Here is a 56988-nt window from a genome sequence, read left to right on the forward strand (position 1 = left end):
CTTCCTGGGCGATGCGGGCGGCTTCGGCGGGCTCGCCGCCGAGCTGGCCCTTGATGCGCCGCGTGATGGCCCAGGCCAGCAGGCCGCCGATCAGGGCGGCAGCGACGGCCAGCAGGGCCATCTGCGTGGCCGCACTCTTGGCCTGCGACTGCGCCTCGCGGCTGGTTTCGACCATCTCGCGCTTGTGATAGTCGAGGAACTTGTCCATCGCGTCGAAATAGACGTTCTGCAGGTTCCGGACTTCCTTGAAGACCATCGCCTGCGCGGCGCTGGAGTCGCCGCCCTGGGCCAAGGCCGTGGTGCGAAGCACCGCAGCGTTGTAGGTGCCGCGCGACTGGACCACGTCATGCAGCAATCGGCGCCCCTCTTCCGATTCCGTGCTCGTCTCCAGCGACTTGAAGAGCTCGCTGTTCTTCTCGGTCGCCTGCTGGATGCGCTTTTGCTCGGCAGCCATCGCCTCCGTGTCCTGCAGGATCACGATGTTGCGCACGACGCGAGCGACCAGATTCACGTTGTCCTTGATCTCCTGGGCCCGCATGACGTCGGTCATGCGCACCGTGGCCAGGGAATCGATGCTGTTGCTGAGCATGTTCAGCCGCAGGTTGCCCACCAGTGCAATCAAGATGCCCAGGAGGATCACAGTGGTGAAGCCCGCGCCCAGCATGGCGCCGACTTTCATGTGACGGAATACGTTCATACGGCAACGCCCCTTCTTCATTGAAAAAATCAATCAGCATTCATTCTTACATCAAATAACCCTTTCGCTTGATAAACACAAGCGCACCTGAGGGGATAGCCATCTCGTTATTTTTGGGCTCTGGAAATCGCTGACGCTCCCCCGAAGTTCGCGGTGGAAAGTCATAGCGATGAGTGGATGCTTCGGGCGCGCGCGGGCCGAAGCAGCGGCGCTTCTGCCGGGGTGGGGACGCGCAACGCATCGCTCCCCATGACGGCCGCGCCGAGGGGACTACCGGATGCGGCGGCAGCGGAAAAGGCTCAGTCCGCCTTGATGCCTGAACTCTGGGCAACGGCGCGCATGCGCGGCAGTTCGTCGGCGATGCGCGCAGCCACGGCCTGCGCGGGCGCAGGGGCCGGCTCCAGCCCGCTGGAGAGCAGCTGGGCGCGGATGTCGGCGTCCGCCATGGCGTCGGCCAGCGCCTTTTCCAGCTTCGCCTTCACTTCCGCCGGCACGCCGCGCGGCGCCACCACGGCCAGCCAGGAATCCGCCGCGAAGCCGGGAAAGCCGCTTTCCGCCACGGTGGGCACGCCGGGCAGCTGAGGCGCGCGCGTGGCGCCGGTCACCGCGATGGCCTTGATCTTGCCGCTCTTGAGCTGGGGCAGCGCCGCGGCCACGGTATCCACCGTGAAGGGGATCTGGCCGCCGATCAGGTCGCTCATCGCGGGCGCGCTGCCACGGTAGGGCACATGCGGCAGCTGGATGCCCATGGCCGACCACATCAGCTCGCCCGCGAAATGCCCGGTGGTGCCGCTGCCGAAGGAGCCATAGACGTACTTGCCGGGCGCGGCCTTCACGGCCGCGATCAGCTGGGCCACGGTGTTCACGGGCACGTCGCGATGGGCCAGCAGCACCAGCGGCACCCGCGCAACCATGCCGATGGGCTCGAAGCTCCGGACGGGGTCGTAGGGCAGCTTGGCATGGAGCGCCGGGTTGATGGTGAACGTGGAACCCGAGCTGATGAGCAGCGTGTAGCCGTCGGCCGGCGCATTCGCGACGTACGACGCGCCGACGATGGTGCCGGCGCCGCCCTTGTTGTCGATCACCACCGCCTGCCCCAGCCGCTCGCCCAGCGGCTTGGCGATCAGCCGGGCGGTGATGTCCACGGCGCCGCCCGGCGGGAAGGGCACGACGAGCTGCACCGGCTTGGCCGGATAGCCCTGCGCGTGCGCCGCCGTGCCCGCCAGGCCTGCGGCGATGGCCATGGCGGCCATCGACAGGAAGGCGCAGGCTCGCCGGCGCGATGGGAGAAGCAGACAGGTCGTTGTCGTCATCGCGAAGCTCCTTGGAGGAACAGAGAAAACCGGCGGGCCCGTCGGACCCCAGCGCGCAAGCGGGCCACGCGCGGAGACGAGGCCCCGCGCGCCTGGCCCGGGTCAGCCGTTGCGGAAGAGGAAGCTGTAGGCGTTCAGGGCGGGCACGCCACCCAGGTGGGCGTAGAGCACCTTGGAGCCGGCCGGGAATTCACCCAGGCGCACTTTCTCGATCATGCCGTGCATGGACTTGCCTTCATAGACCGGGTCGGTCAGCATGCCTTCCATGCGGGCGCACAGGCGGATGGCCTCCAGCGTGCCCTCGTTGGGCAGGCCGTATTCGGGGCCGCCGAAGCGTTCGTCCAGCACGACGTCGGCGTCGGTGATGTCGCGGCCCAGTTCCACCAGCTTGGCCGTGTTCTGCGCGATGCGCAGGATCTGGGCGCGGGTCTGGGCAGGCTTGGCCGAGGCGTCGATGCCGATCACGCGGTCAGCGCGGCCATCGGCCGCGAAGCCCACGGTCATGCCGGCGTGGGTGCTGCCGGTGACCGAGCAGACCACGATGTAGTCGAACTTGAAGCCGAGTTCCTCTTCCTGCTGGCGCACTTCCTCGGCGAAGCCGACGAAGCCCAGGCCGCCGTAGGGATGCTCGGAGCAGCCCGCCGGGATGGGGAAGGGCTTGCCGCCGGCCTTCTTCACGTCTTCCATGGCCTGCTCCCAGCTGGGGCGGATGCCGATGTCGAAGCCCGCGGAGTCCAGCCGCACGTCGGCGCCCATGATGCGGCTCATCTCGATGTTGCCCACGCGGTCGTACACCGCGTCGGAATAGTTCACCCAGTTCTCCTGCACCAGCACGCACTTCATGCCCAGGTGCGCGGCCACGGCCGCCACCTGGCGCGTCTGGTTGGACTGGATGCCGCCGATGGACACCAGCGTGTCGTAGCCGCCCGCGATCGCCTCGGGGATCAGGTATTCCATCTTGCGGGTCTTGTTGCCGCCGAAGGCCAGGCCCGAGTTGCAGTCCTCGCGCTTGGCATACAGCTCCACCTTCCCGCCCAGATGGGCCGACAGACGCTTGAGCGGCTGGATGGGCGTGGGCCCGAAGGTCAGGGGATAGCGTTCGAATTTCTGCAGGTTCATGGGAGGCCTTCCGGCGTTGCGAAGCGGTGGATGAGGAGGTGGACGGATTGCGCCTGGCGCGCCCATCCGTGGGGCAAATAGTATGAAAATGCCTGCGCAACAGGGCTGCGAATCAACGGCCATCCACCTCATCGAAATCCACCGATTTCCAATACCACGCACTGCAATTTCTTCAAGGACACCATGTGCGCAACAAAAGTAAACCGCCCGAATGACGCCGGCACCGCCGATCGCACGACCGATCTGGACCGCACGGACAAGGCCATCCTGCGTGCGCTGCAGCGCGATGCCTCGATCTCCAACGTGGCGCTCGCGGCCAAGGTACATCTGAGCGCGCCGGCCTGCCTGCGGCGGGTGGAGCGGCTCAAGCGCCTGGGCTTGATCGACGGCATCGTGGCACTGCTCAACCCGCGCGCGGTGGGCGCGGGCATGCTGGTGCTGATCGGCGTGGTGCTGGACCGCTCCACGCCCGACTCCTTCGCCGCCTTCGAGAAAGCCGCCGCGAAGATCTCGGGCTGCATGGAATGCCACGTCGTCACGGGCGAGTTCGACTACTTCATGCTGGTGCGCACGCAGGACAGCGAGAGCTTCAACCGCCTGCATGCCGAGCAGCTGCTCTATCTGCCGGGCGTGCGGCAGATCCGGTCGTTCATGACGATCCGCAACGTGCTGTCCACCACGGAGCTGCCGCTGGCCCTGTGACCTTCGAATGAACGGGCGGCGGCGCAGGCGCGCGAGGCGCCCGCGCGTCAGCCCCGCTGCAGCAGCAGTTCCACGCGGCTGCGCAGGGTCTCCGGCGTGAGCGTGGCGGCGTCCACCGGCGCGCCCACGTTCAGCCCCACGCGGTTGAACATGCCGCGGCGGAAGGGCCGCACCATGGCATTGCCCTGCTCCACCCGGCTGAAGAACGAGCCCCACAGATGGGTGAGCGCCATGGGGATCACGGGCGGCTCCAGCCCGTCGGCGCGGGCCCGCTCGGCGATCTTCATGATGCCGCCCTTGAAGGGCTGCAGCGTGCCGTCGCGCGTGATGCCGCCTTCGGGGAAGATGCCCAGCAGGTCGCCCGCGCGCAGCACCTGGGCCGCGCGCTCGAAGGCGGCTTCATAGACGGCGGGGTCGTCCTTCTGCGGTGCGACCGGGATGGCGCGTGCCAGCCGGAAGACGGCGCCCAGCACGGGCACGCGGAAGATGCGGTGGTCCATCATGAACACGATGGGCCGGGGGCTGGCGGCCATCAGCAGCACCGCGTCGATGAAGCTCACGTGGTTGCAGGCCAGCACGGCCGCGCCCTGCACGGGGATGTGCTCGTCGCCCGCCACGCGGAAGCGGTAGATGCAGCGCGAGAGCACCCAGGCCAGGCAGCGCAGCAGGTATTCCGGCACGATCAGGAAGATGTAGAGCGCCACCACGGCGTTGGCGATGCCGGTGAAGAGAAAGACCTGCGGCACCGTGAAGCCCGCGCCCAGCAGCGCGCCCGCGATGAGCGCACTGGCGATCATGAAGAGCGCGTTGAGGATGTTGTTGGCCGCGATGATGCGCGCGCGGTGCGTGGGCTGGCTGCGCAGCTGGATCAGCGCGTACATGGGCACGCTGTAGAGCCCCGCGAACAGCGACAGCAGCGCCAGATCGGCCATCACGCGCCAGTGCGCGGGCTGCGCGAGGAAGGCCGCCAGCCCCATCACCGGCGAGGGCGGCAGGCCGCGCGAGGCGAAATACAGGTCGATGGCGAACACGCTCATGCCGATGGCGCCCAGCGGCACCAGGCCGATCTCCACCTGCCGGCGCGAGAGCACCTCGCACAGCAGCGCACCCGCGCCGATGCCGATCGAGAACACCACCAGCAGCAGCGAGGCCACGCGCTCGTCGCCGTGCAGCACCTCCTTGGCGAAGCTGGGGAACTGCGAGAGGAACACCGCGCCGAAGAACCACATCCAGCTGATGCCCAGCAGCGAGCGGAACACCACCGGGTTGCCGTGCGCCAGCCGCAGGTTGCGCCAGGTTTCGCTGAACGGGTTCCAGTTGACGGACAGCCCCGGATCGGTGGCCGGCGCGGGCGGAATGCGCTGCGCCGCCAGCCGGCCGGCCAGGGCCAGCGCCAGGCAGGCCAGCGCCACGGCGCCGTGGCCGATCTCCGGGATCGCCACCAGCAGCCCGCCGGCCACGTTGCCCAGCAGGATGGCGACGAAGGTGCCCATCTCCACCATGCCGTTGCCGCCCGTGAGCTCCCGCTCGTGCAGCACCTGCGGCAGATAGGCGAACTTGACCGGCCCGAACAAAGTCGAATGCACGCCCATGAGGAACACGCAGCCCAGCAGCAGCGCGGGCAGCGCCAGCACGAAGCCGGCCGCGGCCGCCAGCATGATGGCGATCTCCAGGTTCTTCACGAAGCGGATCAGGCGCGTCTTCTCCAGCTTGTCGGTCAGCTGCCCGGCCGTGGCCGAGAACAGCAGGAACGGCAGGATGAACAGCGCACCGATGACCAGCCCCGCGAGGCTGGGCGGCATCCACGCCACGCCGAGCTGGTAGGTCACCATCACCGTGAAGGCGAACTTGAACAGGTTGTCGTTCGCCGCGCCCGCGAACTGCGTCCAGAAGAAGGGCGCGAAACGGCGCTGGCGCAGCAGGGCGAACTGGTTGGGGTGGGCACCGCCACCCTCCCCGGCGGGGACGGCGGCGGAAACGGTATCGGCGGTGGCCGCCCTGGGGGCCTGCTCCTGGCTCATGCCATGCTCCTGTGGAATGGGTGGGGGCTGGATGTGCGGCGCAGCGGAACCGTGCGCCCCCGGGCCATGCCGCCCGTGCCGGCGGCGATTGTGCCCGCGGGGCCGATGGTATCGGGCCAAGACGCCGCCGGCCGCCGGTCGCCGGTCGCCCCGACGGGGAACGAATGCCGGCCGGCTCCCCCCTCCGCCTTTTCGGAAGCACATGCAGCGCCCGGCAGATCGGCGCGCGGCCGAGCGGGAAAGCGAGGGCTGCACCGCGCTGCCGGCCAGGCGCAGCGGGGAGTTCGCACGGCACCCAAGCTACTGAATTCATAGCTACCCGCGCTTCATCCACCTGGGCCAACGGCGCAATCGACCCGCATTTCGCACGGAAACACCCGGTGACAAGGCTTTGCCTGCGCGCCAAGCAGGCCGAAGGTGCGTTGACACAGGCGGGGCAGGATGCAGCCATCGACCCTGCGTCCTACCGGAGACCTCCCATGCCCCACCGCGTCTTTGCCCGCGCCGCTGCCACGGCCGCCGCCCTGCTGTCGCTCGCCGCCATCGGCAGCGCCCACGCCGGTCCGCAGCCCACCGTCGTGATCCAGGCCGGCGCCCCGCCGTACGGTGTGCCCGTGGTGGTGGCACCGCCGCACTACCGCGCACCGCCACCGCCGCGCCACGAGGCGGTGCCGCGTCCGCGCCGGGGCCTGGTGTGGGAAGGCGGCCACTGGGAGTGGCGCGGCCACCGCTATGCCTGGGTGCCGGGCCGGTGGCTGCAGGCCCGCCACGGCTACGCCTACCGCCAGCCGCACTGGCAGCAACGAGGCGACCGCTGGGTCATGCAGCGCGGCGGCTGGGACCGCGATGGCGATGGCGTACCGGACCGGCACGACCGCCGCCCGAACGACCCGCGCCGCTATTGAGAGAGGCCGCATCGAGAGGGGCCGCACCGCCGGGCGCAGCCAGGCCACGGCCCGGCACGGCACGGCGGGCCGGCGGCAGCGGCCGTCAGTCGATCCGCAGTTCGGCGCGGCCGATGCCGGGAAAGTCCGCCACCACCCTGTCGCCCCGCATCGCCATCGGCGTGCCGGTCCATGAGCCGGTGGTGATCCACTGCCCGGCGCGCAAGCCGCCCAGGCTGTGCGCGCCGAAGTTGGCCAGCCACACCAGCAGCCGCAGCGGCTCGCCGGCCGGGTTGCCGCCGGCGTCGTGCGCCACCACGGTGCCGCCGTTGACCTCCAGCCGCACGGGCTGGCGCAGCACATCCACCGCCGCGCCATCAGGACGCCCCGTGCCCACGACCAGCGCGCCGTGGCAGGCCTGGTCGGCCAGCCGGCTCAAAGGGTCCTGCCCGCCCCAGGTGGCAAAGCGGGTGTCGCAGACCTCGATGGCCGCATGCACGGAGCCCAAGGCGTCCAGCACCTCGCCGGGCGAATAGGGCTCGCCGCGCGGTGGCAGGTCGGCGATGCACTGGAAGACCAGCTCCGCCTCCACGCCGATCACCAGGAAATCCTGCGCCCGCAGGCGCGCCACGCCGTCGGCGCCGGCCACGTGCACGCTGTCGCAGGCCAGCGCAGCGCGCGAGGGTTCGGCCTCGGGCGAGGCGGCGCCGACCTTCCAGCCCGCGATGGCGCCGCGCGCCAGAGCCACCCGATCCTGCACGGCATAGGCCTGAGCCGCATCGGCAGGCCGCAGCGCGGCGGGCAGATCGCTGGGGCGCGGTACCACGCCCGTGCGGGCGCGGATGAGGCAGTCGGCGGCGGGGCGGGGATCGAAGTCGGCGGGCATGGGCTGCGAGGGTGAGGCGTATGCGGCCGCGCGCAGGTGTCCACGGGCCGGGGGTGGGATCGGACACGCGGCAGGCCCGAAAGCCTGGATTATGGGAGCCCTGCGATGCTGCGCGGTGGACCGGCACTCGCCCCGGGCACACCATATGCATATAGCGCGCGGCGATGTGCCCTTGCCCACAATCGCGCCCTCGCCTTCCCGGCACCACCGCCCCCGCCACAGGAACCCGCCATGCCACATCCCGCATCCGCCGCCACCTTCCGCCGCCGCTCGATTCCTTCCATCGCCGCGGCCCTGGCCTGCGCCGCGGCGGTCCTCTCGGCCCCTGCGGGTGCCGCTGCCGCCGAAACCGCATCGGACTGGCCGCGCCAGCCCGTCACGCTGATCATGGGCTTTCCCGCAGGCTCCGGCGTGGATGTGGTGGCCCGTGCCGTGCAGGAGCCGCTGTCGCACAAGCTCGGCCAGCCGGTGATCATCGACTACAAGTCCGGCGCGGCCGGCAACATCGCCAGCGAGTACGTGGCCCGCGCCAAGCCGGACGGCTACACGCTGGCCTTCGGCACGGCCGCCACGCACGGCAGCAACGCGGCGCTCTACAAGAAGCTGCCTTTCGACGTGGAGGCCGACTTCGTGCCCGTGGGCACGCTGATCGACGTGTCGAACGTGCTCACCATCAACCCCGCCGTGATCGACGTGAAGACGCTCAAGGAGTTCGTCGAGGAGGTGAAGGCCCACCCGGGCAAGTACAACTACGCCTCCACCGGCAACGGCGCCGGCACGCACATGGCGTTCGCCGAATTCAACGCGCGCCTGGGCCTGGACATGGTGCACGTGCCCTACAAGGGCGGGCCCGAGGCCATCACATCGGTGGTGCGCGGCGAGACCTGCTGCATCATGAACCAGGTGCAGACCGTGCTGCCGCACTACAAGGCCGGCAAGGTGCGCCTGCTGGGCGTGACCACCGCCAGGCCCGTGGCGGCGGTGAAGGAGGTGCCCACCATCGCCTCCAGCGGCCTGCCCGGCACCAAGGGCTTCGACAGCGCGATCTGGTTCGGCATCTTCGCGCCCAAGGGCACGGATGCGGCCATCGTGAAGAAGCTCAACACGGCGCTCAAGGAGGTGCTGGAGCAGCCCGCTGTGCGCGAGCGCTTCGAATCGCAGGGCAACGCCGTGCGCATCGAAACGCCCGAGCAGTTCCGCCAGACCGTGCATGCCGACCGCGCCAAGTGGGCGCAGGTCGTGAAGGACGCAAGAATATCCATCGACTGAGATCGCAGCGCCGACCGCAGCCAGCCCCACCGCACCCAGCCCGCCCTTCATGAACAGCCCCTCCCCCGCCGCCGGCCTGGCCGCCCTCGAACAACGCCTGCAGCACGATCTGCTGACCCTCAACTGGCGCGCCAGGCACTGGCTGCCGCAGCGCACGCACGCGGGCCAGCCGGTCATCGACGTGCTCATCATCGGCGCCGGCCAGGCAGGCCTCGCGGCCAGCATGGCGCTCGCGCAGCAGGGCATCCATGCGGTGCTGCTGGACCGCGCCGAGCACGACCACGAAGGGCCCTGGGCCACCACGGCGCGCATGGAAACGCTGCGCTCGCCCAAGGAGCTGACCGGCCCGGCGCTGGGAGTTCCCTCGCTCACCTTCCGTGCATGGTTCGAGGCCCAGTGGGGCGACGCCGCCTGGGCCGCGCTCGACAAGATCCCGCGCCTGCAGTGGATGGACTACCTGCGCTGGTACCGCCGCGTCACCCGGGCCGACGTGCGCAACGGCCATGCGGTCACCGCCGTGCGGCCACGCGGCGACGGGCTGGTGGAGGTGGACGTGCAGGCGCAGGGCCGCTCCACGACCTGGTTTGCGCGGCGCGTGGTGCTGGCCACGGGCCGCGACGGCCTGGGCGGGCCGCAGATCCCGGCCTTCATGCAGGGCGTGGACCGCAGCCGCTGGGCGCATTCGTCCGACGTGCTGGATTACGCCACGCTGCGCGGCCTGCGCGTGGGCGTGGTGGGCGCCGGCTCGTCGGCCATGGACAGCGCCGCCACCGCGCTGGAGTGCGGCGCCGCCAGCGTGGACCTGCTGGTGCGCCGCGCCGACCTGCCGCGCATCAACAAATCCAAGGGCTCGGGCGTGCCCGGCCTCACGCACGGCCACCACGACCTGCCGGACGCCTGGAAATGGCGCATCCGCCACTACATCAACACCACCCAGGTGCCGCCGCCGCACGGCAGCACGCTGCGCGTATCGCGCCACGCCAACGCCTTCTTCCACCTGGGCTGCCCGGTGCAGGGCGTGCAGGAGAACCCGGCCGACGGCGCGCTGCACGTGGCCACGCCGCACGGCAGCTTCGCCTTCGACTTCCTGATCGTCTCCACCGGCTTCGCCATCGACTGGGCGCGCAAGCCCGAGTTCGCGCCCTTCGCGTCCCACGTGCTGACCTGGGGCGAGCGCTACACGCCGCCGCCGGGCGACGAGGACCAGGAGCTGGCCGATTCGCCCGACCTGGGCCCGGTGTTCGAGTTCCGCGAAAAAGCCCCCGGCGCCTGCCCCGGCCTGGAGCGCGTGCACTGCTTCTGCTACCCCGCCGCGCTCTCGCACGGCACCGTCTCGGGCGACATCCCGGCCATCAGCGACGGCGCGCGCCGGCTGGCCACCGGCCTCGCCAGCCTGTTCTACCGCGAAGATGTGGACTACCACTTCGGCGTGCTGCAGGCCTATGCCGAGCCCGAACTGCTGGGCGACGAATGGACGCCTGCGGACACCGCCCGGCGCGTCCTGCCCCGCTGAGAACGTGTTCACGATCTCCTTCCGGCCCCATCGCACCGCAACGCACCGCATCGCATCGCCCATGACCGCCACCGACACCTCCATCGCAGCCCACGACACCATCGACCACATCGCCGGCCTCGCCCCCGGCGGCGCGGCCCACGCCGTGCGCCACCAGCGCGACAAGGTCGCCACCGCCACGCAGGGCTGCGAAGACGCGCTCTTCGGCCCGGGCCTGCCCGGCGGCCTCTCGCAAGCCGAGCGCCTGGCCGTGGCGCACGACATCGCCCACGCGAGCGGCCTGCCCGCGCTGGCAGAGCACTACCGCGCGGCGCTGCAGCCGCTGCATGCCGCGCCGGCCGTGCAGGCGCTCGTCGATGCGCCCGGCGCCGCGATCGCCGATGCGCGCCTGCAGGCCATCGTGCACTTCGCGCGCACGCTCGCCGCGCACCCGGCCGAAAGCGACCAGGCCGCCCTGCTGGCGCTACCCGCCGCGGGCCTCTCGGTGCCGGACACGGTGCTGCTCGCGCAGCTGATCGGCTTCGTCACCTACCAGCTGCGCGTGGTGGCCGGCGTGGCCGCGCTGGCGCAGCTGGGCGATGCAGGTGCCGCCGCTCCCGCTGCTGCGGCAGCGGCGCAGGCGGCGGACGCCGCCCCCTTCGTCCACCCCGCCAACCTGCCCGCGCCCGGCGAGCCGCTGCGCGTGAACGGCTACACCAGCGAAACGCTGGGCTGGAAGGCCTGGCTGCCCGTGCTCGACCCGGCCGCTGCCACGCCCGAGCAGAACGCCGTGCTGGACCTCAGCCATCCCAAGGCCCGCACGTCGGACTTCTACCTGCTGCTGGCGCACCAGCCGCGCGTGCTGTCCGAGCGCTCGCAGGCCTTCAACGCCATCATGTATGCGCCGGGCGGCCTCTCGCGCGCCGAGCGCGAAGTCGCGAGCACCGTGGTGTCGCGCGTGAACGGCTGCGTGTACTGCGCCTCGGTGCACGCCCAGCGCTTCGAGCAACTCGCCAAGCGCAACGACGTGATGGCGCAGATCTTCACGGAGCCCGATACCGCCGGCGCCAATGCGCGCGAGCGGGCCATCGTGCAGGCCAGCGCGGCGCTCACGCGCACGCCGGGCGCGTTCGGCGCGCAGCACCTGCAGCCGCTGCGCGATGCCGGCCTGTCGGACCTCGAAATCCTGGACGCGCTGCATGCCGCCGCCCTCTTCGCCTGGGCCAACCGGCTGATGCTGAACCTGGGCGAAGCCGTCTTCCCGCAGGCCGGCTGAAGCCACCGCCGCGCTTTGCAGAGCGCGATTTCGCTGCTACCATGCGCCCCGCAGAAGAGCGAACGGCCAGCCCCGCTGGCGTTCCACCGAAGGCGCAAACTCCCATACACGCTCAGGTCCCGTACTGCACCATCATCAAAGCCGTCTGGAGAGCCGCCATGCTCCCTACGGGTTTGCATTCAGCCGGATAGCGAGTCAGGACGCCGCAGACAGTGCCGTGAGCACAGTGAGGCGCTCCAGCGACGTGAGCCGGTTGAAGGCGGGCCCGGAGCCATGGCGCACCGAAGGAGCAAGCCCTGCGCCGTGTTGGCGTGCGGTGAATCTCTCAGGTACCAAGGACAGGGGGAGCGGCAGCTGGGCCACGCGCCTGCTGCACGCTATTGAATTCATAGCTGCTTGCGCACGTGTGTCCGGCACTTGAACCCTCGAAGGCTTCAACATGCGCGTGATCGTCCTCGGCGCCGGCTTGCTCGGCACCACCTCCGCTTACTTCCTCCAGCAGCTCGGCCACGAAGTGACCGTCATCGACCGCCAGGCCACGCCCGGCGCAGAGACCAGCTTCGCCAACGGCGGGCAGATCTCGGTGAGCCATGCCGAGCCCTGGGCCAATCCGGGCGCGCCGCTGAAGCTGCTCAAGTGGCTGGGCCGCGAAGATGCGCCGCTGCTGTTCCGGCTGCGCGCCGACATGCGGCAGTGGCTCTGGGGCCTGCAGTTCCTGCGCGAATGCACGCCGGCGCGCACGCGCCACAACATCGAGCAGATCGTCTCTCTGGGCACCTACAGCCGCGACACGCTGCAGCAGCTGCGCCGCGACACCGGCATCCGCTACGACGAGCGCGCGCAGGGCATCCTGCACTTCTACACCAGCGCCAAGGAGTTCGACGCGGCCCTGGCCCCGGCCGAGCAGATGCGCCAGCTCGGCTGCGATCGCCGCGTGGTGGGCGCCGACGAGGCCGTGCTGCTGGAGCCGGCGCTGGCCACCATCCGCCCTCAGCTGGCCGGTGCCACCTACACGGCCGCGGACGAATCGGGCGACGCCAACCTCTTCACCCGCGAGCTGGCCCGGCTGGCCGAGGCGGCCGGCGTCCAGTTCCGCATGGGCTGCCACATCACCGCGCTGCGCACCGCGGGCGACGCCATGGACCACGTGGAGATCACCAATGCCGAAGGCCGCTACGAGCGCGTGAGCGCCGACGCCTACGTGCTGGCCATGGGCTCGTTCAGCCCGCTGCTGGCCGAGCCGCTGGGCCTGCGCCTGCCGATCTATCCGGCCAAGGGCTATTCGGTGACGCTGCCCGTGCGCGATGCCTCCGCCGCCTACACGACGAGCCTGACGGACGACGAATACAAGCTGGTCTTCTCGCGCTACACCCGCCCCGCGCAGGACGGCCAGCCCGCGCGCGACGTGATGCGCATCGCCGGCACGGCCGAGCTCAACGGCTACGGGCGCGAACTGAACCGCGTGCGCTGCGAGGCCATCGTGCGGCGCGTGGAAGAGCTCTTTCCCGGCGCAGGCGACACGGCGGGCGCGCAGTTCTGGTCGGGCCTGCGCCCGGCCACGCCCAGCAACGTGCCGCTGATCGGCAAGACCAGGCTGCCCAACCTGTACCTCAACACCGGCCACGGCACGCTGGGCTGGACGCATGCCTGCGGCTCGGGCAAGTCGATCGCGCGCATCGTGAGCGGGCTGGCACCGGAGCTGGACTTCGCGTTCACCGGGATGCCCGCGGCATCCGCGCCGCACCTGCTGCCGGCCTGAGGCCTGGGCAGCGAGGGCGCCCCTTGGGCGCTCAGTTCGCCGCGTTGCCGATGAACACCGTCAGCACGCCGGTGTAGCCGTAGAGCCGGTCGTGCGCGATCTCGCCGGCGGCGAAGAAGCCCACCAGCGGCACGTCGCCCAGCGCATGGCGCACGATCTGCAGCTCCGCGCTGGGCCCGCCGAAATGCGGCCCGCCGCGGCCCGAGCAGCTGACGTAGATGGCACCCAGGATCTGCCGCTGCTGCGCCTCGCCCGGCGCGTCGGCGCCCGCCAGCGCGCGGGTGAGCGCGTTCTCGTCGTAGGTTTCGGGCGCCAGCTCTTCGCGGATCTCGGCGCAGATGCGCATCAGGTCGGCGCGCGCCGCCGCCACGTGGCGCTGGCAGAAGGCCAGGCGCATGCCGGGCTCCACGCGGTCGGCCAGGGCCACGCCGCGCCGCGCGGCATCCAGCCCCACGATGTGGCGCACCCGCACGTCGGTGCCGAAGTGGCCGGTGCGGCCCTGCGGCTGCGCGCCCGCGTCCACCAGGCCAGCGAGCGTGGCGCGCACCTTCTGCAACGCGGGCTGCGGGTCGCCGTCGAGCGATATCTTCAAAGTCTCCAGCAGCACGTCGAGCGCGGGCCGGTGGTCGAGCTCCAGCGCGACGTTGTCCTGCGCGGCGGTCACCGTCATCAGCGGGCCGACGGGCTGGCAGCCCTGGGTGACGCGCGAGAGCAGCTGCACGCCCGCGCCGAAGGCCACGCCCGAGAGGCCGCCGTCGAACACGCCGCCCGCCGCGCCCTGCCCCGCGATGTTGCCGTTGCCGGCCACGGCGAACTGCACGCTCTGCGCACGGCTGGCCGCCAGGCCGCCGAACAGATAGCCGGTGGCGGTGCGGTCGGCCACCTCGGCGATCAGCTCGGCGAGTTCGGGCGTGCCGCCATCGGCATGCACGAGCGCGGTGTGCGCCGCGAAGCCCCCCGCCGCCGCGCCGCTGCGCGCGAGCGGCGCCACGCCGGAGAAGACGCGGTACTGATCGGCCGGCACGTCCAGCAGCATGACGGAGAGCGCCGGCTCGTCGAAGTATTCGGCGTTGTTGGCCGCCACGCCCACGCCCACAGTGCCGCTCCAGTCGGTCACCTCGGGCAGCTCGGAGGCGAGCCAGTCCCGCAGTTCCGCCGCCGCATGCGCGTAGTGGTCGGTGATGTAGAGCAAGCCCAGCGTGGGTGCCGAGGCGTACTGCGGCAGGGCCATCTGCGCGCGCAGCTGCGCCAGCACCAGCGCAGCGGCCATGTTCCATTGCGGATGGGTGGCGTGTCCGTGGGGAAAGAGGGGCATGGAGGGATTGTCGGGGAAGGGCCGCGAAGGCCCAAGGCGAAGGGGCAAACGAAGCGGACCGGGCCCGCGCTCCGCCCGCGGGCCGGCCGAAGAAGACGGACTCAGCGTGCCGTGCGCGAACGCCCGCTGGCAGTGCGCGCCGGCGCCGGTGCGGGCGCAGGCTTGCGCGCGGTGGACGGGGTGGCGGCCTTGGCCGGGGCCTTCTTGGCGGGGGCCTTGGCCGCAGTGCCCTTGCCCGCCTTCTTGGCGGGCGCCCGGCGCTTGGTGGAGGACTTGGATGCATCGGCGGCAGGCGCGGCACTTGCCGCCCTGCGCGTGGCCTCCTGCACGCCCTGCAGCCCCTGCGCGGCCAGGTGCGAGGCCATGTCGGTGGCGCTCTTCACGGCTTCGGCGGCCATGTCGCGGGTGGCGTCGAACGCGCCCTGGTGCTGCGCCACATCTTTCAGCGCGTTCGCCGCGATCTGCTGGAACTGCGTGCCCAGCGCCGTCCACCACTGCATGGGATCGACCACGCCGGCGGGCTGGTCCGCGCCGGCGGCGGCATCGGCCTGCTCATCGGCATCCGGGCCGGCGGCGTCTTCTGCAGCGCGGTGCGGTGCGTGCTGCGCCGGTGCAGGCGCAGGCGCTGCCGCAGGGCGCGGCGCGGGCGCATCGGCCGCAGCAGCCGGCTTGGGCGTGAACGCGCTGGCCAGGTCGCCCATGGCCACGTTCATGCCCTTGAGCGTGGCGAGGGTCATCTTCTGCACTTCCAGCGCCTGCACGGTGGCGGTGAGCGCGCGCGAGTTCTGGTCGAGCCAGAACTGCACGGCCTTCAGTTCCTCGATGCGCTTTTCCAGCTCTTCTTCGCTCACGGTGGGCGCGACCCAGCTGGGCATGCCCGGCATCGACGGCATGGCGGGCATGCCCGCGGCGGAGTTCTTGGCCAGGTTCTGCAGGAAGTCGAAGCCCGGCACGAAGCGGCCGAAGCCGAAGGGGGTGTTGTCGCTCATGGCAGTCCTTCGCAAAGAGGGTTTGTCTCGTAGGGTGCGCGGCGCCACTGCCGCACGTGGTGGGCGCAGCTTAACGCGGCCGCCGCGCCAGGCAGCCCCTCGCATTCCCGCGCAGGCCTGCTGCCGGCGCGGTGCGCGGCGTGCAAAGCGCCTGTCCATGCGGGCTGGCGCGGCGTTTTGCGCCCGCGGCCCGCAGCACGCCGGGCAAAGGTCCTAGAATTCGCCGACCAGCCTCGCTGGAAAGTTCTGCTCCATATCATCCAGAAGAGATCAATCAACATCATGGCAACTGCAAAGAAAACCACCGCGCCGGCCACCAAGGCCGCCACCACCACCAAGAAGACCGCCGCCGCTGCTGCTGCTCCTGCAGCCGCCAAGAAGGTGACGGCCGCTCCCGCAGCCAAGAAGGTGACCACCGCTGCCGCCGCGCCGAAGAAGGCTGCCGCGCCCGCCAAGAAGGCCACGGCCGTCGTGAAGAAGGCCGTAGCGCCTGCCGCCGCCAAGGCCACGCCCGCAGCCCTGAAGCCCGTGAAGGACGTGTTCAACAAGACCACGCTGGTGGCCCACCTGGCTACGCAAGCCGGTGTCGAGCCCAAGGCCGTCAAGGCCGTGCTGGCCGCGCTCGAAAGCGCCATCCTGGGCTCCGTGCACAAGAAGGGCTCCGGCGAATTCACGCTGCCCGGCCTGATGAAGATCGGCCTGCAGCAAGTGCCCGCCAAGAAGAAGCGCTTCGGCAAGGACCCGTTCACGGGTGAAGAGCGCTGGTTCCCCGCCAAGCCCGCTTCGGTCAAGATCAAGACCCGCGCGCTGAAGAAGCTCAAGGACGCCACGCTCTGATCGAGCGCGGCACGGTCCCGGTTCCACCGGGGCACGCCAACGAAAAGCCGGCTCGTCGAGCCGGCTTTTTTCGTTCAGGGGCCGCGCGCCGCGGGTTCAGCCGCCCGGCCCTTGCAGGTACATCTGCATCAGCCGCACCCGCTCGGCCGGCCCCACGCCCAGCCGGGCCTGCAGATAGCGGTCCAGTCCGCCGTGGTCGCGCTCGACCACGTCCAGCGCGGCGTGCAGGAAGTCTTCCTGCACGCGCCAGAGCACGTTCATCACCTCGGCCGGGGCAGCGCGCAGGAAGTGGCCCGGCGGCTGGTAGAGACCGTTGGTGAGCAGGTAGTCCTGCATCACCACGTCGCGCGGCACGCCCAGCGCCAGCAGGATGAGCGCCGCCGCGAAGCCCGTGCGGTCCTTGCCCGCGGTGCAGTGGAAGACCAGCGGCGCATCGCTTTGCAGCAGGTGCTCGAACAGCGCGGCGAACTGCGCGGCGTTGTCGGAGACGAAGGCGCGGTAGGTGTCCTGCATCAGCGCGACGGCGATGGCCGGCGTGAGCTGCTCGCCGGCCAGCGCCATCTCCTTGGAGCGCTGCACCACGGTGGGCTCGATCGGCAGCGCGTGGTAGGCCACGCCGGGCATGGCGTAGGCCAGCGACGCGCTCTCGGCCTCGCCGCGGAAGTCGATCACGCGCGCCAGGCGCAGGGGCTCCAGCACCTGGGTGTCCTGCGCGGTGAGCGAGGCCAGATGGTCGGAGCGGAACAGCCGGCGCCAGCGCACGGGCCGGCCGTCCTGCCCGGCATAGCCGCCCAGGTCACGGAAATTGGTGGCGCCCGACAGGGGCAGTGAACGCGTGTAGGAAGACATGGCAGGCACTTTAGCGAAAGCGCCGCCGCGTTCGCAATCACCTCGGCAACACGGAATAATCGCGCCCTTCACACGCATGCCACGATCGCCTGGGCCGCCGCTGCGGCAGCCGCCCGGCGCGGCAGACGCGCCATCGCCCTACAGCCGTGACGCGCGGCGGATTCGACACTGTCGGGCGCCGCGCCCAGGCGCTTGCCTCCATCCCCCGCTCTCCGCCTTGCCTTCCGAACAGAACGTGCAGACTTCCTCGCAGAACCCCTCCCCTTCCTCCGCCGGCGGCCACACGCCCGCATCGTCCTACCGCTGGCAGTTCTTCCGCGCCGGCGGCGTGGACCAGGTCATCATCCGCAGCGGCCAGGACATCGTCCATCTGCCCGAACTGGACCAGAAGCTCTGGGTGGCGCTGGCCTGCCCCACGCGCGGCATCGAATTCGACACGCGCACGCTCGACCTCATCGACACCGACCAGGACGGCCGCATCCGACCGCCCGAGCTGCTGGCCGCCTGCGCCTGGGCCTGCCGCCTGCTGGCGGACCCCGAAGAACTGGCCCGCCCCGGCGACAGCCTGCCGCTGCAGGCGCTGGCCACCGGCAGCGCGGAAGGCGAAGCGCTGCGGGCCCAGGCCCAGCGCATCCTGGCGATGGCCGAACGGCCCGATGCCGAGGCGATCACGCTGGCCGAGGTGCTGGCGCGCAGCGGCGTGCTGGGCGCGCAGCGCTTCAACGGCGACGGCGTGGTCAGCCCCGAGGCCGCGCAGGACGACACCCTCGCCGCACAGACGCTGCGCTGGATCATGCAGACGCACGGCAGCGCGCCCGCCGTGGACGACCAGCCCGCCGGCGTGAACCGCAAGCTGGCCGAGGCCTTCTTCGCCGACGTGGCCAAGCTGCGCGCCTGGCACGACGCGGCACTGCAGGCCACCGCCGGCCTGCCGCTGGGCGAAGGCACGCTGGCCGCCACCCGCGCGGTGAACCAGGTCAGCGCCAAGGTGGAAGACTTCTTCGCGCGCAGCCGGCTCGCGGCCTACGACCTCAAGGCCGCCGCCGCGCTCAATCCCTCGCAGGAGGCCTACGCCGCGCTCGCCACGGGCCAGGACCTGGCCCTGTCGTCCGACGCCATCGCCGCGCTGCCCATCGCGCCCATCTCGGCCGTGGGGCCGCACGGCGTGCTGCCGCTCTCCGAGGGCGTGAACCCCGCCTGGGCCAGCGCCCTGGCCACGCTGCGCGCCCAGGCCGTGGAGCCGCTGCTGGGCGCGGGCACCGACAGCCTGACCGAAGCGCAATGGCAGCAGGTGAAGGCGGCGGTGGCGCCCTGCCAGCAATGGCTGGCGGCCAAGCCCGCCACGCCGCTCGCGCCCATCGAGGGCGAGGCGCTCTTCGACGATGTGCTGCGCGGCGATGCCGAGCCGCGCGTGATGGACCTCATCACCCAGGACGAGGCCGAGAAGGCCCACAACGACGCCACGCTGGCGCTGGAGAAACTGCTGCGCTTCAAGCGCGACCTGATGGCGCTGCTGAACAACTTCGTGTCGTTCTCGGCCTTCTACCAGCGGCACGGCGCCATCTTCCAGGCCGGCACGCTCTACCTGGATGCGCGCAGCTGCGACCTGACCGTGCAGGTGCGCGACGCGGCAGCGCACGCCAAGCTCGCCGGCCTGGCCAAGAGCTATCTGGCCTATTGCGACTGCACGCGGCGCGGCGACAAGGGCGCCACCGAGAAGATGACCGTGGTGGCCGCCTTCACCGCGGGCGACGTGGACTTCCTCTTCACGGGCCGCAACGGCGTCTTCTATGACCGCCAGGGCCGCGACTGGGACGCCACCATCACCAAGATCATCGAGAACCCGACCAGCATCGCGCAGGCCTTCTTCTCGCCCTACAAGAAGTTCCTGCGCATGATCGAGGAGCAGGTCGCCAAGCGCGCCGCCACCAGCGATGCGCGCGTGGAGAAGTCGCTCAGCGCCCAGGCCGGCGGCCTGGCGGCCACGCCGCTCACGGCATCCGCCGCCGCAGCGGCCGCCAAGCCGGCGGCGGCTGCGGCTGCGGCCGACACCAGCCTGCGCCGCACCGACGTGGGCACGGTGGCCGCCATCGGCGTGGCCCTGGGCAGCATCAGCGCGGTGCTGGTGGGCATCTTCGGCAAGTTCATCGAGCTGGGCCCGTGGATCCCGATGGCGCTGGCGGGCATCGTGCTCGCCATCTCGGGGCCCAGCATGCTCATCGCCTGGCTCAAGCTGCGCCAGCGCAGCCTGGGGCCGCTGCTGGACGCGAGCGGCTGGGCCATCAACGGCCGCATGCGCATCAACACGCGCCTGGGCGGCTCGCTCTCGCAGACGGCCCACGTGCCGCCCAATGCGCGCCGCATGCTGGACGACCCCTTCGCCGAAAAGCGCGGCGGCCTCTGGCTGGGCCTGGCGGCCGTGGCGGCACTGGGCGCGGCGGCATTCGCCGTGTGGCGCACGATCGGGTTCTGATCGCCCGCGCACTCCATTCCGCTATATTTTTAATAGCGAACTGCGCAGATCCATCAAGCGCTGCAGGCCGAAAACCTCTGAAACCGCGGGCGCGGGGCGGCTACAGCCCCTCTTCGGCCTCCCGCGCCGCGCCCTGCAGCGCCTTCATGTCGGTGGCGCACAGGTCGGCCTGGGCGGCGCGCTCCAGCGCATAGGCCGACAGCCGCTCGCTAGGCTCGCGCAGCGCCGGGTGCAGGGCGCCCACCGAATGCAGGGCGCGCTGCAGCGCCACGCCCACCTCCACCGAGGCCGCCGCATAGCGCGCCAGCGGCTCGAACACGTCTTCCACCATGCCGGCCTCGCGCAGCGCGGGCGCCGTGACGCGGTCGCAGGGGGCCGGCGCGGCATCGGCCTCGCGCTCGGCCGCCTGCTGGCGATGCGCCCAGTGGGCCAGCGTGCGCACGCCCGCGCCCATCACGTCCATCGCGGTGCCGGGGTCGTTGATGGAGGCCGACATGGCCCGCGCCGCCACCTCGCCCATCACGACGAAGCCGTAGCGCGGGTCGTGGTCGAAGCTGCGCCCGTTGCCGATCAGCACCGCCTGCAGGATGGCCTCGCGCTCCTCGGCGTCGATGGGCCGGTCGCTGGTCACCAGCACGGTATTGGGCGCGACGAAGGCACCGGGCAGCACGTGCAGGTGCAGGTGGCCGTCCAGCGCCTCGGCGCGGGCCTGCAGCAGGTCCATGGCCACGTGCTGCACGAAGCCGGCGGCGTCGCTGCGCACGGCATGGGCGCCGCGCTCGCCGGGCCGCTGCCGGCGCCCGCCCAGGAAGGGCTTGGCCACGCGCTGGTCGATGGCCTTGCAGGTGGCTTCCTCCAGCCGGCGGATGGTCTCGCCCAGCCGGCCCAGCACCGAGAGGTAGTCGATCCAGCGCAGCAGCACCACCACCACGCCCAGCAGGATGAGCAGCGTGAAACCGAACAGCACCAGCCGGCCGCCATCGCCATAGACATGCACGTGCAGCCCCACCAGCGCGACCACGCCGTAGAGGAAGGCGCCAATGAACACCGCCAGCGTGTTCTGCACGGTGGAGTCCTCGATCAGCAGTTGCGAGGCGCGCGGCGTGGCGCTGTTGGCCACGGCCGAGAATGCGGCCACCATGGTGCTCGCCGAGAAGATGGACACCGTGAGCATGCTGGAGGCCAGGATGTTCAGCAGGCTGTCCAGCGCGTCGGAGCCCAGGTTGAGCGCCACGCCGTCGGGGATGTAGGGCCCGAGCCAGGTAGCCAGCATGACGGCCGCGAAGGCCAGCAGGGCGAAGAGCGAGCAGCGCAGCCAGGTCTTGCGCACCAGGCGCTGCAGGAGAAAGCGCAGTTTTTCGGACATGCCCCCGAATATCCGCAAACGGCGGCCCGCACGGAATGCCGGCCACGGCCGCGCGCTGTAGGCCGATGCCGCCTCTTCAGCGCCGGGTCATTTCATGACCAGCCCGCCATCGACGAACAGCACCTGCCCGGTCATGAAGCCGCTCCACTCCGACGCCAGGAACAGCACCGGCCCCGCCACGTCTTCGGGCCGGGCGATGCGCCTGAGCGGCGTGGCGGCGGTGATCGCCTCGCGCAGCGCCTCGGGCGTGGCCTGGCTGGCCTGCGTGGGATAGACCAGGCCCGGCGCCACGCAGTTGACGCGGATGCCCAGCGGCCCCTGCTCGGCCGCCAGGTTGCGGCTGAAGGCCACCAGCGCGGCCTTGGCGGTGGTGTAGTCGTGGTAGGGCACCACCGGGTTTTCGACCAGGTTGGTGGCGATGTTCACGATGCTGCCCCGCGCGCGCTGGCGCAGGTGCGGCAGCACCGCCTGGCAGACGTTGAAGGCCGCGCCCACGGCGCCGTCGAACTGGGCCCGGTAGTCGCTCCACGGCACGTCGCCGAACAGCTTGCGGTGGCGGGGATCGAAGGCATAAGGCCGGAAGGCGTTGTTGACCACCACGTCGATGCGGCCGGCCTCCAGCACCACCCCATCCACCATGGCGCGCACCGCCTCGGCATCGCCCACGTCGGCCTGCACGGCCCAGGCATCGCCGCCGGCGGCGCGGCAGGCCGCCACCGTCTCGTCCGCCGCCGCGTGGTTGGCGAGGTAGTTGACCGCCACGGTGGCGCCTTCCTGCGCGAAGGCGCGGGCGATGGCCGCGCCGATGCCGCGGCTCGCACCCGTCACCAGAACGACCTGGCCCTTGAACTTCATGGCGTGCTCCTCGCTCCTGATTCCTGGTGGTCCGGCGGCGTCATGCGACGGGCAGCAGGCTGGCATCCACCACGTCGGCCACGCGGATGCCGTGCTGCACCAGGCCCAGGGCGCGGTAGGCATCGGCCGCCTTCTGCAGCGATGCGAGATTGAACGCACCCAGCGGCTGGCCCGGCACCGAGGGCTGGGCCGAGGCGTTGCGCAGCCGGATCACCTCCAGGTTCGCGTCTTGCTGCGTGCCGTCGATGGCGACCTTCACGGCCAGCGCGGCGGCGTCTTCGGGGTGCGCCATCATCCAGGCGGCGCTGTCGCGGTAGCCCTGCAGGAAGGCGCGCAGCAGCGCCTTCTTCTGCGCCAGCACCTCGTTGCGCACCACGAAGAGATCGCTGGAAACGTTGAGGTAGTCGCGCACCTGCATCACGTTGACCGCGCCCAGGCCCTTGCGGCGGCCCACGGCCAGGCCCGTGTCGGTGGCGGCCGTGGCATCGACCTGGCCCTGCAGCAGCGGCGCGAAGTTGAGCAGGCCGGTGACCACGATGGTCACGTCCGATTCCTTCAGCCCCGCCTGGTGCAGCAGCACCAGCAGGTTCTGCCGCGTGCCGCTGGAGAGGCTGTAGACGCCGATGCGCTTGCCCTTCAGGTCGGCCGGCGTGCGGATGCCCGAGGACTGCAGCGACACCACGTTGAACACGTTCTGCGGGTAGATGTCGTAGATGGCGGTGAGCTTCTCGCCCTTGTCCAGCGCCATGAAGAACGAGCCCGGGTCGGTGAAGGCCACATCGCCCTGCCCGCTCAGCGTGTTGCGCAGCGCATCGCCGCCGCCTGCGCCGGGCAGGTAGGCCAGCTCCACGCCGCGCGCCTTGAAGAAGCCCTTCTCGGGCTCGGCCAGCAGGTTGGTGATCTCGCTGATGGGCTTGCTCCAGCCCGCCACGGTGATCTTGCCCAGCGGGGCGGCGGCCGGCGTTGCGGCGCCGGCCCAGCGCGTGGCCGCGATGCCTGCGGAAACCGCCAGCAGCGTGCGGCGCGAGAGGAATTCAGATCGTTGCATGTCGTCGAAAGAGGAAGGGAAAAGAAAGTTCAGGCACGGTCGGCATAGGGCCGCAGCAGCCGGCGCTCCAACAGCAGCGTGGCCTGGTAGAGCAGCAGCCCGATGGCCGCGATGAGCACCAGCGCCGCGAACATCAGGGAGGTGTCCATCATCCCCTGCGCGGCGATCACCACCGCGCCCAGGCCCTGGCTCGCGCCGATGAATTCGCCCACCACCGCGCCCACCAGCGCCAGCACCACGGCCATGCGCAGGCCCGCGAGGATGGCCGGCAGCGCCTGCGGCAGCTTGAGGCGCACGAGCGTCTGCCCGCGCGTGGCGCCCAGCATGCGAAAGAGCTGCAGGCGCTGCGCATCGGCCTGCCGCAGCCCGGTGAAGGTGTTCTCCATCAGCGGAAAGAAGCAGATCAGCCCGGTGATGAGCGCGGTGGATGGAATGCCGAAGCCGAACCACAGCACGAAGAGCGGCGCCAGCGCCAGCTTGGGCACGACCTGGCTGACCACCACATAGGGCCGCAGCACGCGCTCCAGCAGCGGCGATTCGGCAAGCGCGATGCCGATCGCCAGGCCCGCGAGGCCACCGCCCGCCAGCCCCAGCAGCAGCGCCGACAGCGTGGCCCGCACATGCGGCAGGAAGTAGCCCGTGCGCAGCCCCTGCCACAGCGACGCGGCGATGGCCGAGGGCGCGGGCAGCACCAGTGCGGAAAGGCCCGAATGCCGCGCCACCCATTCCCACGCGCCCAGCAGCGCCAGCAGCAGCGCAGCGCCGAGGGCGCGGTAGGGCCAGGCGGAACGGGAAGGCAGGCCGGGCCGGCTCATGCGCCCACCCCGTCCAGGCTGGCGCGCACGCGGGCGCACAGGCGGTTGAACGGGGCATCGTGGCGCATGGCCTGGGTGCGCGGCGCGGGCAGGTCGATGCGGATGTCGCCCGCCACGCGGCCCGCCTGCAGCACGGCGATGCGGTCGCCCAGATAGACGGCCTCGGTGATGTCGTGCGTCACGAACAGCACGGTGGTGCCGCGCTGCCGGCAGGTGCGCAGCAGGTCGTCCTGCAGCTCGGCGCGGGTGATGGCGTCCAGCGCGGCGAAGGGCTCGTCGAGCAGCAGCAGCGCCGGCTCCAGCACCAGCGCGCGCGCCAGCGCCACGCGGCTTTGCTGGCCGCCCGAGAGCTGGCGCGGGTGGCGCTGCGCATGGCCGCCCAGCCCCAGCTGTTCCAGCAGCGCCTGCGCGCGCGCCACGTCGGCAGGCTGCGGCCGGTGCTGCAGCGACACGGGCAGCAGCACGTTGTCGAGCGCGCTGCGCCATTCGAGCAGCGTGGGCGCCTGGAACATGAAGCCCAGCTGCGGCCCGGGCGCCACCACCTCGCGGCCCTGCATGCGCACATGGCCCGTCTGCGGGCGCAGCAGGCCGGCGGCCAGCTGCAGCAGCGTGGTCTTGCCGCAGCCGCTGCGGCCCACGAGGCAGTGCACCTCGCCCGCGGCGATGCGCCAGCTCACGCCGTCCACCACCGGGGCGCGGCCGGGGTAGGCGAACACGGCCTGATCGATGTCGAGAAAGGCATCGCCCGCAAGCCGAGCTGCTCCAGCCATGGCATCCATCGCCGTTTCCCTCTCAGTCGGCATAGGGCGCGAAGGCCTCGGCGGCGCTTTCGGCGGAGGGCTCGATCTCCACCATGCGCACCAGGTCCAGCAGGTTGAAGCGGCCATCGTGGTGCCAGCCGGCTTCGGGCGTGCTCATCGCGCCGATGGCGCTGATGCGCGTCACGCCCGCCGCGCCCAGCAGCGCGGCGAGGCGCTGCAGTTCCTCAGGCGTGGCGGCGACGCCGGCGGTCTGCAGGAACGCGCCGTGGCCGGCGATGGCGCGCCGCACGTCGTCCAGCGCATCAACGGCCACCACCTGCACGCTGCGCTGCAGCGCGGTGGGCGCGAGCGGCTTCGGGGCGTCGCCATAGGCCACGCTCCAGGCGTCTTCGGGCGTGCCGATGAGCTCGTCCGCCGCCGCGCCGCCGGGCGCCGAAAGGCCGCGCCATTCCAGCGCCTGCCGCCAGCCGGCCACGGCGGCGGATTCCTCCACGTCCAGCGGCCGGCGCGGAAAGCGCCGTGCCAGCTGCGCCAGCTCGCCCGCCAGATAGCCCGCGAAGGCGCGCGGCGACACGGCGCCGCCGCGCTGCACGTAGAAGACATGCGGCGAATAGCAGCCCTGCTGGTCGTAGCGCATCACGTCCCACGCGGCGCGGCGGGCGACGGCCGGGGCGTCGAGCGCATCCAGCGCAGCGGCAGTGACCACGCCGAAGCCCAGCTTGTGCCCGTGCGGCAGAAAGCGCGTGGTGACGGGCAGGCGGCGCCGGATGGCGTCCAGCGATTCGTTGCCGCCATAGGCCAGCACCGTGTCGGCCTGGGCATAGAGTGCCGCCGCGTCGTCGCCGCCCGCGCCCTTCCACCACACCACGGCGAAGCAATCGGCCAGCGGCGGATGCACCTCGGCCAGCAGCTGCGCGAACCAGCCTGCGAAGAGCGGCTCGGCGCTGGGCAGCTTGCCGATGCTGCCGGCCTTGACCAGCAGGCCGCACACGAAGCTCCAGAGCGCGAGCGCCGGCACGTTGCCGGCCCAGCTGTGCACCAGCAGCCCCGGCCCGAAGGCGCGCACCGCGCCGCCCTTGGGCGCGGGCTGGAAGCCGTCGAGCACCAGGGGGTTGGAAAAATCCTCGGCCACGAAGCGGCGCAGCTGCGGCGCGCGGAAATTCTTGAAGAAGCCCGTCAGCCCCAGGCGCACCATCTCGGCGTCGTAGCCGCTCACCAGGGGCAGCAGCGCCTCGGCCTGCCGGCGCAGCGGATCGCGGCGGTCCAGCAGGCGCGCGATGGCCTGGTCGATGACGGCGATGATCTGCTCGACCGCCATGGGCTGCAGATGGCGGGCGGCGGCCTCGCGCACGCGCAGGGCCAGGGCCTCCATCTGCGCGGGGGTGAGCACGGGTACTTCCACCTCCAGCCGGGCGCCGCCCTGCGCGAAGGGCAGCACCTGCCAGGCGATGTCTGCGGGATCGATACCGGGCAGATAGCCCGCACGCACCCGCGGCACGGCAGCGGCGGCCGCCGCCCTGGGCGTCATTTGCCGGCAGCCCGCATGAAGTCCTGCACCGCCATCGAGCAGCCCTTGGCCTGCGCGCCTTCGGCCCGGCCCAGCAGCAGGAAGCCGCCGTCGGCCCACTCGCCCACGTCCTCGGTCAGGATCGTGGTGACGGAGTTGTAGTTGGCCAGGTCGCAATGCACGAGGATGCCGCGCTCGCCGGGCGGCACGTCGCGGCCCGTGGCCGGGTCCACCAGCCGGGAGCGGATCCAGTGCGGGCCGGACTTGACCGAGGGCACCCGGGCATTGCCGTCGTCGTAGAACTGCGTGCTGAGTTCCGTCATGCCGTACATGTTGATGCAGAGCTCGCGCGGCACGCCCAGCATGTAGGACAGCCCGGCGTAGAACTCTTCGGGCGGCACCTCGCGCGACTGGCCCTTGTAGCCGCCCGTATCCAGCACGCGGCTGCCCGGTGGCAGCTTGAAGCGGCGGCCCCGCTGGTGCAGCGACTCCATCAAGTGCACGAAGCTGTAGCTCGCGCCCAGCAGCGCGTAGGGCGTGCCGGTGCGTTCGGCGGCTTCGAGCGCGGAGCACAGGCTCACGACATGCATGCCGTGCGTGCCCACGAAGTGCCGGCTGACCGGACTGCCGAAGACGTCCTTGGCGAGCGCCAGGTAATGCGCCAGCGACGAGTTCGGCATCAGGTGCTCGTCAGGAAACAGGATGCCCATCGGCATGGGCCCGGCGCCGCGCATGAAGCGCCGCTGGAAGTTGCGCGCCATCGACATGTCGTACACGTCGAGCTGGGGGTGGAAGTGCCGCCCACGCACCTCGCCGCCGCGGGTCGTGCCGCTGGTCATGAAGACGCGCTCGTCCGGGCGCGGCGGCTCGCAGCGCAGCTCCATCGCCTTGAAGGCGTCGATGGGCACGGCGGGAATGTCGGTCCAGCGCTGCACGCTGCGCAGCGTCGCGCCGCGGCGCTGGCAGAAGGTGCGGTAGGCCGGGTTCGAGGTGTATTGATGCGTGAAGAGCCGCAGCGCGAGTGCATTGAACTGCGCATCGATGGACCCGCCCTCGCCGCCTTCTGGTTGTTGTTCTTCTTGTGGTGGTTCCATCGCAATGAATGCGAGGATGTCCGCGACCAGCGCGGCGACCTTGTCCATGGGGCTTTCTTTCCTTCGTGACCTGCTGTACCTGTGAACGGATGCTCCGAGGATCACGGGCCCTGCCATGGCCACCCCGGGCCGGGCGGCGAATGGCAGCTCTTCTTACGCCGGAATGACCCGGTTCAAGTTCTCGGGTGTGGATCTCAGCACGCATGTGCACCCCGGAGCGTTACGGCAATCTTACGGCAACGCCCCGAACCCGCCCTGCGGCGCGGTCTGCATGCGCGGGGCGCACCCCGCCCACCGAGCCCAGGCCCTGCGCGCAGCATGCGCATGCGGCAACGCGAATCCAGCGGCACCGAGGCGAAAAAAAACCCTGGCGCATCGCTGCATCAGGGTTCTTTTCATTCCTGTTGATAAGGAATGCTGTCTGGTGGCCTGGGACGGATCGACAAGATATCGATTCCGCCGCATCTGATCCACTTCTTTCACTTCCCTCCTTTGAGCGCTACTGCACGCGTTACTGCAGCGCCTCCAGAGGTGCAGAAGGCCTCGGTTCGCATGCACCGAAAGCCAGTCGTGCGGACAGTTTATAGGGGCCATCGAAAGATGCCAAATCAGCACAGCATGACCGCAAGCAGCGCGGCGACTGCATCGCGCGAAAACAACGCAACCAACGAAACGTGGAGGCCCAAAAAGCCTCTTCAGAAGGGTCAAAATGAACAGGGTGCTAACGACGCACCTCGGCCCACAAGAGGGCATTTTTTCGGAAGAATCCTTTCATCCGTCAGACATCCATTGCAGTCCGCGATGGGCGAAATCGTGCAGACGGGCGACACCATGAAAGGAAATCCGATGAGCCTCAACAAGCAATCCACAAAGCCGACCCGTGACATCCTGCTGCGCCTCCAAGAAGTGCTGCAGCGCCTTCCGGTTTCCCGGGCGTCCCTCTATGCCGGCATGCGAACAGGGCTATACCCGCAACCGATTCGTGTAGGCAAACGCACCGTCGCATGGAAGGAATCGGAAATCGACGCGTGCATCGCCAGCATGAACCGGGGCTCGGCAGCGCTTTGATTCGCCAATCAATACGATCCGAATGGTCGGTGACGCGGAACACCTTTGCCTACCGTCAGGGCCTCGGTAAAACTCTGGTAGCCGGTGCCGGCGCCATGCCCAAAGCTGCCTTGGCTTCCGAGTGCACGAAGGCGCCCTCGAACACATCGCGTTCCTTGCGGGTCATCCCCACGCTGTCCGCCAGCCCACGCCAGCTCTCGGCGATCGCCTGTGCCATGGACTGGATCGAGGCCGCGGCCGTATCGCGGTCGATATCGAAGAAGACCGCGCTGTCCACCAGCAAGGTCACCGACGCCTCTGGCTCCGCTACATCGGCGATCGCCGTCTTGAGCTCCCGAAAACGGTCCGGTGCAGGATTGACGTCGAACAGCGGTGACAACTCCCACTGCTTCTGCCCCACGTACAGGAACCCGTGGTTCTTGAGGTGGTCGTCAACGTTGGACACCAGGATGGTGAACGCGATTCGCTTGAACAGCTCTTCGAGCGCAGCGGTCGGGTCAATGCTGTGCATCCGGATCGCCTCGGCGATCTCCACGTACGTCGAGCCATCAGCCGTCGGGGCCTCCAACAGGGTCTGAGCGGAGATGTAAGGGCGCCTGCCACCGTTGAGCCGATCGAATCGGCGAAGGATTGCCACCGGCAGACCGGCGCTCATCTCGATGCGGGCCTGGGCCGCCCGCAAGCCGCAACGGCTGGCCAGCGCGAGCGTCATCACCTCTGCGCGTTCGACTGCCATCGTATCGGTGATGCTGGTGAATTTCGCCAGCGCCAAACTGCCGTCCGCGTCGAGGATCGAGCATTTCGGGCGGGCCCCGCCGAAGACCGTACCGATCTGCCGAAGCCGGCGCAACGCGACCATGTCGGGCTCGTTGCGCTCGAAGGCGGCGATCTCATGGCTAAGTTGGTCGAGTTGCAGCAGCGGTGGCACCACGTGCCGGCCGGCAGGCTCTCCCGCCAGGAAGGGGCCGTCTCGCCCATCCAGGCGGTACCGCAGAGCACCCATGCGACTGAAGTCGTCGACCGACGCTAGGTAGTCCACTTCGGTCAGCGGCCCGCCGCGATCGCGGTAGAGTGTCGCATCCTTGCGAATGATGCTGCGACCCCACGAATCCGGAAGGGAGTCGGCGACTGCGTGAGGCAGGGGCGAGCCTCGCGGCGCTTCGGCCTTGAAGAATCGCCTCTGGTCGTCGAGCGGCAGCCCCGGCTCCAGCGCGAAGGCGCGCGGGTTCTCCAGCCAGTCTTCGGCATACTGGAACACGCTGTGCTCGCGGTTGCCAGTGCTCTCGAAGGTCAGCGAGCCCACCAGCGTTTCAGCGGCGCCCAAGCAAACATGCAGCCTTGTCTGGGCCATCAGAACACCTCGGGCTCGCTGCCGGAAGCCGTCGGTATGTTTGGGCGAACCGTCGCGTCCGGCGTGGTGCGTGGCCCGCTGGGCTTGGCTTGCGAACGAGGACTGCGAACGCGCTGCGGCAGATCCCTTACTGCGATCGCCAAGCCCACATCGTCACGGGCAACGTCCAGCAACTGCCTCAAGCGATCGCTCTCGCCAAGGGCGAGCAGCACCATGGCAAGGGCACCGAGTGAGACGCCTGGATCGCCCGCCTCCACCTTTTGCAGGGTGGCGCGACTGATACCCGCCCCGTCTGCCAGACGCTGCTGAGTGAATTCACGCCGTTTGCGCGCGATCTGGACGTCGTGTCCCAGCTTTTGCAGCGCGGAGGTAGCCCTTTGGGAGGGGAGAGCAAGTTTAGCCATAGTACCTCCCATTTTGATCGCTAAACCATACAATGCCTTCAATCCTAGGCATTATGGCGCATTAGCTGTGGTCCGTCGCCATCCTCGCGTTGGCGGCCTAGCTGCTGCCACAACGTGTTGTTAATGGGGTGTCGAGCTAGAAGGGCGTGCAGCTATCGGCTTTGGAGCAACCTTGGCGGGGGTCGCGTCAGCGACGCCTAAGTTCTTGCTCGCAGGCCTTGAAACTCAGGCATTACCCCTCACAGTCGATAAACTAAGCGCGTTTTTTGAACGTGCTTGATACCTCCCCAAGCTTCGTTAGAGTGAACACCGACTTTGGTCTGTGCGCCCTGCAGTAGGCAGATACCCAACAAAAACAGAGAGACGAGGTTTGGTCATGAAGCGCGACCCAGCGATTGCCATTGCCCCCCCGAGCCGTTCGCCGACGTTTGCGACGCGGTTTTTCTATCTGGTCGATGTGATCGCCAAGGCACACGAGCCAACCGCGAGCCAGCTCGAAGCGCTCGACTCTTCCTACGAAAGCACCGGAAATTTCCTTTGCGAACAACCCGAGTTCGCAGGGTTGCTAACGACCGTGCATTCGCACGGCTCCCGTCATCTGGGCACGATCGTGCGCCCTCGCGACGGCGGCCGCCAAGGCTTCGATGTGGACCTGATCGCCAGCTTCGAGACCGATGCCTTCTTGGCATACGACCTGCCGCATGGCCCGGGCAAGCTGCTCGACCAACTGGAGCGTTGCATGGATCGGTATGCCCGGGCCCACCGCCTCGAGATCAAGCGCTACTCGCGATGCATCACGATCAACTATGAGGGCGGCATGACAGCCGACATAGCTCCCGTGATCGACAGCCCCTTGCAGGCCGCACCGTACGGCGACACCCATGGCTTGATTCCCGACCACGAATTTCATCAATACGAACCGACGAACCCACGTGGGTATTCCCGGTACTTCAAGGAAGCGGCGACTATCAGTCCGGTTTACTTCACCGAGTTCGTCATCGCCATGGAATCGATCCGCGAAGCCGCGGTCGAGCCGCTGCCGCAGGCAGACGAAGTGCTTGGCCAACTGCTCAGCCGCCTTGTGCAGCTCGTCAAGCTGCACCGAAACACCACCTTTGGGCCACCCACCGCCGACGCAGATGACCTGGCGCCATCTTCCGTCTTCTTGACAACGCTCGTGGCAGAAGCCTACAAGTTCCAGGCCCCTATTCCCCATGCGAGCCCTTTGTCGCTCTTGCTGGACATCGTTGTTGACATGCCAAACCGGTTCACTAGAGCAGGCAGCGACGGTGCCTCGCGTTGGCACCTTGCGAATCCTGCGGTGCCGCACGGCAATCTGGCCGAAGACATGAACAGTCCGCCAAAGCAGGAGGCCTTCGAAAAGTGGCATCGCATGTTCGAAATGGATCTGCGCGCCATCGTCCAGTCCATCGAGCAGCCAGAAGGCTTCGACCAGCTCTGCAAACATGTGGAAAAGGCGTTCGGCAAACGCGCCTCCGAAGCGGTGAGCGAGGATGCAACAAAACTGCAGGAATCGCGCCGCTCCGCGCAAACGGTCGGCATCTTCGAGCCTGTAGTAACGCGGGCCGCCGCCTCCGGTGCGGCGAGCACGTCCATCGCGAGCAGTGCTCGCGTCATCCCTTCGCGCCCACACACCTTCTTCGGTTCCTGAACTGCGGCCGATCTTCTCGAGTCGAACGGAACCATGGGCGTACCCACGAAAATGCCGCCACGGCGCATTCCGACGCTTGCGCAGCGTGCGCACGAACTGCAGGCGCTTAAGCTGCCGCAATCGGAGACCCAGTTTTACGCCGGCAGACAGTTGCGCTTTCGCTTCAGCATCGCCAGTGGGCCGTTCGGGCGAGCCTATCGTTGCGAACTTCGAATAAAGCCGGGGTTTGGGTTCCCTGAGATGTTCGTACTTTCGCCCGATCTACAACTCTTGGCCGGCGCGAAGCGGCTGCCACATGTGTATCCGAGTAACGGCCCGGGGGTGCGGCTTTGCCTGTGGCTACCGGCGAATCGGGAGTGGCGGGCAGAGATGTCGCTGGGTGACACTTACGTTGCTTGGACGGCCGAATGGCTTGCCTACTTCGAATTGTGGCTTGCCACGGGAGAATGGCGAGGCGGTGGTGTGCACCCAGAGCCGGCTGAGCAGAAACTCTAAGGCGAGCACTATCGCGCCTTCCCAATCGATTTGCGAATCACCGCTGCGTCAGGCTACGTTTGTCGAGATCCCACCAACATGCAAATTTGTATCCCATGAGCGACATTTCCACACGGCAAAGCGACGACACGGCGCAACAACTTCTGAAGGCGCGAAGTGTCACCACCGGTCGCGCAAAATTGGTGCAGGGCCTGATGGTGACCGTATCACTGGGTCTGTGCTTAGCAGCCATCGCCGCGAGCATCTGGTGGGAGGGCGCCAAGCCTTACGTGGTCGTAGCCGCCCTCTTTGTAAGCATCCTGGATGTTGCTATGGTTGATCGCTGGATAAAGGCACAGGTCAAACAGGATGCCAAGCTGGCCGAGCTTTTCGACTGCAGCGTGCTGCAGCTTGAGCGCAACAAGTTCCTCACGGGCAAGGAAATTCGGCCCGAGGAGATTGGCACGGCGGCGCGCAAGATCAAGAAGAAGAACTTGCCCGACCCGAATTGGTATTCCACCCCACTTCTTAGCCAACTACCGATCTATGAAGCACGGCTCGTTTGCCAGCGTGCAAACTTGGTATGGGATCGCAGCCAGCGCACCCTCTATCGCCGCATTCTTCTCGGCGTGGCTGTGGGGGTTGCAGTGGCTGGTGGAATCGCATCGCTCGCTACCGATCCGCATCTCGTTCCTCTGGTCCTTGCCATTGCTCCCTTGTCGCCCTTTGCTCTTTGGGCTCTGCGCGAAAACAATCGGCATCTGGACACGACGATAACGCTAGATCGCCTGGAGGGTGAAGTGCAAAACATTCTCAACCTCGCAAAGAACCAAACGCCCGTCCAGGAACTGACGCACAAGTCCCGCGAGTTGCAGGATGCGATTTTCAACCACCGCGCTTCCAGCCCGCTCGTGTTCAATTGGTTGTACAAATTGGGACGCGACAAGAACGAAGCCGAGATGAAGGACAGCGCAGACTATTGGGTTCAGGAACTCCTTGCCGCATCAACATAGAAAGCGCTGAAGGTACCGGGAAATTCAAATACCCTGTACAACGTCGAAGACCGTAGGTGGGACGGGAAGGGGGTTGTTGGGGCGTGAGATGGAGAAGGATGTTGTCGCATTCCTTCGGCCAGCGCTCGACATGCGCGCACCGCAAATTTCAACGACGCTTTTACCGATTGCCAGTTAGTCCATCGAAGCGGTTTTTAGACTCGCTAATGCGCCCCTGCCAAGGTTGTTCGAAAGCCGGTAGGCTACACGCCCTTATGGCTCGACATCCCTTCAGCAGCACGTTGCGGCAGCAACTGCAGCCCTTGATTACCGCGTTCACCGCTTCGGCCAAAGGTGGACCCTGCCAGAGCGAGGCGGCTCTGAATGGCATCGTGTTCGTTCTGCAGCCCACTAGCACCTGCATCAAGCCAGCCGGTCTCAGTTATTACAAGCTCTTATCCAAAAGTGGCCATCCCCCATAGCTCATAACTTGCCCAGCACACTTGACTTCAGACTCGCTGACACCCCTTCCGCGGCGCCAAGGATGTGTTGGTACGTTTGCAGGTCAACAGCAACTGAAATCGCCTCGAGCAGCAGTGCGTAACGTCTATCCGCGTCTCGCAACCGTACTCGAACATGCTCGGTCAGCGCAGCAAAGCCGTCCTTCTCCCGCCGATGCAGGGCTTCCGTCTCGTCCAGCCGCGCCTGCCACGACGCCAGCCGCTCCGCTTCCGCGTTGAGCTCTGCCGCCCGCTTCGCATTCTGGGCCTCGACTTTCTCGGCCGCCCGTTGAAAAGCCCGCTGCATCATGTTCTGCCCCTCTGCCTCGATCTCTTGGGCTCGAGCCAGCAACATCGCCGTGAACTGCGCCTGCTCTTCCTCAAACTGCTTCTCCCGCTTGAGCAGCGCCGCAACCCGGTCGGCGTACTCCCTTTCGGCCTGCCGGTTGGCCTGCGCCTGCTGATAGCTGACCCGTGCCTTCGGCTTGGCGGACAGCCGCGCCAGCCCCGCAGGAAACCCCACCAGACTGTAAAAGTCGCTCTGGAATTCCTTCAGCCCTGCCCGGTAGCTGGCCTGCTGCTCCTTGGGCGCGCCCCCTTCGGCCTTACTTCTGTCGGCAGCACTGTGTCCCGGATGCAAGGCACGCACGGGCGATCCATCGGGATGCGCGACCAGCGCGTGCAGATGACCATGGGCTTCATCGGTGTGCTCGATCACCGAGACGAGCATGTCTCCATAGATGCGCCGAAGCCGCGCAACGCACAGCGCGCGCCACTCCACGTATTTGGCATCCCGGTCGTCCGGCGGCCCCGGATACGACATGACTTCCGCGAGCACCGTTGGAACCCGGACGTCCTGCCTGCGCTGGGTGACGCGGCCGGTCTTTTTCACCACATAGGGCACGGTGTTCCGGGCGGCGCGCTGCTTATGCGCCTCGTACCACGCCCAGAGCTCCTGGGGTTGCGGACCATGCAGGATCCGTGGCTGCTGGGGCCGTAGGCCCTGGGCAATCAAGTGCCGGTACCCAGTGGCCGATGCACGCAACGCCTCGTTCAGGATGTCGGCAATGGCAGGCTTGCCCTGCTGCACCGCCCCACTCTTCGCCCGCGAAGCCACGCCCTGGATCGCATAGATGTGGACCCGTACGAACTGCGCGGGCGGACGATACTCATCCCTAGGCAGCAGTGACGTCAGCACCGGCGGCGGAGGCAACTGCGAGCGCGAAGTCTTCTTCGATGTCGACGACCGCTTCGTGCGCAAAGAGCCTGACGTTGCGACGAGCGCATGTTGTGAAGTTGTGGGCCTCAGCGGTTGGGAGGAAGGCTTCGGCAACGATGGTGGATTCGCCACCGCAGCCACTGCGGCAGCGATGGGGCTTCGGACGAGTCGTTGATAAAAGGCGATGGGCATAGCGGGTCTTCGGTGAGATCGATGCATCCCACTGTGCCCACCCGCTGTATCCAGAAGGCCGGGCTTCGTGCGCGAAGGGGCTCTTCATTTGGCTGTTTCCTGCAATGGCTCTTGGATTCGCCAACGGCTCGAATTGACGCCGGTGCTCAACGTCGGCGAAACCCCTGCGTGATCGAGGCAACCGCGTGACCGAACTACCTGCGACAGCGAGGCTTCGTTTCCGTTGCTCCAGGGCTTGCGCCCTGTCGTGCTTCGTCGCCGTACCTGCGATTCCGAGGGGATCGATGTCGGGCCCCTCCGGAGATGAAACCAGCGCACCTCCAGAACCGTTCTCTGAATTTCGGTCGGTGCAGTTCCTGGCTCAAGCGACTGATCTTGCATGAGGTGGTCAGCAGCGCCCTGACGCTGACCAGGGTCATCCTACGGCATGGCGCCGCCGAGGGCAGACTGGGAGGCGATGCTGGCCTCCCTGAAGTCCTTGCGAGCGGCGACCCACCGGCGGACGAACTCATACCTGTGCCGGTACGACCGCGCGGCACCCGGAGTGGCAGCAGACCGCCGCAGGTGGAAGCGTCGGCGCTATGGACCAGCCGATCAGCACACCACCGGCATGCGTGTAGGGCGGGGGCGCGACTGGTGTCCATGCCGTAGCGCGGGCGCACGAGCCACCGCCCGGCAGCGACAAGCCCGGTTTCGCAAGCCAACCGGCGTCGTGTATCCATCCAGCGGCATGGTGCCCCGCTGTTGCGTGAAGCGTCGGATGCCCATAGTCATTCCCGCAGCCGAACGAGTAGACAAGGCGCCGGTAGTCGCCGCCTACTGCACGGGGGATAGCCACCTGTGTCGTCGGTTTGGCCCCATGGTGGAAGGCAGTGAGGGCCACGCAGCACGGCGTGATCGCCATGGACTTCAGCGTGGCAGGGAAGAAATGATAGTCGCAGTCGCCGGGCAGCAGCCAGTAATGCTGGTTGTCCTGGCGTACCACGGCGACGATAAGGCCAGAATGGTTGAATTGCTTGCTGGCGCCCTGTGCAATCAGCAGTTTGCCAGTCTTCGTCGTAGCAGTGATGGTGTTAGGAGGCGGCCCGGTCAAGTCGAGTGTCCGGACACTACCGCCTTGGGCCCACACTGAGTGAGCGAACGTCATGAAGGCTGCGCTGCCTGTCGTGGCAGGCGCAGTCCATTCCAATTTATGCGCAGGGTAACCCGCGGTGGCCATGGCCTTTGTGACGGCGCCGCACCAGTGATCCTCGTCCGCATGGCTCAGGATGACCGGCGGCGACGCGCTGGTGCAGAACCTAAGCCCTGGCAGAGCCGCGTCCAAGGCGTGGTTTCTGCCGCAGCCCATGTCGATGTAAAGCTCTGGCGTAACGTGGGACTGGTCCAGCCGCACAAGCGCCTGGGCTGCGCCTTGGCCAACGTCATACACAGCCAGGTGCTCCGCCCACAACCCATGCTTGGTTAGCCGTGCGCCGGCCCTCCGTGCCGCTTGCTTGAGGATGGCTGGCATCCTGAATCGTCGGCCGGCCTTGGCCAGGGATGTCTTAGACAAGGCCTTCACAGCGTCGATCGCGGCGGGAAGGCCCGCATCGAAGATTGAAGCGAAGTAGGTAACGCGACAAAACGGTATGTCAGCCATCTTGCCGACAGTGACCCGCGCCTGAAACCAGTCCGGCGTGATGCCTTGCCGCCAGCGACGCAACGCGTCGTCGGGAGTGGCCAAGCCGCCGCCCAGCGAGGCGTTCAGCAGCATCATGTGCCAGCGTGCGCCGCTGGGTTGGTACGTGAAGCGCCCGATCTGTGCGTTGCCCAACGTGACCTGACCGTAAGTGGGCTTGCCCTTGACGTCGTTGATCCAGTCCCGATAGGACAGCTCCAACCAGTCCATGGCCCAGTCCGCGCCAATCACTTCGAACGTGGCAATGCTTGCCTTCGCCCCGTCTTCCGAGCGCGGTTCGCCCCCCTCCGCAGGCCCCGTAATACTGAGTAGCCGGGCCAGCACTCGGAACCCGCCATAACGGTGGTTGGCGAGGACTCTTCTTCCAAGCCTAGGGTCGTAGTGCAGGTAGGGGCAGTCGGCGTACAGCGCGTTGTTCTGCGTAGCCATATGTTAGGAGTTGCGGAGCCGAGGTAGCACAGTCTAATGACGAGTCTGCACGGCAATTGCGGCGCATAGGCATTTCAACCGGTGTCTGGAAAATCGTGCTAGTGCATTGTTGAGCAGCCGATACTTGCCTGAAGGGCGAGACCCCTTCGCTGCCGTTGCTCCAGGGCTTGTGTCCTGTCGGATGTTGCAGCCGCATCTGCGCTTCCGGAGATTGAAAGATCGATGTCGAGTCTCTTCGGAGACGAGGCCCATCGCAACCGAAGCCACTACGGATCCGGCCTCTTCGGCACCGAAGTGCCTGCTGCGTGAACGCAAGCCCCGACACCGGTACTGCGATCTCGCACTGCATCGCAGCCGAAGATCCCTCGTTGTCGAAGCCGGGTCCCACCTGGGTCCAGGTGGGTCAAAGATGGCGCTTATGAACAGACTACAGCCCATCTTCCGGACCTTGATCCGAGATCGGCTCCATTGCTCGCCTATGCGCCCCGCCCTTCCCGTTCGAGCCTTGCCCGGCGTGCTTTCAAACGGCAGCATCTTCAGGCGGAGCAGTAGGCTGTGCTGCCGGAATAGCAGCCGCCGGGGCACTCGGCCTCAGGTCCTTCGTGCTTTGGGTGGTCCTAGCGGCCCTGGCGGTCCTGCTCGTGGTGTGCGCCTTGAGTACGTTGTCCGCCAGAAATTGCACCACGCTCTCCATCAGCAGCGCCTGCAGCGCATCGGTCATCCGGCTGTCGATGTGGAGATCGAGCTTGCCCTGCGCATCGCGCTGCCAGTGGCCCAAGGGCTGGCCGTTCCATTCCAGCGGGAAGGCTTCAGGCGATGTTGATGGTTCTGACTTTTGCGCTGTCGCTGCCGGAGGCGCTTCTTCGGACCGCATCCGTCCATGCCTTGCCGCCTCCACGGCTTCTTCGATGCGCTCGACCACCCTCCGGGCCGTGGGCCGCGGGGTTTCCTCCTGAATCGCCGCGGCTTCGAGCAGGACCGCATCCGCGTCTTTGGCCAGTGCCGCCTTGAGTTTGGGGACATACGCGTACTGGATGTCGCTTGGTGATGTGAAGGCCTGAATGACGTCCCCGGGCAGGCTGCAGAGATCGAGTGACCGGCTGACCATCGAGGCGCTCACGCCCAGGAGCGCAGCGATCTCGTAGTTCTTGATGGGCTGCAGCTGAGCCTGGAGGGCTTTCACCTGCTGCGCTGACTCCCAGGGCGTGAGGTCCTGGCGTCCCGTGTTCTCGCGCAGGCGGTTGAGGCTGTCGTCGGCGGCCGATCCTTCGCTGGCGATGATTGCCAGAACGGGGACCTGCGCCAGGCGGCAGGCCCGTAGGCGGCGTTCGCCGCTGATGAGGACATGCCGGTCGGGCGTACCAGGGATCAGGCGGACCTCGATCGGCACGATATTGCCGCGGCTGGCCTGGATGCTGGAGAGCAGCGCGTGGAAGCGGGGCGTGTTGTAGGAGATCTCGCTGCGGTTGGGCGTGGGGGCGATGATGACTGCATGAGGGTCCAGATACAGGACCATGCGCGTCGGGTGCGAGGTGGGCGAGGTAGACGAAGGGGCCGTCGGTTGAGGCGATGCAGTCTGTTCCATAGGAAGCTCCGAAAGCTGGGGCACGAAGGGGGCCCATCTCCGGGAAACTGCAGCGAGACAACGCGCACGGCTGCAGCACCCGGGGATGGACCGGGTTGCTGCAGGACCAGCTCTGCGGTGCACAGGCTGGCCACGGAATTTGGGGTGCCGCCGAAGCGGCGCTGCGTTGCTATTGCCTGTGCAGGAGGCAATTTAGCAATTTCAGAGACGCTTGTGGGGCGAGGCGGGGCGTTTGGGGACGGTTCATTTGGGCCGTGAACACCACGCGGATACAGGTACCGATATCTTGCATGGTGCAAGAAATGGAGGGGAGTTCCGGCCGGCGGGCCCTAGCGCCAGTCAGAATCTCGGTCTAGATAGCTGCCCCTTCCGCATTGGTTGGACCCTCGCCCTCTGGCATGCCCGAATCCGCCACCCCATCTTCTTCCTCGGCAGAGCCCGCGCCGCCATCACGCGTCCTGTGAGCCATGTTCATGTGCCTGCGGTCGGGCTTCGCGCTGAGCCAGGCTTTCCGCACGTTCACGAGCATCATGGCCACAGATCTGGAGGCGGACTTCGGCATCTCGCCAGATTCGCTGAGCGCTTTCTCGGGGCTGTTCGGCCTGTCGTTCGGGGTGATGCACTTGCTGATGGGCATCGCATGAATCTGTACGGCCTGCGCCGCATGGTGCTGACGGCGTTTCCGCTGGTGGAGATCGCGGCGGCGGTGTCTGCTGGCGCGCCCAGCAATGGCTTGCTGATGCTGGGGCAGTTTTCGGCTCCTGCCGAGGTCACCACTGCTGCCGCAACGCGACACGCTGTGAGTGGGATGACCAGTCAGCCATCTTGAGGACTCGACCTCGCCATGCAGTCCTATGGTCAATGAGTCCCGCGCGCCTGTCGCGAACGCTCCAGCGAAGTCATGGCCGACTCCAAGGTCGACGCCTTCACCCCACCGGACATGGACAGGCGTTGGTGTAGTTCTACGTTAAGAGGAACGACAGGCTCGGCCACTAGAACTCGCATCCGTGCCTGCTGCAAACCACTCTGTACCGTCGTCTCCGGCTCAGGCTTGGGTGTCCCTTGGTCTGCTGAAATGCCTGTCTCCGATTTGTGGCCCATGGCGGAACTCATTCGCTGCGGTTGGCAGATTGTCAACTGAGTCAGCTGACGAGCGTGGCGCACTCCTAAATTCAAGGCTAGGGTGGCGGCTGGAGCCCAGCCGCTGCTATGAAGCCTGAGAAACCGCCGCCTTATTGGTCTCGAATCGGCCGATCAAGTCGCTTGCGCTGCACCCTAACGCATCTGCAATTTTGACGATTGCAACGAGGTTCGGAACGCGTTCGCCGCGCTCGATGCGCCCCATATGCGCTCGCTCAATAGAGGCCTCCAGTGCGAGGTTGAGCTGTGACATGCCCTTCGCGGTACGGACTTCCACAACGGCTTTGCCGAAGCAATGAGCGACCACAGGATCGAAAGTTGTTGAGCCTTCAGGCCGCCCTCTTTTTAGGTTTTTCTGCATGCAGACCAGCCTTCCTGCATGAGCCTAAAAAAACGACGTTTAAACAAACTCTTTTGATGTACAGTTATCCATCTGGTGCCATACAGATGGGAAGCACCGTCCCCAACCCTCGTCAAAAGGATCAGGAATGCAATTTCGCTTGTATGCCGCAGCCGCCCCACTGATCGGAATGATGGTCACGCTGCTGCCTCAACCTGCCAGCGCGCAGCAACAGGAGCCTCTCTCCACTGCAGCCACGATGCCTCTGACCATGCCATCGCAAGCAGCGCCCTCGGATACAGACTTAACGGCTGCGGTTGCAGCCCGTCAGGATTCCGACCCCCAGTTCAACGGCTCCATCAAGGATGAGATCTCAAGCAGCACCTCTCAGCAGTAGGGCAAGCCCATTGCTCCCTCCTCTTCGAGCCCTTTACCCGCCACCCCATCGATCACCACCCAATGCGCCCCTCCTTGAAGCAGCTTGCCCTTGCACTGACCGCCACTGCCTTGCTGCTGCCCTTGGCCCCTTCGTTCGCCCAGACCATCTACCGCCCCCAGGACACCACCGGCGCCCTAGCCTCGTACGAAGTCCTGGGGGTGCGGTTGGGCATGAGCGAAGCTGTTGCCGTGGCCGCCATCCGCCAGCGCTTTCCTGCGGGCACCAAAGATGCGAGCGGGAAACCGATCAACCTGCGCGTTTCTGACTACCAGCTCACGAGTCCCCGCACCAATGCGCGGGTGCGCGCCGGCGTGCGCTTCGATCTGGGCCCGGAACTCCCGCCCGGCCGGTCGTCGGGTGCGAGCAATTTCAACTTCATCAAGTTGCTGGTCCATGAAGGACGGGTCTGGGCCGTGTGGCGGGATGACCAGGGTGCGCGCTACCCATACGAGCAGACGGTGGCCGAGGTGCAGGCCAAGTACCGCAGCGCGATGCCGATTCCCAGCGCCTTCATGCTGGTCAATGGCGGAACGATCAGCCGAGAGCCAGGGCCACCGGCGATCGACGGGCTGCAGTTGTATGCGGGTCAATGCCTGGCTCCGCCGCTGGCGAGTTCTTCGTCTGGTGACAAGATTTCGCTCGATCCCGCCTGCAACAAGGCTTTCCACTGGAGCTACCAGCCGCGTATCGAGGGCGGTGTGAAGGTCTTCGCGTCGGGCCATGTGCAACTCGTGGATCTGGAGCAGGGCCGCGCGTTTATGCGCACTCTGGCATCCGCTTCCGGGACCCTGCCTGGCGACAAGCCCCGCACCAGCAATGCCCAGCTGTAAGTACGAGTGGGAGCATTTCGCGTCGACGGGCTACACATGGCCCTCCGCCCAACAGTGCGGGGGGACGGTGTGGGCACCGATCCCGTCAATTGACTGGGACCGGTATTGCGCAGGCCGGATCGTGCCCTACCCGCGCGATGCAGCCTGGTGCGTTTCGCCAACGCATCAGCCCGTCATCTGCCAGCACTCCAGCGTGGAGATGAGTCTGTGCCTGTGCGCAAACTACGGGCAGCGGGCCCGTCTCGCCAATTTGCTGGCGCATCCCCATCTCGACTGGGATGACATCCACCCCGGGGCCCGGGCCGACGGCCATCTGTATTTGCGGGACAGGGAGGGTTTGCTCTCGGTCCTGGAGCGCAGTGCGCTGGCACGAACCTATGTGATGAACCTGCGGCCGAATCACTTCGATCCGGAACTGATGGAGTGGGCGCACGCGAAGTGCGCAGTGCTGCTGGCGCGGGACGCCGCCTGGGCAGCGGTGGATGAGATGGATGAGGGGGTTGCGCCCGGCGATGTGTGCGAACTGGACTGCGAACTGCAATGGGAAGGATCGTCATGAGCGCGGACATCGATACCAGCGTGGTCTATCGCGTGGGCGATGGCTACGGCGTCAACAGCGCGGATGTGCGCGGCTACGGCCGGCGAGTGCTGGAGCGCGAAGCGAATGCCCGGGAGGAGCGCTTGCGGGAGCTGCAGGCAGAGGTGGCGCGGGATGAGGCCTGGTTCCGTTCCCGGCTTGTGGCGGTCTGCATCGGGGCTTTTCTGCTGGCGCTGGGCTACGTGGGCTTTGCCGAGTGGCAGTTGCGCCAAGACATCCAGGCCTTGCAGCGATAAATCCAATGGCATGTCCGGACTGCAGTGCTGCCGCGTGCCGCGGCGCACTTCCCTCCGGCGTGCGCGTGTCTACATCCAAGAGGAAGAACAAGAATGGCTGTTTCGATCATCACCGGCGTCCTGCAGGAGCTCGGGCCCAGCGTGCAGCAGACGTCAGGGCACATCGGCTCGACGCAGTTTTCTTACATTGAATTCGAAGATGGGCGCGTCCTGCGCGACATCAGTGTGCTGGGAGGGCTGCAGGGCAAGCTGGATGCAGCACTGGACGATGAAGGTCCTGTGGAGTTGCACCTGGCCCAAGGGGGCAAGAAGTCCGATCTGGTGATCGCCCTCAAGGGCCGTGATGGCAGGACCTTTGCGGTGGATCTGGGTGGCAGCGGCACCTCGCTGGGCTACATCACGATCGCCGGGGCGCTCGTACTGGGCCTGTTTCTGCTGCCGCTCTTTGGCGCCGGGCTGCTGTTCTGGTGGTTCGCGTGGCGGACTTGGCGTGGACTGCGGATCGTGCAGGACGCACGTGCGCATGTGCGGGGTTTGGCGCAGGCCATCCTGATCTGAGCAGGTGTTGGATCGTCACCCTACCGCCCTGCCCTCCTGACTGCTGCCGGATGCCTTCAGCACGCCACACTGCCCACCCAGCGCCATCGCTGGTCTTGAATCTGCGTTACCTGCTGCGTCCGCACCTGGGCTGGATCTCGGTGTCGGTTCTCACGGGCCTGTGCGCCGGCGCAGCCACGGTGGGCTTGCTGGCGACGGTCAACGCAGCATTGCACGATGGCGCTGCGTTGTCGGGATCAATGCTATGGGCTTACCTAGGTCTGTGCGGCGTGGCCCTGGTGGGCCGCGGACTTTCGGACGTGGGCACCAATCGGGTAGGTCAAGCCATCGTGGCGCAGCTGCGCAAGCAATTGGCTGCAGACATCCTGCACGCGCCCCTGGAGGCGGTGGAAAGGTTTGGGAGTCACCGGCTACTGCCGGTGCTCACGCAGGATGTGGAGATCGTGAGCCACTTTGCTTTCACGCTGTCTGCAACCCTGATCTCGGCCGCCGTGACGATGGGGTGTCTACTGTATCTGTCGGTGCTGTCGCCGGGGTTGTTCGGACTGATGCTGGCGGCCCTGGTAGTGGGCACCGGACTGCAGGTCCTGGCGCAGGCGCGGGGGATGCGGGGGTTCTGGTCGGCGCGAGGACAAGAAGAGCAATTGCACGGCAACTACCGGACGTTGAGCGATGGGGCGAAGGAGTTGCGGCTGCATCGGGAGCGGCGGACACGCCTGCTGGCACAGATCACGAAAACCGTGGAGGCGATCCGTTCGGCCAACGGCCAGGCGGTCAATGTCTACGTGCTGGCGAAGGCATTCGGAGCGGCGATCTTCTTTCTGCTGATCGCGCTGGTGCTGGCCTGGGGCACTTGGCAGGAAATCGAGGCGGCGGTGCTCAGCGGGTTCGTACTGGTGCTGCTGTTTCTGAAGGGGCCGATCGATCAGATCGCGACGGGATTGCCAACGTTCGGGCGGGCGCGAGTCGCGCTGCAGCGGATCGAGGAGTTGCGGGGGCACTTCGCGCCGAGCGGGATGGACAGCGAGGCCGCAGAGCAGACCACCGCGCCAGCGCCTGCGGCCATGGAGTTCATCGAACTGCGGGGTGTCACGTACCGGTTTGCGGCAGACACGCCAACGGATTCCAGCTTCGCGCTGGGTCCGATCGATCTGGAACTGCACAAGGGTGAGCTGGTCTTCATCGTGGGCGACAACGGCGCTGGCAAGACCACGCTCATGAAGTTGCTGCTGGGCCTGTATGCGCCCACGGACGGGAAGATCCTGCTGGATGGGCAGCGGGTGACACCCCAGATGCAGGACGACTATCGGCAGCTATTCAGCACGGTGCTGTCCGACTTTTATCTTTTTGATGAACTGGTGGCTCGCAGGCGGGATGCGACGTCACTAGCATCAGAAGCCGCACGCCATCTTGAGCGGCTGGGACTTGGGCACAAGGTGTCAATCCAGGATGGGCGACTGAGCACGACGGATCTATCGACGGGGCAGCGCAAGCGGATGGCGTTGCTGCACGCTTATCTTGAAGAACGGCCGGTCATCGTGCTGGATGAGTGGGCTGCGGATCAGGATCCGGGATTCCGGGAAAGGTTCTACACCGAGCTGTTGCCCGAGTTGCGGGAGCGGGGGCATCTGCTCGTGGTGATCAGCCATGACGAACGATACTTCGCGATGGCGGATCGAGTGCTGCGGATGCGTGAGGGACGATTGGTGGAGGAGCCTTGCTTGCGGGCCGCCCACGCACTATCTGCACATCGGCACGCACTGGAGGCGATGGCATGACAACCCCAGTGCTTGTGACCCAAGCCCCGTCCACCGCCGAACAGCCTGTTATGGAGCTCAGGGAATGGCGGGTGCTGGAGGACAGGGATGCCGAGTTGCTGCTGATAGGGCTGCATGTCGATACCGACCGGATCAGGATCTCGACGCCGGTGGTGTCGTGGGATCACGGGCAGCGTACGTGGTCCACGCAGTCGGGGCGGGTCTACCGGACGGCGTTACCGCCGGGGGAGTTTCTGACGCCGGAGCGGCTTGCGGGGATTGTCCTCGCCCGGGGGCTGCGCGGGCCGATGATTGATTGGACTGAGGTGGTGTGGGCGGAGATGGAACCGCTCTCGGGAGGCTTGAGATCGGCGCATTGAGAGCCAAGCCAGATTTCTCACTTCTGATAATTTTCAGTATCAGAAATGAAGCGACTATTGCGATGCATGACAGCCAATGGGTGCTTGCGCCTTGAACGATAGACCGTTTCTGCCCCATTTGCGAAAATCCTGGACGAACTTTGTAGGCCTTGAGGGCTGAAGGCCAGAATGGGGCTGGCTCGCAGTGAGGTTTCTGTAACCGTTGCAATCAAGCTCGCAGCGAAGCAGTGTTTTCAGTTGGCTCATAGTCTCAGCGGCTTCCACGAGATCGACTAGATTCTGAGATTAGTTGCAGGTGTTTGCGAGTACACGAGCAAAGACTGACAGCAACATACTCGCAGCGGAATCACTGTTAATGCCGCTGAAGTGGGGTACCACTCCCTCTAGAAGCACGAATGGAATAACGACGTCAGGCTCTGCACCCTTGACTGTAGAGACGCTCAGCGACATCACCACTTTCAAACTATTTTATACTCAAGCAGCAATGTGTTCCACACACTGATTAAAATCTGCCCTCTAAACTCAGTCTGTCGATGGGAATGACGCCAACCGGGCATTTTCAATGTCGACTGAATAGATGCGGCGCTTGAAAATACTAAAGCCTTTGGCGGTGCTTAGCCCGCCGTTCCAGCGAGCCGTCGTTCACCTACCGCCGCTGTTGAGGCGACCATTCGCCAGCTTCATTGTAGTTGAATGAGCGAATCAGTCCGGCGGATTGCCAAACAAGGTCGAATACTTGGTGCAGCGCCTGCGGTGCGGTCTGATCGGCTGGAAGCAAAGTGTCAGGCAATACCAGTATGGAACGGTCAAAGAAGCCCTGGTGATCGTCGAGGTTGTAGCGCCAGCGATCAAGACCGAGTTCAACGTGGTTTGCATCAATGATCGAGATCATGCAGGTCATCTCAAGCCCTATGCCGAGATGCTGGTACTCGGCGCGCAAGCGATCTAGCAAAGCGATGAAGTGCTCCTCATATGCAAGACTTCCTAGCGGAGCGCGTTCGCCCGCCGCATATGTCAGTACTTTAACGGTTTCGAAATAGCCATTGCGGAATAATTGGGAATAGCCATGTGTGCCTTCTGGCCCCGGATTTCTCACCACCAAGGCGCCATCCGCATTTACTCGCGCGCCGGGAATCGTGACCCCGAGGATTGGCAACGCCCGGTCTATCATGTAAGGGATTGGGTCGACTTGAACTAGGCCAAGAGCCGCCTGTGTAGGTACAAAATGACCGATCAGCAAGGCGCCAGGCACCAGTCGGTGTGGCGCCTCCCCAGCCATCAGCCGCCCCAAGCGCTCAGTCCTGAAGTTCCTTACCGCTTCGGCCTGCCGCTCGGATTTAAGGAACAACCCCCGGATCTCCGGAACGTCCAGTTGCCGCTTGCGAGCTCCCTCACGGACGAAAAAGTGCTGATTGGTGTTCACACGATGCGGCCCTGCCCAACTCTGCGGCACCCGCACTACAAGAACAAAGCCTCCACCAACCTGCACGGGCTGAACCTGAACACCGGGGATGCGCGGCTGAACGCCGTGCAGTAGCACGTCCTGCAGCCTGCGAGCCTCTTGGTCGGGGTTTCCAGCCTGAGCTACCACGGTGACAGCCCGTCCCTCACCATCCTCCTCTACGCCGTAAATGAGGTCACCACCAGCGCTGTTCGCGAAAGCGGATACGTCGGCTAGGAACTCATGCTTGGCTGCATCGTTGCGTCCAGGAATATCTCGCTTGAAATCAAGGTAGGTCCCCTCTGTTGCTTGCTCTGCAATGAGCGAAGAAATATCATCCTCGACCGAAGTCGGTAGATCACGAGGAAGAGCCATGCTGGTACCTGAGCGTTCTACGTAATTACAGTTATTATTTTGGCGGCATCGGCTGCAAGGACATTCGCGCCTCGGCTTCCAGCACCAATTGCCCGAACTCCCCTCTAAGCGGACGTACCCTTCGGTAATTTAAAGCAGTCCGGCCTGGGCTGCGAGGGCTCGCACTACGGCATCGAGGACTACCTCGAACTGCAGTACCCGTGCAGCGGTGCCATTTAAAAGCTGAGGCTTTTAGTGCGCTAGCTCGCCATAGAAAGCGGAAGAGTCGTGCCTTTTGGCTGCGCTCGAACATGTGCATTCCAAATCGCTAAAGAAGAAAATGCGCGCGGAGAGCGACCCCGCAATCGCGATCGGCTGAGCCCCTCTTCCTTCATAAAGATAGGCCCCCCTTTCTCAATCACCTGTGTCAGGCAGACGCAACTTTCGCCCTCTTGGCGCTCTTGGTATGCCTCACCAGAGCAACAAGGTGCTCAGCCAATTGCTGAATCTGCCTTGAGGTCACCTCAACGCGATTCCATGCGACGCGTTCCCCATTTGAGAATTGCCAGTGTCCCTCCGTCCACGCGGTCTTCCCGACCAGTGGCTCCAAGCCCTTGACGAAGGAGGTAGCCGAAATGCTGTGCGACTTGGCGTAGATCTCGTCCATCACGAAGCCCATCGCAACGATGCCCGCCCCGTGAACTAAACGAGAGGTGGTTGGCTTGTGGCCTTCCCAGGCCTTGGGGAAAACTTTCTGTACAGCCTCGAAGAAGTTGCTGAGCAGCGTGTGACTTTCCCTCAAGCCATCCTTGCGAGTCATCAGAACCTGGACGGCGCCCGCCGCCTCCGAGTTCATGATGACCTTCTGAAGCGCTGTGTCTTTGAGGAAGCCGCCTAGATGTGTCTGCATCTTGATCAACCCGTGCAGTGAACTGGACTCGTCGAAATTCAGGGTTTCAGTGAGAGAAGCAGCCAACGCCCGCGACGTCAGGCGCCCCGGCAGTTCGTTCACGCCCGGCAGGAGTTCATAGATGAGCGATTTAGGCAGCGGCTTGCTGTTGTTGATCAGAATGAACTGGCGTCGAAGCTCTTCCATGTCCTTGCAAATCAGGCAGGAAGCGAAGATCTGGAAGTCCTCCCGGCCAGTGTACGCAAGCGCGGTGAGGCGCTGCTGTCCATCGACCACAAAGCCGGGAGGGCGCTCGTCGACGGTGACCTCCAAGACGCACTGAGCACCCTTGCCGGAGATCACCTTGGCTGTCCCCACAAACGCCAGAACGAGCGCATTTGGAAGGACTGCATCTTCCTGCTCGAGGTAAGATCTGATCTCGCTGATGTGGCCAGCGACCTGCGGACGTTGAAACCCGACGGCACGTCCCTCGCTGTCGCGAGACAGGCGCTCGATGGAAGCGACCTCAACCACCTGTGCGGCAGTGGCGCGAATCATCACAACGCTGCGGCCACCCTGGACCGCTAGGAAGCCATCAAACCGAATCTTCTTGGACATCTTCTACTTTCGCTCTTGGAGCTTGCCGGATATGCGGGCCACGTGTTCGGAGTAAACGTGCAGGTTGTGGAACCCTCTGCGCTTGTTGCGGTTCGACGACCGAAAAATCATGACCTCAATGCCCGCCTCGCGGCACGCGCGGCAGGTGCAGTCCTTCCAGGGAGCCACCTCAAGTGTCACGCGCAGTCGGTCCTCTGTCTCCATGATCGCCTTAGCGAGCGCCTTCTCAGTTTTCGCCTTCGCCGTCTGGTACATGCGCTGGTAAGCCATTACGGCGTCGACGGTCGCTTGCAGCTTCAGCTTGCCGGCGTCGAAGGCACGCAGTGCGGTAAGCGCCGCCTGCTCTGTCTTGGCTGCGTCTTCTTGGCGTAGTTCCCCACGGAGGCTGGCTCGAATCAGCGCTGGGTCCTCGACGGCAAGCGGCACGCGAATGGCGGTGTAGTATTTGAGCCCCAGTCCGGCAGTCGGAACGTAGTAGTTCGACTTTGCGTCCATGAAAGCCCGATACAGGGGCGACGTCGTGTCGAAGCTCTCGATACCGTAGTCGTAGAACTCGCTGATCTGCTCCGCCTTGGCGAAACCGAGGATGTGAAGCCGCGTGGTCGCCTTGAGCTTGCTGCGGATGGCTCGCAGTGCAAGGTGAATCTCGCTGGCAGCAAGCGGGACCATTCCTCCAACAGCCAGGTAGTCGTAGCCCATTTTTTCCAGTTGTCGAGCAGCCTCAGCCATGCTGTCCGGTGACCAGCCTTGAATTGCCCCCAGGGGGGTGAAGCCTGGAATTCCCTTCGTTGCCTTCAAGAAGACGCTGGCGTTCTCCTGGGTGATATCGAAACGCTCACGCTCGTCGCCTTCAGCGCCGCTCAGCCCTTTGGCCTCAGGCCGGAACCCAAAAATGATGTGATCGACGGAGCACCCGTGGGTGAACTGCCCTTCCGCATAAAACCGCGACATCTCCTCAGCTGAATAAGGCGGCACCTTCTCGTTGACGTATGTGAATGCGCCGCAGTCGCCATAGATCGGAAGCGACTTCAGCACCGGCGTGTCCATCCGCAGGAACGCGCGCGCTCCCTCGCGCCGGAACCTCATGGCATGGGCATCGCTGTACTTACCCTTGACTCGACTGTCGCCGACGATGCCGCGGGACACGAGCACGCCATCGTAAGGTGGCTTCGGAAAATACTCGTGCGGATAGAGGTCCGACCAATAGGGCTTCCGGCCAGCAGCACTCCTATCCCGCACGAAGTCGTAGTCCGGGTCAATCTGGTCGATTGAATCTGCGTAGATGAACTTCACGGCTCGCTAGCCTTGACGTAGGCAGCGCTAAGCGCCTGAATGATGCGATTGGAACTCTTGCTCGTCATCTCAAGCGCGTTCCACGGCATATCGATGCCCCGCCAGCTTCCAGATGTCCACGCGCACTCGTTCGCAATCTTCTTCAGCTCGGACGCGTAAACCGCCTGGGCGTTCTTGTGCGAGAAGCCCACGCGTGCGCAGATGCGGTCCATCATCACGCCCATCACCGTGATACCGACGGCTGACGTCAGCTTGCTCTTGTCGGGGGACAGAACCCAAGCCTGAGGAAAGGTCGCCGCGACCGCGGACCAGTAGGCGCTCAGCAAGCGGTACATCTCCGCCAAGTCGGCTCCGCCACTGCCGCTGACCTTCAGGTGCAGCAGCGCACCGCTGGTTCCGTTGAGGCGATCGCGAATCATCCGCACGATGGCCGAGTCGACAAAGACGTCAGCTCGGTCGGGCTTCAGCGACGTGCGCGAGATGCGCCCATAGAAGGGGGACTTTGGCCGCTGGTTCAGCAGGTTGCACAGTTCGCTGGGTATCTTGTTCGCCGCCAAGTCCCTCGGAAGGAGGGAGTCATCGGTGGTGGGCAGCAGTTCGTCAATCAAACGCTGCTTCAAAGGGCGAGCCCGGTTGACCAGGATGAACTGCTCGCGATGGGTCTCGATGGATGCGGACTCGAACGCCACCACGGGCACAAGCAATTGTCCGTTCTGCGACTTGGACAGTGCAAGGGAACGCTGCTGGCCATCAACGATCCAGGCAACCTTCTGGCCGTCGGGACGAATGGGCAGCGTGAGGCGCCCTGCTTCAACCCCTTCGACGGTGACTTGGTCGCCCTTCGGGCCTCGCTTCGCTTGGAAGGTCACGCTAGGAGCGATCGCGAGGATCACCGCATTTGGGAACAGCCCCGGGCCCTTGTCCAGATACTCAGCGATCTGGCGCACATGTGTCTGAATCTCGGCGCGTTGGAAGCCGACCAAGTTATTGTCCTGCCCCTCACGCTTAACCCGGCTCATGTCGGCAATCTGCGCAATCCTGTCGCCTGGCAGCACGAAGCTGTAGACCTTGGCGTCGCCTTGGCGGAACCGCAGGGCGTTGAGCGTCAGCGAGGTTGTTCGCGGCTTCGAACCGCTACCCTTGGCTGGTGAAACTTGATTCGTGGCCATCAAAGAGCCTTCCCTCGTTGTTCATAGACACCGCGGAAGCGGACCTGCTCGCAAGCAAATCCAATACGGCGAAACTCGCTGAGCAGCGCTGTTGCTGACCTCGTTCGTCTCGGGTCGACCGACTCAATCCAATGAAAAATCTGCGCGTCTGACTGGCTCTTCCGCTTCGGCGCCGGTGCGACGGATGCGCTCCCTAACTCCTGCATTACCTTCTCTCGCTGCACAGCGATTTCAGCGGCCTCCAGTTTGTGACGGACGATCAGGTTGGCGAAGTGGCCGAGGGCTCGTTGGGAAAAATACGCATTGGCGCCCTTTGGCGCCGTCGGGACGCCCGAAAGTCGGCGGTCATAGCGAATGACGTAGGGCTCCAGCCACACCGGCACTGATGCTGTCTCGGAGACGATCAGTCGCAGTTTGGTCCTTTGGAAGTTCGACAGCGAGAACAGGTCATCGGCGACCATGCTCAGGTATGACCCTGGCAACGCCATCAAGACTTGGCCGTCCGTACGACACACCAAAGATGCTATTGGCCTGTCCCGACCCAGTTCGTTGTTGAGCGCGCTCCACCACTGCGCCGCGCTTGCTTCCCTGCTAGCCAGCGCAGGGGGACATGACTCACCGGCCACGGCGCTGAGGTCGTAGCTAGGGATCTGGCGCCACTCAGGCAATAGCGAGAGCCCTGCAGAAACAAAATAGGCAGAGCATCCAAGACGCCGGGCTGCCGCCAGCGCCGCCTTGACTCCCGGGCCGCCGTAGATTTCCCCGGCACGCCCTGCAGGCGCAGCAGCATTGACGCGTTTGACCCACTCACGGGCGAAAGGTTGTAAGTGCTGCTCGCGCACGGCAGCTACGGTCAGCGTCGGATTCACGTGAACCCGTTTTGTGGAACTGCAGGAGGACAGAATTATCATGGCAGAGAAACTGTAGGATGCATAGTATCTCCGATGCGCAATTTCTTGCATATCTTTCCACCGGCTAAGTGCGGTAACCCGACTGCATTGCGGGGTGCGCGGATTTCAGAGCGTGTTCAAAGTTTCCGTGCAAGCATGAGAAGCTCGGGAGATAAGAAAAGGCTATCCAAGCGACATCAAGCGCGAGCAGTTCGAGCAGATCAGGGAGTTGCTGGAAAGCGCTCGCAGGAAGACCGCGCCGCGCAAGTTGGAGCTCTATGAATTGTTCTGCGCGGTGCTCTACCTGCTGCGCACTGGCCGTCAGTGGAGAGCCCTGCCGAGCGATTTCCCCAAGTGGCGCACAGTGCACTCGTACTGGAAGATCTGGAGCGAGCCGCGCGAAGGCGGTAGCCTGCTGGAGCGGGCTTTAAAAAATCAGGTTGGCGGCCCGCGAGCAACAGGGGCGCAACGCCTGCAGCAGCTTCTTGATCATCGACGCGCAGAGTGTGAAGAACACGGACACGGCGGGCGCAAAGGGCTATGACGCGGGCGAGAAGGTCTCGGGCATCAAGCGCCATGTGACGGTGGACAGCCAGGGGCTACCGCATGCGGTGGCGGTGACGACGGCCGAGGTGACCGACCGCAAGGGGCCGCTGCAGGCGCTTGGACGCTGCAAGCCGAGCCTGGAGCGGGTCAAGAGCGTGCTGTGCGACAGCGGCTACGTGGGCAAGCCGTTCGCCCAAGGCGTGCGCGAGATCGTGGGGAAGCAGGCGACTATGCAGATCGCCAAGAAGAGCGAGTTGCGGGGCTTCCAGGTTATGCCCAAGCGCTGGGTGGTCGCGCGTAGCTTCGCGTGGCTGGAGAAGAACCGACGGCAGTGGAAGAACTGTGAGCGCTGGCTCAACACCAGCCTGCAGTTCATCCACCTCGCCTTCCTGACTCTGCTGATCAGGAGACTTTGAACACGCTCTCAGGGGGCGTGCGGGGCGGCCACCACGTAGCCAGGATCTACGCCAAACGGCTTGGGACAGAAGTAGCGGAAATCGCATGCTGAGCACGTTTCCTCTTCTTGACAATTTGGAGCCCAAGCCTTGCTGATGTCCTCGCAATAAATCTCGTCGCTGATGCGTTTTTCAATCTCGAGCACAACTTCGTCGAAGGCTGCGCCAGCACGCTCAATGCTCGCGGAAGTCACCGGAATCACGCGAAGCGCGCGCCCGATCCGAAACGTTTCGGAGAACTCACCTCCGGGCCGTGTTCCTGGGCGAGCCATTGAGAGCACGTAGTCGTCGGGACTTCCACGTGCCGGAATGATGTCGGTCAGCCTGTTGGTGATCTGGGCCCGAATCTTGGCGGCGTCAGCCACGCCCGGGAGCAATTCGTTGACATAGATGACAATCCCGGCGACAACGGGTTTGGCGTCGACCTTTCGGCCGCGAAGCCATGCGTACATCTGGATCTGCCAATCGTGCTGCTGCCAGTAGTCCCGCTTGCCGGTTCCTACATCCGGCCTGGCTGCACCCTTATAGTCGACGATCACTTCGAACTCTGGCGGAATTGACTGACCCGCAGCCTCCAGAGCCTTCGTGACAGCAGCGCGGATCAGGTTGTCCTCGGGAACCGCGCTGAGCGTGATGTTGGTCAGAACGTCCGCCACGCCCGTTACCCCGTATCGCTCTGCACGAAGCGAGTCGTTCGTAGGATTCGGCAACGCGCGGGAACCAGACAGCGGCTCCTCGGCGAAGGCGACCAACGGAAACAGGGCTGGCCCAATCAAATTGACGGCCGCTGCGGCGCGGTCGTACGCCATCCTTCGGGCGTCGCTACTGCGAGCAATCTTGCCCTGCACCGCGAGCACGAGTTCGATGCGACGTCCGATCTCGCCAATGTCGTTGTCCGGCAGGCCCATGCCCATCTCCCTGTCTTCCCAGGCAATGGGCGTGTACGGCCACGGCAGGGCCAGCCCGCGCTCCTTCCACATCGTGTAGGCCATCTCCATTACGCCGTGAATGAACTCGCCGAACCACAACTGAACTGGGCGAGCAGGTGGTAGCGCGCTCCCGTTCTGATACCGGTACTGCAGGCCACACCGAAGGTAGGACAGCAGGTCACCGGTGAGGCTGTAGTCGGGAACGGTCTTTGGCTCTTGGCGGACGTCGAGGCTCAAGGTCGGTCTCCTTAGATGTTCTTGATAAGCATGTTCTCGGGCGCTGTCGGCGCGCCCTTCTTACGTGGAGGCTCCACTCGCCAGGCCCACGACGCGTCGCGCCGCCAGAAGGTCGCGACGTTCTTTACTGAGGTCGCGTACTCGATGTTCTTCCGTAAACCCACGAGCAGCAGGATGGTTTGAGGCCGGCTGTAGGCCACGTAGTACAGGCGCATCAGATCGTCGAACGTGCGATCCAGGTCAGACCTTGTCATGCGCAACTCTCCGACGTCCGTGAACGGTGCCAGGCTGGTCTCCATCTCAACGGTGGCCGATGCGGTGACCGGGAAGCGCTTGAAGCGCTGCATCCGATGGTCCATCTTGAACTCTGAGCCGACATCGACGATGACCAGCGGGAATTCCAGCCCCTTTGACTGGTGGATTGTCATCACGCTCAGCCTATGGCGCGGAATGGCGAAGAGGAGGTCTTCGTCGATGTCAATGACCTTGTCGGCAACGGCGGCCAACAGGTCGCGGAACACCGCCGCCCTACTGCGCTCGTTGTGCGGCGCCTTGTGGATGATGGAAAAGCCGTAGCTTGAAAAGTTCGTACCCTGGGATACGCACCGCATGATGGCCTCAAGGTAGACCTGGTGCTCCGGATCGTTCTGAAACTCTGGCATCCAGACGATGAGCTTGTAGAGAAGGTCCAGCAGCGGAATCTCCCCGGGCCATTCGCCTCGAGATGCCCTCGTCTCACGCCATCCCTTCACGTAGGCCTGCAGCGACCCTTTCGATGAGTGCGGCATGGGGTTGGACGCAATGAATTGACGCGCCTGCTGGCGCCACTGAGAGATGTACCGTTTGGCATCGCCAGTGACGGTCATGCCCTGTTCGAGGTAGTCGGTGTTGTCCAGGCACAGCGCTACCAAGCCAAGCAGTTCGCCAACGCGCGAGATGTCTCGAAGGTCCTGACCGCGAGGATTAAAGACTCCGGAACCTTGCTCTTCCAGCTTCTCCCGAATGAGCGCGGGCAAGCAGGGAGTCAGACCGCCCGTCCGACCGTCAGGCTTGAACTCTCGCACAGTTGAAGCCAAAAGAACCGCGTCACCGATGGCGCCGTGAGGCTCCCCCTTCTTGATGAGTACGCCTTCGATAGTCTTGCCAGCGCCGTTAAACACCTCTGAAAGCAGCTTCGTCAGATCTTCGGCAAGGTCCTCCAGGGAGTCGCGAAACATTCCGAGAACAGGGATGTGCCGACTGTCGTTGACCTCCTTGATGGCCGGCTTGTCCGCGACTCGGGCACCTTGGAACGCCTCGTCGAACGACGCGAAGGCGTTGAAGAAGCTGACGATCTCCGGCGACGAACGGTGGTTAGCTACCAGGTAGACGAGTTCAGTCTTACCGCCCACATCAGCTGCATAGCGACCGCGGAAGCTTGTAAACAGTTCAACCGTGGCCCCACGGAAGCGATAGAGCGCTTGGTCGTCGTCACCAACGACCGAGAAGGAAGCACCTGAAGCTCTCGCCAGCGCGAAATAGATCGCCTCTTGCAATGGGTTGGTGTCTTGGTACTCGTCGACAAGTATTGCGCTGACAGGTGTCAATTGTTCGTACAGGCGACCCGCCGTCAACCCATGCAGGATTCGCTCAGCACAGAGCGCGAAGTCGTACATGTGCTGTTTCTGCAAATACTCCCGGTAGTCTTGCAGTAGCTTGACCTGAAGCGCTTCCCCACGCCCGCTGGCACGCAGAGCATCGATGTCCACTAAGTCCTGCACGATGCGGTTGTTCACAGTCGTGGAGACCCGCGCGGCTTCACCCTGACTGCGAATTTCGTCCTGCCCGAAATTGAACCTTTGCAGATAGGTCTTGAGCGTCGCCTCACCACCATCGCGGTAGGTCGGACCGAACACCTTTCGCGCATATACGAAGTCGGCCGCGAACTGCTCCAACATGACGGGCGCCGGCTCACCCACCTGCCTCGTCGCCCCCAGCCACCGCTGACAGAAGCTATCGAGAGTTCCAGCCTGAATCGCGTTGATATCCAGCGCCGCCAGCCAACGTTGACGATCAACGTCGCCTGATAGCTTAGCGGATTCACTGAAGTGGGATGCCAGGCGCAGGCCCCAGCCAATCAATCGACTTGAAATTTCGGCAGCGGCCTTGCGCGTGAAGGTCGTAATGAGAACTTGGTCCGGCGGCATGCCATCAACAAAGACATGCCTAAGCGCACGAAGAACTAGTACCCGGGTCTTACCTGAGCCAGGCCCAGCGACAATCATCAGCGCTATGTCCGTCCCGTGCTTTACGCAGCGCTCCTGCGGCTCATTGAGCCCCTTCAGCAGCTCATCGACGGTAGCCAGAAATTCTTCGATAGGTATCACTAGGACTCCTTGTACTTTTCGTCACATTGTGCTGTACAGCCTCACCATCTCATAGAGACAAACCCCTGCACGCGCGCGATGCGCCGCCTGGCTAACAGGCAGGGACTTTCGTGTTGCAGCCGCAAGCTGTTGGATGAAGATAGGTGAAGCACCTGCGCGCAGACACGTAGGTCGTCGGGTCCACCACGCATCAACATTCAGGCTGAATAGCGATCATCGTTGGCTATTTAGGAGCGAGTCGATATCCGGGCAGCGACAGTACGCCATGTGATCAGCATCGTGGCCGTAGCTATTCCGTCTAACGGCGAGAGCCTTGTAACTCAATGGCCACGCTATTGAGCCGCGATTGATTCATCCCTATCGATTCCAATGCACCACTTGACTGCATCGAGGAAGTCCATAGCGAGATAGTCCACGGCCCCGTGATCGCCATCCTTTTGCCACGCCGGCTTAAAGCGGCTAGGGACCAAGACCGTAGAACACCCGGCTGCCTTCGCTGGAACTATGTCGCGATCAGGTTGATCGCCGACGACCACAACCTGAGACTCAGAGAATCTGGCAACGATACGGCCAAACTGACTCTGCTCCTTGGTCATTTCCCAGACACCATCGAACGACTCCGTTAATCCGTG

General features: G+C 65.8%; 49 protein-coding genes and 1 pseudogene (1 of these 50 only partly in view). 21 read left to right on the top strand and 29 right to left on the bottom strand.

Annotation, left to right across the window (positions count from 1 at the left end; translation table 11 throughout):
- The 3 genes from BM070_RS20750 to BM070_RS20760 all read right to left on the bottom strand — a co-directional run.
- The coding region (locus tag BM070_RS20750) for an MCP four helix bundle domain-containing protein (protein ID WP_175518567.1) at positions 1-697 on the bottom strand (697 nt) is incomplete at its 3' end.
- Positions 698-996: 299 nt separating this feature from the next.
- A complete protein-coding gene (locus tag BM070_RS20755; protein WP_434803204.1) occupies positions 997-2010 on the bottom strand; it encodes a Bug family tripartite tricarboxylate transporter substrate binding protein in 1014 nt (337 codons plus the stop codon).
- A 102-nt stretch (positions 2011-2112) separates the two neighbouring features.
- On the bottom strand, positions 2113-3129 hold the full coding sequence (locus BM070_RS20760; RefSeq protein ID WP_092941495.1) for a 1-aminocyclopropane-1-carboxylate deaminase: 1017 nt from the start codon (positions 3127-3129) through the stop codon (positions 2113-2115).
- A 183-nt stretch (positions 3130-3312) separates the two neighbouring features.
- Between BM070_RS20760 and BM070_RS20765 the strand changes: the two genes are divergently transcribed.
- Positions 3313-3831 carry an Lrp/AsnC family transcriptional regulator gene (locus tag BM070_RS20765; protein WP_092941497.1) on the top strand — a complete coding sequence of 173 codons (519 nt, stop codon included), beginning with the start codon at positions 3313-3315 and terminating at the stop codon, positions 3829-3831.
- Positions 3832-3878: 47 nt separating this feature from the next.
- Here BM070_RS20765 and BM070_RS20770 read toward each other — a convergent pair whose 3' ends face one another.
- Positions 3879-5852, bottom strand: coding sequence for an MFS transporter (locus BM070_RS20770; RefSeq protein ID WP_092941499.1), 1974 nt, complete (start codon positions 5850-5852; stop codon positions 3879-3881).
- 479 nt (positions 5853-6331) lie between these two features.
- Between BM070_RS20770 and BM070_RS20775 the strand changes: the two genes are divergently transcribed.
- Entirely contained in the window at positions 6332-6757 is a 426-nt protein-coding gene (locus BM070_RS20775) for a YXWGXW repeat-containing protein (protein ID WP_092941501.1), read from the top strand.
- A gap of 85 nt (positions 6758-6842) precedes the next feature.
- Here BM070_RS20775 and BM070_RS20780 read toward each other — a convergent pair whose 3' ends face one another.
- Positions 6843-7622: a 2-keto-4-pentenoate hydratase gene (locus tag BM070_RS20780; protein WP_092941503.1), complete on the bottom strand. Its 780-nt coding sequence runs from the start codon at positions 7620-7622 to the stop codon at positions 6843-6845.
- A 231-nt stretch (positions 7623-7853) separates the two neighbouring features.
- Between BM070_RS20780 and BM070_RS20785 the strand changes: the two genes are divergently transcribed.
- The 4 genes from BM070_RS20785 (at position 7854) to BM070_RS20800 (ending at position 13418) form a co-directional block, all read left to right on the top strand.
- Positions 7854-8891, top strand: coding sequence for a Bug family tripartite tricarboxylate transporter substrate binding protein (locus BM070_RS20785; RefSeq protein ID WP_092941505.1), 1038 nt, complete (start codon positions 7854-7856; stop codon positions 8889-8891).
- 49 nt (positions 8892-8940) lie between these two features.
- On the top strand, positions 8941-10404 hold the full coding sequence (locus BM070_RS20790; RefSeq protein ID WP_092941507.1) for a SidA/IucD/PvdA family monooxygenase: 1464 nt from the start codon (positions 8941-8943) through the stop codon (positions 10402-10404).
- Positions 10405-10465: 61 nt separating this feature from the next.
- Positions 10466-11659, top strand: coding sequence for a CMD domain-containing protein (locus BM070_RS20795; protein ID WP_092941509.1), 1194 nt, complete (start codon positions 10466-10468; stop codon positions 11657-11659).
- Positions 11660-12098: 439 nt separating this feature from the next.
- Positions 12099-13418, top strand: a complete 1320-nt coding sequence (locus BM070_RS20800) for a D-amino acid dehydrogenase (RefSeq protein WP_092941511.1) — start codon at positions 12099-12101, stop codon at positions 13416-13418.
- Between the two features lie 31 nt (positions 13419-13449).
- Here the strand turns inward: BM070_RS20800 and BM070_RS20805 are convergent, their stop codons facing one another.
- On the bottom strand, positions 13450-14733 hold the full coding sequence (locus BM070_RS20805) for an FIST signal transduction protein (protein WP_092941513.1): 1284 nt from the start codon (positions 14731-14733) through the stop codon (positions 13450-13452).
- A gap of 101 nt (positions 14734-14834) precedes the next feature.
- Positions 14835-15722 (bottom strand): PhaM family polyhydroxyalkanoate granule multifunctional regulatory protein, encoded by an 888-nt coding sequence (locus BM070_RS20810; protein ID WP_092941515.1) that lies wholly within the window; start codon positions 15720-15722, stop codon positions 14835-14837.
- Between the two features lie 408 nt (positions 15723-16130).
- On the opposite strand from BM070_RS20810, the gene BM070_RS20815 reads away from it, so the two are divergent.
- Positions 16131-16559 (top strand): HU family DNA-binding protein, encoded by a 429-nt coding sequence (locus tag BM070_RS20815; RefSeq protein ID WP_434803206.1) that lies wholly within the window; start codon positions 16131-16133, stop codon positions 16557-16559.
- Between the two features lie 96 nt (positions 16560-16655).
- Here the strand turns inward: BM070_RS20815 and BM070_RS20820 are convergent, their stop codons facing one another.
- Complete coding sequence (locus BM070_RS20820; protein WP_092941517.1) at positions 16656-17408, bottom strand: tyrosine-protein phosphatase; 753 nt, start codon at positions 17406-17408, stop codon at positions 16656-16658.
- Between the two features lie 328 nt (positions 17409-17736).
- Between BM070_RS20820 and BM070_RS20825 the strand changes: the two genes are divergently transcribed.
- Positions 17737-19881, top strand: a complete 2145-nt coding sequence (locus tag BM070_RS20825) for a hypothetical protein (protein ID WP_245785324.1) — start codon at positions 17737-17739, stop codon at positions 19879-19881.
- A gap of 100 nt (positions 19882-19981) precedes the next feature.
- On the opposite strand, the gene BM070_RS20830 is transcribed toward BM070_RS20825, so the two are convergent.
- The 7 genes from BM070_RS20830 to BM070_RS20860 form a co-directional block, all read right to left on the bottom strand.
- Positions 19982-21247, bottom strand: a complete 1266-nt coding sequence (locus BM070_RS20830) for a DUF2254 domain-containing protein (protein WP_092941519.1) — start codon at positions 21245-21247, stop codon at positions 19982-19984.
- 87 nt (positions 21248-21334) lie between these two features.
- Positions 21335-22102 (bottom strand): 3-oxoacyl-ACP reductase, encoded by a 768-nt coding sequence (locus tag BM070_RS20835; protein ID WP_092941521.1) that lies wholly within the window; start codon positions 22100-22102, stop codon positions 21335-21337.
- A 40-nt stretch (positions 22103-22142) separates the two neighbouring features.
- On the bottom strand, positions 22143-23150 hold the full coding sequence (locus BM070_RS20840) for an ABC transporter substrate-binding protein (RefSeq protein WP_092941523.1): 1008 nt from the start codon (positions 23148-23150) through the stop codon (positions 22143-22145).
- Between the two features lie 29 nt (positions 23151-23179).
- Entirely contained in the window at positions 23180-23965 is a 786-nt protein-coding gene (locus tag BM070_RS20845; RefSeq protein ID WP_092941525.1) for an ABC transporter permease, read from the bottom strand.
- Positions 23962-24735 (bottom strand): ABC transporter ATP-binding protein, encoded by a 774-nt coding sequence (locus tag BM070_RS20850; RefSeq protein WP_092941606.1) that lies wholly within the window; start codon positions 24733-24735, stop codon positions 23962-23964. Before BM070_RS20850 ends, BM070_RS20845 begins: the two co-directional genes overlap by 4 nt.
- A gap of 22 nt (positions 24736-24757) precedes the next feature.
- Complete coding sequence (locus tag BM070_RS20855; RefSeq protein ID WP_092941527.1) at positions 24758-26254, bottom strand: acyl-CoA reductase; 1497 nt, start codon at positions 26252-26254, stop codon at positions 24758-24760.
- Positions 26251-27375: a LuxE/PaaK family acyltransferase gene (locus BM070_RS20860; RefSeq protein WP_092941529.1), complete on the bottom strand. Its 1125-nt coding sequence runs from the start codon at positions 27373-27375 to the stop codon at positions 26251-26253. Before BM070_RS20860 ends, BM070_RS20855 begins: the two co-directional genes overlap by 4 nt.
- 570 nt (positions 27376-27945) lie before the next feature.
- Here BM070_RS20860 and BM070_RS25220 point away from each other — a divergent pair.
- Positions 27946-28395, top strand: a complete 450-nt coding sequence (locus BM070_RS25220) for a helix-turn-helix transcriptional regulator (RefSeq protein WP_245785322.1) — start codon at positions 27946-27948, stop codon at positions 28393-28395.
- Between the two features lie 55 nt (positions 28396-28450).
- On the opposite strand, the gene BM070_RS20870 is transcribed toward BM070_RS25220, so the two are convergent.
- Together BM070_RS20870 and BM070_RS20875 are read right to left on the bottom strand one after the other, a co-directional pair.
- Positions 28451-29746, bottom strand: a complete 1296-nt coding sequence (locus BM070_RS20870; RefSeq protein WP_092941531.1) for a type II toxin-antitoxin system HipA family toxin — start codon at positions 29744-29746, stop codon at positions 28451-28453.
- Positions 29746-30150: a helix-turn-helix transcriptional regulator gene (locus tag BM070_RS20875; protein WP_092941533.1), complete on the bottom strand. Its 405-nt coding sequence runs from the start codon at positions 30148-30150 to the stop codon at positions 29746-29748. Before BM070_RS20875 ends, BM070_RS20870 begins: the two co-directional genes overlap by 1 nt.
- Positions 30151-30526: 376 nt before the next feature.
- On the opposite strand from BM070_RS20875, the gene BM070_RS20880 reads away from it, so the two are divergent.
- The 3 genes from BM070_RS20880 to BM070_RS20890 all read left to right on the top strand — a co-directional run bounded on the left by BM070_RS20880 (position 30527) and on the right by BM070_RS20890 (position 33309).
- On the top strand, positions 30527-31822 hold the full coding sequence (locus BM070_RS20880) for a nucleotidyltransferase domain-containing protein (protein WP_092941535.1): 1296 nt from the start codon (positions 30527-30529) through the stop codon (positions 31820-31822).
- A 33-nt stretch (positions 31823-31855) separates the two neighbouring features.
- The gene (locus BM070_RS20885) at positions 31856-32317 is read left to right on the top strand and encodes a type II CBASS E2 protein (RefSeq protein ID WP_245785323.1); all 462 of its coding nucleotides are present in this window, start codon (positions 31856-31858) and stop codon (positions 32315-32317) included.
- 95 nt (positions 32318-32412) lie between these two features.
- Positions 32413-33309, top strand: a complete 897-nt coding sequence (locus BM070_RS20890; protein ID WP_092941537.1) for an S-4TM family putative pore-forming effector — start codon at positions 32413-32415, stop codon at positions 33307-33309.
- 462 nt (positions 33310-33771) lie between these two features.
- Here BM070_RS20890 and BM070_RS20895 read toward each other — a convergent pair whose 3' ends face one another.
- From BM070_RS20895 to BM070_RS20905, 3 genes are all read right to left on the bottom strand, one after another.
- On the bottom strand, positions 33772-35199 hold the full coding sequence (locus BM070_RS20895) for a hypothetical protein (protein ID WP_139222896.1): 1428 nt from the start codon (positions 35197-35199) through the stop codon (positions 33772-33774).
- A gap of 508 nt (positions 35200-35707) precedes the next feature.
- Complete coding sequence (locus BM070_RS20900; RefSeq protein ID WP_092941541.1) at positions 35708-37306, bottom strand: ComEC/Rec2 family competence protein; 1599 nt, start codon at positions 37304-37306, stop codon at positions 35708-35710.
- Between the two features lie 520 nt (positions 37307-37826).
- Positions 37827-38822 carry a ParB/RepB/Spo0J family partition protein gene (locus BM070_RS20905; protein WP_175518569.1) on the bottom strand — a complete coding sequence of 332 codons (996 nt, stop codon included), beginning with the start codon at positions 38820-38822 and terminating at the stop codon, positions 37827-37829.
- 467 nt (positions 38823-39289) lie between these two features.
- On the opposite strand from BM070_RS20905, the pseudogene BM070_RS20910 reads away from it, so the two are divergent.
- Positions 39290-39642, top strand: a pseudogene (locus tag BM070_RS20910) (MFS transporter); the annotation flags it as partial.
- A 456-nt stretch (positions 39643-40098) separates the two neighbouring features.
- Here BM070_RS20910 and BM070_RS20915 read toward each other — a convergent pair.
- Complete coding sequence (locus tag BM070_RS20915; protein WP_092941545.1) at positions 40099-40392, bottom strand: helix-turn-helix domain-containing protein; 294 nt, start codon at positions 40390-40392, stop codon at positions 40099-40101.
- 127 nt (positions 40393-40519) lie between these two features.
- Between BM070_RS20915 and BM070_RS20920 the strand changes: the two genes are divergently transcribed.
- From BM070_RS20920 to BM070_RS20950, 7 genes are all read left to right on the top strand, one after another.
- Positions 40520-40768 carry a hypothetical protein gene (locus BM070_RS20920; protein ID WP_139222897.1) on the top strand — a complete coding sequence of 83 codons (249 nt, stop codon included), beginning with the start codon at positions 40520-40522 and terminating at the stop codon, positions 40766-40768.
- A gap of 74 nt (positions 40769-40842) precedes the next feature.
- Positions 40843-41640, top strand: a complete 798-nt coding sequence (locus BM070_RS20925) for a hypothetical protein (protein ID WP_139222898.1) — start codon at positions 40843-40845, stop codon at positions 41638-41640.
- Positions 41641-41833: 193 nt separating this feature from the next.
- A complete protein-coding gene (locus tag BM070_RS20930; protein WP_175518570.1) occupies positions 41834-42199 on the top strand; it encodes a hypothetical protein in 366 nt (121 codons plus the stop codon).
- Complete coding sequence (locus tag BM070_RS20935; protein WP_092941553.1) at positions 42196-42474, top strand: hypothetical protein; 279 nt, start codon at positions 42196-42198, stop codon at positions 42472-42474. Before BM070_RS20930 ends, BM070_RS20935 begins: the two co-directional genes overlap by 4 nt.
- A 93-nt stretch (positions 42475-42567) precedes the next feature.
- Positions 42568-43032 (top strand): hypothetical protein, encoded by a 465-nt coding sequence (locus BM070_RS20940; protein WP_092941555.1) that lies wholly within the window; start codon positions 42568-42570, stop codon positions 43030-43032.
- A gap of 95 nt (positions 43033-43127) precedes the next feature.
- Entirely contained in the window at positions 43128-44810 is a 1683-nt protein-coding gene (locus tag BM070_RS20945) for a cyclic peptide export ABC transporter (RefSeq protein WP_353615612.1), read from the top strand.
- Positions 44807-45169 (top strand): hypothetical protein, encoded by a 363-nt coding sequence (locus BM070_RS20950; protein ID WP_092941559.1) that lies wholly within the window; start codon positions 44807-44809, stop codon positions 45167-45169. Before BM070_RS20945 ends, BM070_RS20950 begins: the two co-directional genes overlap by 4 nt.
- Before the next feature lie 646 nt (positions 45170-45815).
- On the opposite strand, the gene BM070_RS20955 is transcribed toward BM070_RS20950, so the two are convergent.
- The 5 genes from BM070_RS20955 to BM070_RS24460 form a co-directional block, all read right to left on the bottom strand.
- A complete protein-coding gene (locus BM070_RS20955; protein WP_092941561.1) occupies positions 45816-46985 on the bottom strand; it encodes an AlbA family DNA-binding domain-containing protein in 1170 nt (389 codons plus the stop codon).
- A 406-nt stretch (positions 46986-47391) separates the two neighbouring features.
- A complete protein-coding gene (gene dbpB / locus BM070_RS20960) occupies positions 47392-48471 on the bottom strand; it encodes a DGQHR domain-containing protein DpdB (protein WP_092941563.1) in 1080 nt (359 codons plus the stop codon).
- A gap of 3 nt (positions 48472-48474) precedes the next feature.
- Positions 48475-49764: a tRNA-guanine transglycosylase DpdA gene (dpdA, locus tag BM070_RS20965; protein WP_092941565.1), complete on the bottom strand. Its 1290-nt coding sequence runs from the start codon at positions 49762-49764 to the stop codon at positions 48475-48477.
- The gene (gene dbpB / locus BM070_RS20970) at positions 49761-50933 is read right to left on the bottom strand and encodes a DGQHR domain-containing protein DpdB (protein ID WP_092941567.1); all 1173 of its coding nucleotides are present in this window, start codon (positions 50931-50933) and stop codon (positions 49761-49763) included. Before dbpB (BM070_RS20970) ends, dpdA begins: the two co-directional genes overlap by 4 nt.
- Positions 50933-51802, bottom strand: coding sequence for a hypothetical protein (locus BM070_RS24460; RefSeq protein WP_139222899.1), 870 nt, complete (start codon positions 51800-51802; stop codon positions 50933-50935). Before BM070_RS24460 ends, dbpB (BM070_RS20970) begins: the two co-directional genes overlap by 1 nt.
- 193 nt (positions 51803-51995) lie before the next feature.
- Here BM070_RS24460 and BM070_RS20980 point away from each other — a divergent pair.
- A protein-coding gene (locus BM070_RS20980) for an IS5 family transposase (protein WP_092941571.1) occupies positions 51996-52785 on the top strand; the annotation gives its coding sequence in 2 pieces (ribosomal slippage) (positions 51996-52270 and positions 52269-52785; 792 coding nt in all).
- 8 nt (positions 52786-52793) lie between these two features.
- On the opposite strand, the gene BM070_RS20985 is transcribed toward BM070_RS20980, so the two are convergent.
- The 3 genes from BM070_RS20985 to BM070_RS20995 form a co-directional block, all read right to left on the bottom strand.
- Positions 52794-53990, bottom strand: a complete 1197-nt coding sequence (locus BM070_RS20985) for a PD-(D/E)XK nuclease family protein (RefSeq protein WP_092941573.1) — start codon at positions 53988-53990, stop codon at positions 52794-52796.
- Between the two features lie 11 nt (positions 53991-54001).
- The gene (locus BM070_RS20990; RefSeq protein ID WP_092941575.1) at positions 54002-56356 is read right to left on the bottom strand and encodes a DEAD/DEAH box helicase; all 2355 of its coding nucleotides are present in this window, start codon (positions 56354-56356) and stop codon (positions 54002-54004) included.
- A gap of 332 nt (positions 56357-56688) precedes the next feature.
- Positions 56689-56988, bottom strand: partial view of an HAD family hydrolase gene (locus BM070_RS20995; RefSeq protein ID WP_175518571.1) — the 3' portion only. Its footprint extends 483 nt past the window's final position; only the last 300 of its 783 coding nucleotides appear in the window; the start codon falls outside the window, past its right edge; its stop codon occupies positions 56689-56691.

The sequence above is a fragment of the Paracidovorax wautersii genome (assembly GCF_900113035.1).
GTDB classification, from domain to species: Bacteria; Pseudomonadota; Gammaproteobacteria; order Burkholderiales; family Burkholderiaceae_C; genus Paracidovorax; species Paracidovorax wautersii.

Coding starts and splice junctions, on each gene's coding strand:
- BM070_RS20755 (WP_434803204.1), bottom strand. CDS start 2,010: ATGACGACAACGACCTGTCTGCTTCTCCCATCGCGCCGGCGAGCCTGC.
- BM070_RS20760 (WP_092941495.1), bottom strand. CDS start 3,129: ATGAACCTGCAGAAATTCGAACGCTATCCCCTGACCTTCGGGCCCACG.
- BM070_RS20765 (WP_092941497.1), top strand. CDS start 3,313: ATGTGCGCAACAAAAGTAAACCGCCCGAATGACGCCGGCACCGCCGAT.
- BM070_RS20770 (WP_092941499.1), bottom strand. CDS start 5,852: ATGAGCCAGGAGCAGGCCCCCAGGGCGGCCACCGCCGATACCGTTTCC.
- BM070_RS20775 (WP_092941501.1), top strand. CDS start 6,332: ATGCCCCACCGCGTCTTTGCCCGCGCCGCTGCCACGGCCGCCGCCCTG.
- BM070_RS20780 (WP_092941503.1), bottom strand. CDS start 7,622: ATGCCCGCCGACTTCGATCCCCGCCCCGCCGCCGACTGCCTCATCCGC.
- BM070_RS20785 (WP_092941505.1), top strand. CDS start 7,854: ATGCCACATCCCGCATCCGCCGCCACCTTCCGCCGCCGCTCGATTCCT.
- BM070_RS20790 (WP_092941507.1), top strand. CDS start 8,941: ATGAACAGCCCCTCCCCCGCCGCCGGCCTGGCCGCCCTCGAACAACGC.
- BM070_RS20795 (WP_092941509.1), top strand. CDS start 10,466: ATGACCGCCACCGACACCTCCATCGCAGCCCACGACACCATCGACCAC.
- BM070_RS20800 (WP_092941511.1), top strand. CDS start 12,099: ATGCGCGTGATCGTCCTCGGCGCCGGCTTGCTCGGCACCACCTCCGCT.
- BM070_RS20805 (WP_092941513.1), bottom strand. CDS start 14,733: ATGCCCCTCTTTCCCCACGGACACGCCACCCATCCGCAATGGAACATG.
- BM070_RS20810 (WP_092941515.1), bottom strand. CDS start 15,722: ATGAGCGACAACACCCCCTTCGGCTTCGGCCGCTTCGTGCCGGGCTTC.
- BM070_RS20820 (WP_092941517.1), bottom strand. CDS start 17,408: ATGTCTTCCTACACGCGTTCACTGCCCCTGTCGGGCGCCACCAATTTC.
- BM070_RS20830 (WP_092941519.1), bottom strand. CDS start 21,247: ATGTCCGAAAAACTGCGCTTTCTCCTGCAGCGCCTGGTGCGCAAGACC.
- BM070_RS20835 (WP_092941521.1), bottom strand. CDS start 22,102: ATGAAGTTCAAGGGCCAGGTCGTTCTGGTGACGGGTGCGAGCCGCGGC.
- BM070_RS20840 (WP_092941523.1), bottom strand. CDS start 23,150: ATGCAACGATCTGAATTCCTCTCGCGCCGCACGCTGCTGGCGGTTTCC.
- BM070_RS20845 (WP_092941525.1), bottom strand. CDS start 23,965: ATGAGCCGGCCCGGCCTGCCTTCCCGTTCCGCCTGGCCCTACCGCGCC.
- BM070_RS20850 (WP_092941606.1), bottom strand. CDS start 24,735: ATGGCTGGAGCAGCTCGGCTTGCGGGCGATGCCTTTCTCGACATCGAT.
- BM070_RS20855 (WP_092941527.1), bottom strand. CDS start 26,254: ATGACGCCCAGGGCGGCGGCCGCCGCTGCCGTGCCGCGGGTGCGTGCG.
- BM070_RS20860 (WP_092941529.1), bottom strand. CDS start 27,375: ATGGACAAGGTCGCCGCGCTGGTCGCGGACATCCTCGCATTCATTGCG.
- BM070_RS25220 (WP_245785322.1), top strand. CDS start 27,946: ATGACCGCAAGCAGCGCGGCGACTGCATCGCGCGAAAACAACGCAACC.
- BM070_RS20870 (WP_092941531.1), bottom strand. CDS start 29,746: ATGGCCCAGACAAGGCTGCATGTTTGCTTGGGCGCCGCTGAAACGCTG.
- BM070_RS20875 (WP_092941533.1), bottom strand. CDS start 30,150: ATGGCTAAACTTGCTCTCCCCTCCCAAAGGGCTACCTCCGCGCTGCAA.
- BM070_RS20880 (WP_092941535.1), top strand. CDS start 30,527: ATGAAGCGCGACCCAGCGATTGCCATTGCCCCCCCGAGCCGTTCGCCG.
- BM070_RS20885 (WP_245785323.1), top strand. CDS start 31,856: ATGGGCGTACCCACGAAAATGCCGCCACGGCGCATTCCGACGCTTGCG.
- BM070_RS20890 (WP_092941537.1), top strand. CDS start 32,413: ATGAGCGACATTTCCACACGGCAAAGCGACGACACGGCGCAACAACTT.
- BM070_RS20895 (WP_139222896.1), bottom strand. CDS start 35,199: ATGCCCATCGCCTTTTATCAACGACTCGTCCGAAGCCCCATCGCTGCC.
- BM070_RS20900 (WP_092941541.1), bottom strand. CDS start 37,306: ATGGCTACGCAGAACAACGCGCTGTACGCCGACTGCCCCTACCTGCAC.
- BM070_RS20905 (WP_175518569.1), bottom strand. CDS start 38,822: ATGGTCCTGTATCTGGACCCTCATGCAGTCATCATCGCCCCCACGCCC.
- BM070_RS20915 (WP_092941545.1), bottom strand. CDS start 40,392: ATGCAGAAAAACCTAAAAAGAGGGCGGCCTGAAGGCTCAACAACTTTC.
- BM070_RS20920 (WP_139222897.1), top strand. CDS start 40,520: ATGCAATTTCGCTTGTATGCCGCAGCCGCCCCACTGATCGGAATGATG.
- BM070_RS20935 (WP_092941553.1), top strand. CDS start 42,196: ATGAGCGCGGACATCGATACCAGCGTGGTCTATCGCGTGGGCGATGGC.
- BM070_RS20940 (WP_092941555.1), top strand. CDS start 42,568: ATGGCTGTTTCGATCATCACCGGCGTCCTGCAGGAGCTCGGGCCCAGC.
- BM070_RS20950 (WP_092941559.1), top strand. CDS start 44,807: ATGACAACCCCAGTGCTTGTGACCCAAGCCCCGTCCACCGCCGAACAG.
- BM070_RS20955 (WP_092941561.1), bottom strand. CDS start 46,985: ATGGCTCTTCCTCGTGATCTACCGACTTCGGTCGAGGATGATATTTCT.
- dbpB (WP_092941563.1), bottom strand. CDS start 48,471: ATGTCCAAGAAGATTCGGTTTGATGGCTTCCTAGCGGTCCAGGGTGGC.
- dbpB (WP_092941567.1), bottom strand. CDS start 50,933: ATGGCCACGAATCAAGTTTCACCAGCCAAGGGTAGCGGTTCGAAGCCG.